A 54,044-nucleotide genomic window follows, 5' to 3' on the forward strand; every position below is an offset into this window, starting at 1 on the left:
CCAGGTCTTGCAGGCCCTTGTCGTGGGGGTCGCGGCCGGCCTCGGCACGCATGATCGCGACGCACATCTCAGCGAACAGGTCCCAGTCGGGGTAGAAGTCGCGGGCGGTGGGATCGAGGAACTGGAACCGGGCGAGGTTCGGTGTGCGGCCGCCGTCACCGATGACCGGTAAGTAGAAGGCACGGCCGAGCGCGTTGGTCGCCAGTAGGTCCTGCCGCTGGTCGCGCACGAACGCGACCCCGTCGGTGATCGCCGACAGTGCCCATTGCAGGCTCGGTCGGGGTGCGGCCGACCGTGTCCCGCGGCGGCGAGCTCGTCCCGACGACGGGATGCCATCCGCGGCGCGGGCGAGGTCGAACAGGTGCGCGCGCTCGGTGTCGTCGAGCTGCAGGGCGCGCGCGACGGCGTCCAGGACGGAGGCCGACGCCCCGCCGATCGCGCCGCGCTCCAGCTTGGCGTAGTACTCCACACTCACACCCGCCAAGGCTGCGACCTCAGTGCGGCGCAGGCCCGGCACCCGCCGGTTGGTCCCGCCGATGACACCGGCGTCCTCGGGAGTGACCTTCGCGCGCCGCGACATGAGGAACTCGCGCACGTCTGCTCGGTTGTCCATGCTCTCGACGGTAGGCCCGGTGAGGTCCGTGAGGGAGTCCACGGTGAGAGGTGCACTGGCAGTACACCTCTCGTCAGGGACTCCCCGGCGCCGCAGGTACGCGGTTGCCTGGCGGGCACACCGATAGAGAGGCACCACCACCATGCGCGCAGTCGTCATGTACGCCCCGGGCGACGTCCGGGTCGATCAGACCGAGCGGCCGACGATCGTCGAGCCCACCGACGCGATCATCAAGCTCACCGCGACCTGCATCTGCGGGTCCGACCTGTGGCCCTACCGCGGCGCGGACGACGTCGACCACCAGCCGATGGGTCATGAGTACGTCGGCATCGTGGACGAGATCGGCTCGCAGGTCACGACGGTCAACGTCGGCGACTTCGTTGTCGGCTCGTTCTTCTCCTCGGACAACACGTGCGAGATCTGCCGGGCCGGCTACCAGACCCACTGCGTGCACCGCGGACCCGGGGCGGTCCCCGGCGCGCAGGCCGAGTACGCGCGGATCCCCCAGGCAGACGGCACCCTCGTCGCGACGCCCGCCATGCCGGACGACGACCTGGTCCCGTCGCTGCTGGCTGCCTCGGACGTGCTCGGCACCGGCTGGTTCGCCGCCGTCGCGGCCGAGGTCGGCCCGGGCAAGACCGTCGCCGTCGTCGGGGACGGTGCGGTCGGTCTGCTCGGCGTGCTCGCAGCCAAGCAGCTGGGCGCCGAACGGATCATTGCGATGTCGCGTCACGGGGACCGGCAGGCGCTCGCTCGCGAGTTCGGTGCCACCGACATCGTCGAGGAGCGCGGCGACGCCGGCGTCGAGCGGATCAAGGAGCTCACCGGTGGACTCGGGGCGCACAGCACGATCGAGGCCGTCGGCACCCAGGAGTCGATGATGCAGGCCATTCGCGCCACCCGGGCCGGCGGGCACGTCGGGTATGTCGGCGTCGCCCACGACGTGTCACTGCCCGGTGAGGACCTGTTCTTCTCCGGGGTCCACCTGCACGGCGGGCCCGCGCCCGTGCGCCGTTTCCTGCCGGAGCTCATCCGGCTCATCTGGGACCGCGAGATCGAGCCCGGCAAGGTCTTCGACCTCGCGCTGCCGATCGAGGAGGCTGCCGAGGGCTACAAGGCCATGGACGAGCGGCGCGCCACCAAGGTGCTGCTCACGTTCTGACGAACTTGATCGAGTACGCACGCGCGTTCGCGCCGTGCGGGCTACTCCTTCGACGCGCGAGAGGCACAGAGTGCGAGCAGCATCGACCAGAGCCACCCTCATCGTCGTCGCCGCGTTGATCGGGCTGAGCCTCGCAGCCTGCACAGACGCCCCCACTCGTGAGCCGGACCCGACTACCGAAAGAACATCGACCGTGGCACCCTCCCCGAGCACCACGCCGGACTCGACCGCAACCACGCCGGGAACGGCCGTCATCGTCACGATCGGCAGCACCACGCTGCGGGGGCAGCTGTGGGACAACGTTGCCGCACGCGATCTAGCCACACGCCTGCCGCTGACAGCCACCTTCCGCGACTACAACGCCATCGAGAAGACAACCCACCTCGAACTGGCCCTCACCATGGAGGGCATGCCTGTCGGCGACGACCCGAGCCCTGGCGAGATCGGCTGGTACGCGCCCACCTCGGACCTGGTCCTGTACTACGGCGACGTCGGCTATTGGAACGGGATCGCACGCCTGGGCTCCTTCGACAGTGCCGGAATCGAACTTCTCGCGGCGGGCTTGCGCGACGTCAGTGTCACCATCGCGCCCGCCGACGGCTGACCGCCGTCGAATCGGCGCCGGATCGAATGCACATCACGGAATGGAAGGAAGAGAGCCCATGATCTTCACGCAGAGCGGCGGGCAGACCGGCGCCGGACCCGCCTACTGGTTCACCGGCACCGTGTACATCGACACCATCCGCACTCCCGACGCGCAGACCGCGATCGGGTGTGCCCACGTGCGGTTCGCACCCGGTGCGCGCACCGCCTGGCACACCCATCCCAGAGGACAGACGCTCTACGTGACCGACGGCATCGGCTACGTCGCCCGGCGGGGCGGCGAGATCCTCGAGATCCGTCCCGGCGACGTCGTCTACATCGAGCCCGGCGAGGAGCACTGGCACGGTGCCACCACGGACCGGTTCATGGCGCACGTCGCGATGCAGGAGGCGAACCAGCAAGGCCAGGTCGTCACCTGGCTCGAGCACGTGTCCGACAGCGACTACAGCCGCGGCTCGTCGGGACGGGCGTAGTCGGTCGCGTCGTCGACCTCGGGCGCGGTCGTCGGCCGGGGGAAGGTCACGCGGTGGGAATCCAGACACGCAGCCGAAACACACGAAATAGCGCAGAACGCGGGAGCCTGACCCGCTGCGCGGGATGGCAGGCTCGTCGGCGGGTTGTTGTTGTCACCAGCGTCGGACGGTAGCCCGCGGCATGAGCGGTGAGGTGCTGCAAACCGAGGCGACAGACGTCGAACGCCTCGACAACCTCGATGATCGGTTCGTGCGCATCTCGGACGCCCACGATCACCTGCTGTCGGAGCCTGACCCGCTTCCCCTGACACCTGCCGTGAGGTGGCGACGTCATCTCCGAGAGGAGTCCCGGATGCCTGCAGCCAAGCCCCCGGACACCAGTACAAACGGCTCCGTCCGGGACACTGCGCGTGGCCGACGGGCAGATCGTCGAGTACTGGCACAACGGTGACACCTCGACGCAAGAAGCTGTCGTGCATATCGACGCGAGGCCGATCAGCCGGCCAATCGCACTTGGCCCAGCTCCTGGGTGCATCGGGTCAAGGCGACGTACAGGCCGTTCCACCCGCGCGGTTCTGCGGCGATGCCGTCGGGGTCGACGACCAGGACCGCGTCCCACTCCAGTCCCTTGGCCTCGGTGGCGGCGAGCACCACGGCAGTCGGCATGCGCTCCTGCAGTTCTGCAACACGCGCGACGGGTGCGACAACCCCGACGGTGCCGCCGTGCCAACGAGCTTCCATGGCATCCACGTGGCGTGCGACGGTGCCCGCAAGGTCGTGCTCGGCGGTCGTGGTCTCCCAGGGGTCCACTCCTGATTCGCGGACCGCGCGAGGCGGCTCGTTTCGGCTTCCGGCCCGGACCAGGACGGCAGCGGTGAGAGCCATGACCTCGCGCGGGGTCCGATAGCAGATCGTCAGGTCCCTGCGGCGCCAACGATCGCTGAACACTGGCGTGATCGCTTCGTCCCACGTCGTGTGTCGATGCGGTGCCTCGGCCTGGTCGATGTCACCCACCGCGGTGATGGACCGGGATGGGACGCGGCGGGCCACCATCTGCCACTGCATCGCCGAGAGCTCCTGCGCCTCGTCGACGATGACGTGCCCGTATGCCCAGTCTCGTTGCGAGGAGGCGCGGTCCGCGACGAACTCGCCCTGGTCGGGAGCCGTCCCGGTCGGTCCCAGCAGCTCCGCGACGGAATCGAGCAGCGCGATGTCGCTGGGTGCGAGGCGGGCCGCAGCATGGGTGATCAGGTCCCGCTCCTGCTCGTCGAGCCAGGGGACGAACTCGCGCAGCAGCGCGTCGTCCCGGAGGAACGAGTCGAGGACCTGTCGGGGATCGCGCAGCGGCCAGAACCCGTCGAGCACGCCGGCGACGTCCGGATCGCCCACGATCCTGACACGGAGCTGCTCGATGTCGGCGTCGGTGAGGGTGCCGTCGACGTGGCCGCCCGTGGCACCCGTTCGGAGACCCCGACTGTCCGACCTCGCCAGACCGGCGTCCACGCGGGTGAGGATGTCCTCGAAGCCCTTCTCCACGTCGGCGAGCAGCTCCTGCTGGCGTTCGACGACAGCATCGGCGAGCAGATCGTGCACGTTCTCGTCGAACCAGCGCCGCGCCGCGTGCAGACCGCGTCCGGACGCTGCGCCTTCCACGGCGCGGCGGATCCGCTGCGCCGACAGGGTGTAGCGCTCACCGTCCAGCAAGAAGTCCAGAGCGGTCGGGGCTGGGAGGAGTGAGTGGACGTATCCCGTCAGCGCCGACTGCCACATCGGGCGTCCCTTCACCTCCGCCAGCTCGCGGGACTCCTCGCCCTCGACCGCGATGCCGGGCACGAGCGTCTCGCAGGTCGCGGCCACGACCGCTGCCTCGCCCAGTGCCGGCAGTACCTGGGCGATGTAGTCGAGAAAGCGGCTCGACGGACCGAGGACCAGTACGCCCTGCCTGGCCAGCTCCGGATGCGTGAACAGAAGGTATGCGGTGCGGTGCAGCGCGACAACCGTCTTGCCTGTCCCCGGGCCGCCCTGCACGACCAGCACACCGTCGGCCGGCGCGCGCACGATGTCGTCCTGCTCGCGCTGCAGCGTGGCGACTGCTGTGCCCATCCGACCGGTCCTGCGCGCAGACAGCGCCGACAGCAGCGCGCCTTCACCGACAAGATCACTGGACTCGCTCCCGTCGTCGAGCGGCTCGTCGTCGACCCGGACCACCCTGCGACCCTCGGTGCGGATGTGACGCCGGCGCCGCTGGCCCTGCGGGTCCAGCGGCGTCGCGGTGTAGAACGCCCGTGCCGCGGCAGCTCGCCAGTCCAGCACCAGCGGTTCGGACTCATCGCTCGAACGCGGAACTCCTACTCGTCCGAGATGGTGGGTCGATCCGTCGACCGCATCGAGGCGGCCGAAGACCAGACCGTTCTCGGCATGCCGCAGATCTGCGTGCCGGCGCCGAAGCATCGTTGCGCGGGCGGCCTCCACGGCGTCGCGCGGAGCTGCCTCGAGCTCGTGTGCGACCTCACGCAGCAGCTCGTCTCTGCGCACGTACGCCAGGTCGACGAACTCCTGCTCGACAGCCATTGCTTCGGCCTGTCGGGTGGCTACCTCAGCCATGGGACTCCTCGAGACATGTGATCGGACGATGAGACGTGCACTTCGGTAGAGCGCCAGGTGGATGTGCCGAGGATGCGGTTCACCGGCCGCCTTCGGGCTGCGGCACGGCATGTTCGGCGGCACGGCTGACCTGCTCCCATGCGGCCCAGGTCTCGATGCGCTGACGCGAGACATCATGCGCGAGGTCGTAGGCCATGCTTCCGAGAGCAAGCCGCAAGGGCGGTGCATCGGTGTCGACGAGGGTGAGCATCGCCTCGGCGGCGAGCCGGGGGTCGCTGTCCACCGACCCGTCGGCCCACTGCCGCTCGAGCTGGGCTCGCAGTGGTGCATACGGTTCGGCCGGGCTCGTCGAGACCATGGCCGTGTAGAGGTCGGTCCAGTAGCCGCCGGGCTGCACGATGGTGACCTTCACGCCGAAGGGTGCGGCCTCCATCGCGAGCGCCTCGCTCATGCCTTCCAGCGCGAACTTGCTCGCGCTGTACATGCCGGTGCTGGGGAACCCGCCGAGGGCGGCGACGCTCGAGATCTGCAGGATGTGGCCCGATCCCTGGCGACGTAGGTGCGGCATCGCGGCCTGGCTGACCCACAACGCACCGAAGAGATTGACCTCGAACTGGGCTCTCGCCTGCTCCTCGGTGAACTCCTCGACCATGCCCATGGACAAGTTGCCAGCGTTGTTCACCACGACGTCGAGTCGGCCGAAACGGTCGACGGCCGTGGCGACGGCGGTATCGACCGCGCTCTTGTCGGTGACGTCCACGCTCAGCGCGAGAACTCGGTCGCGGTGCTCAGCGTCGAAGGTGTCGGCACTCGCCGTCCGTGCCGCGACGACCACGCGATCGCCGTGCTCGAGGGCGACGACGGCGAGCGCGCGGCCCAGACCACGGCTGGCACCGGTGATGAACCACGTACGAGAAGGGGAAGGCTGGTGCAAGTGACGGCTCCTCAGATAAGACGAGACGGTCCGTCTCGTTTGGCTCCTCAAGATAGCGCAGTACGGCGCGTGTAGCAATACGGAACGTCTCGTCTTGTTGGAGTACCGTTGCCGGATGTCGAAACCGGATCCCGCCCGGCGCAACGAGAGCTCGCGTCGCGCCGTCCTCACCGCAACGCTCGACCTCCTTCAGGAGGTGCCCTACGCGCAGCTGAGCATCGAGGGCATCGCCACGCGGGCCGGTGTGGGCAAGCAGACCATCTACCGGTGGTGGCCCTCCAAGGCGGCGGTCCTCTTCGACGCGTTCCTCCTCCTCAGCGAGGCGGATGGGGGGGAGCCTCCCGAGCTTCCCGACACCGGTGACCTCCGGGCCGACCTGATCCTGGTGCTGCGGGCGACGGCGACCGAGCTGGACAGTCCCCAGCTCGCAGAGCCGATGCGCGCGCTGGCCACCGAGGTCGCGCACGACGCAGGGCTGGCCGCGTCGTACCACGAACGTCTCGACGCCCCGCTCAGAGAGGCCAAGCGCCAGCGCTTGCGCAGCGCGCAGGCGGCCGGCGAGCTGGCGGACGACCTCGATCTCGACGTGGCCGTCGACATCATCTGGGGACCCGTCCTCAATCGTTGGCTCCAGCACGGCGGTCCACTCAGCGACGTCTACCTCGACGCACTCGTGGACACCGCCCTCAGCGGTATGCGCCCCCGACGGGCGCAGTGACCCACCAACGTCGCGACCCGGGCGGTGAAATTGACCGCGGGTCGTGCGCATTCGGGTCTGGTCAACCTACGACGCCCGGCCCTGGCCACGCTGTCGTGCATATCGACGGATGTAGCCAGGTGCCAGCTGAACTCGTGCGCCCGGTGTTCAGGGCTGGAGGCGCGTGACTGTCCACCCCGTGCTGGACGCGGCGTAGCTCAGCCGACGGTGCATGCGATCCGCACGCCCGTGCCAGAACTCGAGGAGCTCGGGCGCCAGCGAGAAGCCGGCCCAGCCAGGCGGGCGTGCGATCTCCTCGCGTGTCGCGAGCAGGTCCGTGACGCCGCGCCTCAGCTCCAGCTCGTCGGCGAGAGGCTGACTCTGCCTGGACACGACTGCCGCTGCTCGGGCCTCACGCGTTCGGCCGGCGAACAGGATGTCGGACTCGTCATCGGTGAGCTGGGACACCGGTCCGCTGACGTTCATCTGCTGCAGAGTCTCCCGCCAGTAGAAGGTCAGGCTGGCGTGCGGGACGCCGTTCAGGTCCCGGCCCTTACGGCTGCGCACGTGGGTGCCGAACAGGATCCGCCCCTCGGAGATCTCCTTCACGAGGATCGTCCGACTGGAGACGGTAGCCCCGTCGGTCGTGGCGAGGGTGGCAGCCCGCGGTTCGCGCACACCCCGGTTCTCGGCAGACGCGATCCACTGGCCGAGGACCTCCAGCGGGTCAGCCGGGGGCTGGTCGAACTCTGGCAGGACGAGGCTCTCATCGCCGGACAGGGTCTGAGCGTTCTGCAGCGGCATACTCACGATCTGCGCCTCCTTGGGCGTGGGGCTCGATCAACCGCGCCGTTGCGCCGATCACCTGCTCCAAGGACGGTACGCGACGGGACGGTCCGAAGGTGCATCCCGTGGCGTCGCCTCAGGCCGCCAGCGTCCTGGGGGCGTGACGAAGAGTCGTCCTCGGCTGGTACCGAGCCCGCACACCGCGCGACCATCGCTGAGCCTGGCGCCCACTGATCAGACTGCACACTGTGACTGGGGACCGGGCTTGACCTTCGATTCGAGTCGAAGGTTTACGGTCGCGGCATGAGCTACCGCATCGCTGAAGTCGCAGAGCTCGTCGGGGTGCCTGCCACCACGCTGCGCTACTACGAGGACATCGGCCTGATCGACCAGCCGGCCCGAGGCGGCAACGGGTACCGGTCCTACGATGACGCCGACCTCGCCCGGCTGCGGTTCATCACCGCGACCAAGAACCTCGGCATCCCGCTGGCCGACGTCGCCGAGCTCGTGAAGGCCTACGACGTCGAATGGTCGCCGTGCGTCTGGCCGAGACCCAGACCCGCATCGGGGAGCTGGTCGCGTTGGCCGCCCAGCTGCAGACCGTCTCCGCCCGACTCGCGAACGCACCGACCTCGGGTCCCTGCGGGGACGGGTGCCCGTGCGCGACCGCGGCGCCCGAGCCACTGGCCGACCGACGCACGTTCGTCCCGCTGACCCGCGCACCGGTCGTCGCTGCACCCGACGTACCGGTGATCGCGTGCTCTCTGGACGCCAGATCTGTGCCGGACCGCATCGACGACTGGCAGGCGCTGGTCGCCCGCGCGGTGAGTCGTGCGCCGATCGACGGCGGCGTGGCTCTGCAGTTCGTGGCCTCGCCGGAGCTGGTCGCGGAGGTCGCCCGGCTCGCCGCTGCCGAGCAGGACTGCTGCACCTTCTTCACCTTCACCCTGACGATGACCACCGGTCAGGTCCGCCTCGAGGTCCAGGCACCGCAGGACGCCGCCGACGTCGTCGCGGCCATGTTCGGCACCGCTGCCTGACTCTTGCCTGCTCGACCGGCGCCCGAACGGGTTCCGGCCGCGATCACCCTTGCCCGCACCCACCCAGGAGACAGTATGAGCACCCCGACCACGCACGACCACACAACGACCACCCCCACGAGCGGCGCCAAGAAGAAGGGCCTCCTGGCCGGGATCGGGATCGCGGTGGCCTGCGCCGTCGCGTGCTCGCTGCCGCTGATCGCCGCCGGCGGACTGGCCGCAGGAGTCGGGGCCTTCCTTGCCGGCGGCGAGGCGGTGGCCCTCGGCGTGGTCCTCGTCGTCGGGGCGCTGGTCGGCGCCGCGCTGTGGGTGCGCCGGCGCCGCGCCGCAGCGGCGTCCAACACGTGCGCCACCGGCTGCGGGTGCGGCGGCGGCTGCTGACCACGACCACCACCTCAGGAGCCCAGCATGCCCACCGTCATCTCCCGCGAGGACCTGCTGCGTGCGATGAGCGCGGACACCATCACCCTCCTGGAGGCCTTGCCCGCAGCGCACTACGCCGCCGAACACCTACCCGGGGCGCTCAACGTCCCCGGCGACCTGACCGTCGAGGACGCAGCACGCATCGCACCCAATCCGCACCACACGGTCGTCGTCTACTGCTCAGGGCCCAGCTGCCGCCGCTCCACAGTCACCGCCGCGGCGTTGACCCGCTTCGGGTACACCGACGTGCGCATCTACGTCGGTGGCAAGGCCGACTGGTTCGCCGCCGGTCTACCGATGGAGCGCGCCGCGGCCGCGAGCTGACCTGCGCGAGACTGCTCCCATGACCGTGCTGCGCTCCCTGCTCCTGTTCGCCGTCGCGGCCGTCGCCGAGATCGGCGGTGCCTGGCTGATCTGGCAGGGCGTGCGCGAGCACCGCGGCGTTCTCTGGATCGGCGCCGGCGTGGTCGCGCTCGGCGCCTACGGGTTCATCGCCACCCTGCAGCCCGACGCGAACTTCGGCCGCATCCTGGCCGCGTACGGCGGGATCTTCGTGGCCGGCTCCCTGGCCTGGGGCATGGCCGTCGACAAGTTCCAGCCCGACCGCTGGGACATCATCGGTGCCGCCATCTGCCTGCTCGGCGTCGCCGTCATCATGTACGCACCCCGCACCTGACAACGCTCCGGCGCCGCACACCCGGTGGGAACCCGCAGAGGCGTTCCCTACTGTGACCGGAACACCGTCACGGTCGCGGGTCGGTCAAAGTACGACGCTCACCATCGGGCAATGTCCCGTGCATCTCGACAGTACGTAGCACCACCCACCTTCGCGCTGCCGACTGAACACCGGCGAGACAGTCGGGGCCCACCAGGGACCAACCGAGGTGACAACGAGGACACGACTAGGGCGTGTCTCCCAGGAAGTCCGTGTCGATCTCCGCTCGGCCAGCTGGGCCTCGAGAAACTCGCGCTCGAGGGTCCGCGAGGCGCGCTCGCCGAACTCGATGCCCCCGCCGGCCGGCCGGTGGAACGTCCGTCCCGTTCTGGGTTCGACGACCTCATCGACGAAGAGCTGCCCGGTTTCGGGGCGACGGATCACTGCGAGGGCGACAGCTCGGACGCTTGGCACGTACGGAAAGTAGCGTGCAGCAGCGTGCCATCGTGGTCAGCCGGTAGATCCGTTCTCGCCGGGGCCCGATGGTCGTTCGGCGTGGGATGTCAGCCCGTGATCGGGTGGCTGTTCTGGAACGCCAGTCGCTGGTCTGCGCCGGCAGCCAGGTGTCCGAGATGGTCGTCCAGGTCGAGGAAGACCTGCCAGGGCTCGTGTCCGGATTCTTGGACCAAGCGGTCTATCAGCAGCTGCTCCAGCTCGGGGACGCGCTTGGCCTTCCATGTCTTGTCCGCGACGCTGACGAGGAGGTCCTCGACCTGGATCCCAGGCCCGGCCCAGTCGCCGTGGGTCGCGGCGAAGCGGGCCAGCGACGGGTCGATTCCCGCATCGAGCAGCAACTGCTGCCCGGCTCGCTCGTGCAGGCAGCCGGGCCCGGACAACTCCTCGATATGGCGGACCTTGCCGATGTCGTGAGTGGCGGCGCCGAAGTGCACGGCATTCCGGTCGAAGGTAACGGCGGGGTGCTGCCGGGCCAGCCACGCGCTGAGCTGAGCAGCAACGTCGTGGACCAGGCGCAGGTGCGCCGCCAGACGTGGTGGCGCCGCAACCTCAACGAGCAGGTCGGCACACGCCGGAGGCAGAAGTGCCACGGGCGGGTCGCCGGGATCCTCAAGAGCCCACTGCAGCCTCGTGCCCACGGGACGCTCCTTCCATGGTGGCTCTCGGCCCGGGACCTCGACCCGCAGCGCAGCGTCGCGACGAGTCCTCGCCGTACCTCCCCGCGTCGGGCAGAGGATGCACAGGACGCGGAAACGGTAGGTCGGACTGTAGCGACCTGCCGCGTCAGTCCGGCGTGACTCGGTAGGACAGCGTCATCTGCCCGTCGGCCGACCCGGGCACGACATAGACGGACCACCCCGGCACGATCACCGTGGCGCCGAGCGGATCAAGGGCCTCCTCCTCCGCGCCGTCGACGTCGGTCAGCAGCGCTGCCGCCGCGTTCAACCGGTCGAGCCCTTCGACGCTGATCTGGACCTCCCACCCAGTCGCCGCGTCACCGGATACCGACAGGAGCCGACCCGGCGGCATGGGAATTACTTCGGTGGGAAAGTCGCCGGGCAGGCCGGACACGGCGACCTGCGGCGGGACGACGATCGTCCAGGGGCCGGTCAGGCCGGTGAGCGGTTCGCCGTCGCGCACGACGAGAGCGCCGTACGTGCCGGTCGGCAGCAACTCACCGCCGACCCCGTCGACCGTGCAGGTGACCAGGTCCAGAATGACCGTCTCGCGCAGCAGCCCGCTCGGTGTCCGGTCCCACGCGGCGTCTGCGTCCGACTGACCCTCTCGCGGCAGGGTCGCCGTGGCGACCACCCGGTCGTCGTGGGTGACAAGCACGCGCACCCGTGCCAGGGCTGTCGGTGGGGCAGTCTCCTCGTCTGACGCGAGCGCATGCTCGACCGACGTCCGGAGGCTTTCTACCGCCCCGGCGAGGTCGTCGAGCACGCTCTGCTTGACCGCCTCACCGGCGTCGCGCTCTGCGAGCCGGTCGGCGTACGACTGCTCGACCATCGCGAGTGTGTCCTGCGTGGACGAGAGCTCGGTCGACGGCGGACCTGCACCGTCCTCCGGCAGGGAGCTCACGACGTCCAGGTACACCGTGCTCGACGCGAACGCGCCGAGCGGACGCGGCTGCGGCACCGTCTTTCCCCCCGACTGCGCTGACGGGTCGGACCATGCTGACGCGCGCATGCCGAGCGTCGGGTCAGGGGTGCCCAGGAGCGATGAGATGTCCGATCCGCACTCACCGGGCGCCGCCGAGGGATCGGAGGGCAGGATGACCGGAGAGTCAGGGGTGGCGGCGTCACCTGGTGACGTCGAGGGGTCGGCGGGCAGGACGATGCGGGCGTCCCGGGTGCCGGTGACGTACATCGCGCCGAAGGCGACGGCACCCGCGGTGCCCACCCCCACGGCTCCCACGGCACCGACGTGCACCGCACGACGCCGACGGGCGCGCGACCGCACCCGCGGGACGTCGACCGGCGGCGGACCGTCGGGACGGTGACCGTCCACCAGGTCGTGCAGGGCGGCGCTCAGGTCGATGGTCATCGTGCCTCCTTGATGTCGACCGTGTCGGGACGCTCCGAGCTGGACACCACCGGACCCAGGACGTCCTCGAGCCGCCCGACGGCGTCGGACAGGTAGCGCTTGACGGTGCCCTCGGCGAGGCCGAGCCGCTGCGCGATCTCGGGGACGGTGAGGTCGTCGTAGAAGCGCAGGACGACGCACGCACGCAGCCGGGGCCGCAACGAGGCGAGCGCCGACTCGACGCTGACCCGGTCGGCAGCAGCCGCCTCGGGCGACTCAACGTGCTCGGGCCGTGCGATCAGGTGCCGCACGCCGGTCCAGCGCTCACGGCGCCGGTGCCCGTCGAGGAAGACGTTCAGCATCGCGCGCCGCACGTACGTCTCGGCGGCGACGAGGTTCCGCAGCGGTCGGACCTGGCCGAAGCAGCGCACCAGCGCCTCCTGCAGCAGGTCCTCCGCCTCCGCACGGCTGCCCGTCAGGAGCGCCGCGTACCGGGCGAGCGCGTGCCCGCGCACCTGCACCAGGTCGTCGAGCACCTGTTCCCACGCCGCCATCGGCCCTCCACTCCTGAGTGTCATGGTCCAGGACGACGAGGTACGGCGAATCGTTGGTCACCCGTTCGGACGGCTCGGCAGGCCCGCCCCCACGTCTTGACCGGAGATGTGCGGTCGAACTTGGACGGATCTCGTACACGAGCGGCCCACCGCGTTGTGCCGGCGTGACGGCGAGACCGGACCTGGCTGTGCGGCCCCAGCGGGCAAAGTACGACGCTCGCTCGACTTCGAGCTCACCGACGACCTGATGGACCGCATCGCCACCCTGGAGACCGGGAAGAGCGGGGCCTTCGACCACCGCGAACCCGAGATGGTCAGCTGGCTCAACAGCCGCCGCGACCGCTGAATCCCTGACCTACGCCGAGCGCCGCCGTACTCGCTGACCCGTCCGTTCGTACTTTGACCGCAGGCCCGGTTGGCCCGGCGTCTGGACAAAGTGCTGCGCGTGAGGTCGTTCAATCTTTGTCGTGCATCTCGACACGTGTCGACGTGCAGCGCAGTTGTGTCGACGCCCGTTGTCGAGATGCAAGAGAGTTTGAGAATCAGGCCCTTTACGTACGAGCCGGGCTACGGATGACTGGCACTCGGCGCGGTCGCGTTGGTTGCAGCCCAGCTGGCCAGCATGCGGAGGGCGTCCTCGTCGGGTGAGCCGGCGGGGCTGGTGAAGGTGATGAGGGTCAGGCCGGGATCGGCCGGAAGGTCGAGGACCTCGAAGTCGAGGTGGAGCTCGCCGACGACGGGGTGGCGGAAATGTTTGCGCCCGGTGCGGTGCAGGCGGACGTCGTGGGCCGCCCAGCGGGTGCGGAACGGTGGGCTCTGTGTGCTGAGCTCACCGACGAGGTCGGTCAGGGCGCGGTCGTAGGGGTCGCGGCCGGCTTCGGTGCGCAGCTGGGCTACGGAGTCGTCGGCGGCGCGGTCCCAGTCGATCCAGAAGTCGCGGGCGCGGTCGTCCAGGAACGTGAACCGGGCGTGGTTGGTGGGGCTGCCCGCCGGGTGGGGCGTGGCGTACACCGGTGAGAACAGAGCGCGCCCGAGAGTGTTCGATCCGACCAGGTCGAGGCGGCCGTTGTTCACGATGACCGGCACGGTGTCGCCAATGAGGTCGAGCAGGCGCTGCACACCAGGGCGGATCTGACCGGGCGCCGGCTTGCGGCGTGACCGGGTCGCCGGACCGGCGGCGCGGGCAAGGTCGGCCAGGTGGGTGCGTTCGGCCTCGTCGAGCTGCAGGGCGCGGGCAAGAGATTCCAGGACGCTGTCGGAGACGCCGGCCAGGTTGCCGCGCTCGAGCTGGGCGTAGTACTCGACGCTGACCCCGGCCAGGTCGGCGACCTCGCCGCGCTTGAGGCCGGGCACCCGCCGGTTGCTGGCGAACGCCGTCAGCCCGGCGTCCTCCGGGGTGAGCCGGGCTCGGCGGGTGCGCAGGAAGTCCTTGACCTCGTCTCGGTTGTCCACCTCGCCACCGTAGATCGCGTCTGCCGGCCCTGGGGTGGGCTGTTGGTACACCTTCCAGCGGCAACTTCTTCCCCTCTCTCATCGCGGGTTGCATGGCTCGTGCCGCTGCAGGCGGCGCACCCGAGACGAGAGCGAGAGGCACGAGCATGAGCGAGCAGAACACCACCCAGCAGGTCTGGCTGGTCACCGGAGCCGGCCGCGGGATGGGCGTGCACCTCGCCCAGGCAGCCCTGGCCGCAGGGCACGCGGTGGTGGCGACCGGACGGGACCCGCAGCGCGTCCAGGACGCGATCGGCGCCCACGAGAACCTGCTGCCCGTCGCGCTGGACGTTACCGACCCGGCCGCAGCCGAGACCGCGGTCGCCGCGGCGGTCGAGCGGTTCGGTCGCATCGACGTGCTGGTCAACAACGCCGGGAACTTCTACGCCGGCTTCTTCGAGGAGATCAGTCCGCAGCAGTTCCGGGCACAGATGGAGACCAACTTCTTCGGCCCGCTGAACGTGACCCGGGCTGTCCTGCCGGTCATGCGCCGCCAGCGCAGCGGCCACGTCATCACCATCACCTCGGCCGCCGGGATCATCGGCCAGGAGTTCTGCTCCGCCTACGCGGCCTCGAAGTTCGCGCTCGAGGGCTGGATGGAGTCCCTGCAGTTCGACGTCGCCCCGTACGGGGTCGACACGACCATCGTCGAGCCCGGGTTCTTCCGCACCGAGCTGCTGGTCGAGGGTGCCTCCTCGATCTGGCCCGAGCTGTCCATCGAGGACTACGCCGAGCGCACCACCTCGACCATCGCGGCATGGAAGGCCATGAACGGCCAGCAGGGCGGCGACCCCGCCAAGCTCGGCGCCGCCCTGGTGACCATCGCCGCCATGGACACCCCGCCGCTGCGGTTCGTCGCCGGCGCCGACGTCGTGACCGGCGTCGAGCAGAAGGCGAACCTGCTCCTGGAGCAGGTCGATGCCCACCGCGAGCTGTCCTCAGCCATGGCCATCGACGAGAACTGAGCCACCCCATGCGCAAGTTTCGACAGCGCTCGCCACCCTCGAACGATGGCGGTCTCAACCGGTCGACGCACCGCCTTTCGACTGGCACGGTAGGACACCGTGACCTCGCCCGGGGTCAGGCTCCGGCCCACCTAGGTTGTTGCCCATGCGCTTTGAGGTCGACGCGATCCTGTTCGACATCGATGGGACGTTGGTGGACTCGACCGGGGCGGTCGTGCGGAGCTGGGAGGCGTGGTCGGCGGCGCGGGGGATCGACCCTGCGGAGGTTCTCCGGGTCTGTCACGGGCGCCGTTCGGAGGACACGGTCGCGGAGTTTCTTCCGAGCGACCAACGCGCCGCGGCGGTTGCCGAGCTTGAGCGCTTGGAGCTGGCCGACCTCGGTGATGTGACGGCACTCCCTGCAACGCGCGACCTGTTGTCGGCCCTGCCAGACGGCCGGTGGGCCGCGGTGACTTCCGGGTCACGGGCGCTCATGCGTGCGCGACTGGCGGCTGCGGGGCTTCCGGTGCCCGACGTGTTGGTAGCCGCCGAAGATGTGCGGCTCGGCAAGCCCGACCCGCAGGGGTACCTGCAGGCGGCCCGGGCGCTCGGCTTCGACATTCGCCGGTGCCTCGTCGTCGAAGATGCGCCAGCCGGCCTGGAGGCCGGTCGCGCCGCCGGGGCCCATGTGCTCGCGGTGGCGACATCCCATTCGGCTCAGGACCTCGGCGCTGCAGACGCGGTCATACCTGACCTTGGGGCGTGCAGCGTGGAGGCTACCGCCAGTGGCCTCATGATCAGCACGGCAGTCGGGCCTCGCGCGGACCCCTGACTTTGACCGCCGGTCGGACAACCAAGAGGCCACGAACGCGCGGAGCGCGTCGTGACCTCTTGGTGCATTCCGGCGTGATGACGGGAGCGGATGGTACGAGCCCCTACCGCCGGCGGGAACTCCCCCCACGTCCCCGCCAGCCGCCGTTCACCGGCGACGAGCCGCCGACTCCTCCGAGGTGCAGCGCGAGGAAGAAGAGACCGGCAAACATCAGCGTCTGCGGGGTGAAAGCGTCCCCGAGGTTCGCCTCGACGAGGTCGAGGAGCAGGGCGAGGGCGAAAATTGCGGCAGAGACGAGCGCAAGCATGGGCACTCCAAGGGAGGGGGTCCGGAGGGTCTGATGCTTCCGGTGAATCGAAAGCACCCGGATCATGGCCCACGGCCACGACGCTCGCCAGTTGGAGAAGGGCTCTACTGAGCAGACTGCACACATTGACCGGTAGCCGGTCTGAGCTCAGCCCCGGTCACTCTGTCCAGCTCGACAGCAAGGTCCAGTCGCCTGCCTCGTACACTCGCCACGGTGAGCACCCCCCACCTGGTCGTCCATGAACGCCAAGGTCACGGGCCGGCGGTACTGGCGCTCCACGGCATGGCCAGTACTGCGGACGACTGGGCAGATCTGGAGTCCCAGGTGGTCGGGCGCCGGTTCGTGGCGCCCAACCTGCCCGGTCGAGGACCGTCGCGCGACGTGGTCGCCCCGCCGGGTCTGCTCGGGCTTGCCGGGGCCGTGGTCGACGCGATGGCAGAGCGCGACCTCGGCGAGACGGTGGTCGTCGGTCACTCCATGGGCGCCTACCTCGCCCCCCTGGTGGCGCGTTCCCTGGCCGACCGGGGGATCCCGGTGAGGTCCGTGCTGCTGCTCGACGGCGGACCGGCTCCCGCGCGCTCCATCATGACCAGGCCGGCGGTGGTCGCGGCCCTGTTCGGGCTTGCGGCCCTGAGCCATCGGGCGACTCTGTCCATGCGTGCGACGCGTGACGCGGTGGACTGCCTGTCTCGGCCAGCCCATCTGGGGCTCCTCGCGGACCTGGACGTACCCGTGCACCTGATCGTCGCAACGCACGGCGCGAACCGCGACAAGCCGCCATTGCTCAGCGACGAGGCGATCGAGGCAGGGCAGTCCCTGCTGCCCCGACTGACGTGGAAGCGCCTCGAGGGGACTCATGACAGCCTCCTCACCGATCCACTCGTCGCCGAGACGGTCCGCCGGCTCAGCTGACCGCCACTCAGTCGAGGCCGAGCAGTCCGAACAGCCCCCGCAGGTCGGTGACGGAGGTCTGGGGCCTCATCTCACCGGCCTTGCTCGCTGCCGACCGGTGGTGCGGCGCGGGCTCGTGCCCCTGCGCCGCACCACCGCTCAGTGGTCAGCCGACCGTGTGGTCCGCCTCGTCGGTGACGTCGAGTCCCTCGGCGAACCGTGCGGCGACATCGCCCGTCCAGTGGAGCTCGGGCGGGAGCTGGACCGAGAGGTAGTCCCCGTCGCCCTCGGGGACGAACACCCCGAGGGTCCCGCCGGGCTCGCCGTCCGCCCCGAGCAGCTCGTACACGAGCACCTCCTGACCGCCGACCGCGAAGGTCTGCGCCTCGAGGTCGTCGCCCGGCAGTGACCCCGAGCTGACGAGGCTTGCGACGATCCGACCCTCGAAGCTGTTCGGGTCCGAGCCGTCGTCGTCGACGTCCCCGAGCATCATGTTGCTCCGGTCGGAGGACAGCACGTGCCAGCCCTCGGGGACTTCGGCGATCGTGAATCCCGCGGGCTGCTCGGCCCTGTAGGTCACGAGCTCGGCCGCGGCGGCCGACGGGATGGTCGAGGTCAGCGGCGCACCGACCGCGACCGCGGCCGCGAGGACGGCCGCCACGCCGGTGCCGACCAGGCGCGTACGGCGACGGCGGGCGCGCTGCCCGCGGCTCACGTCGTCGTCGAGCACCGCGGCGGGCGTCGCGTCGACGGTGGCGGTCGCGCGGGACATCAGGGTGGTCAGGTCGGTCATGACAATCTCCCAGCGGTGAGGGTGGCGTGGGTCGGGGGGATCAGCGCGGTGTCGCGCTGCGGGTGGCCGGGGTGGTCCGGGCGTAGACCCCGGTCGTCGCGCAGGGCCGGTCCGAGCCGGTGCTTGAGCTTCTCGAGCGCTCGCGCCGTCTGGCTCTTGACCGTCCCCTGGGTGCACCGCAGCGCCTGCGCGGTGTCGGCGACGCTCAGGTCGTGGAAATATCGCAGCACCACCGTCGCCCGCATCCGGTCCGGCAGCTCGCCGAGCGCCGCGAACAGCAGCCGGGAGTCGTCGTCGACGGCCCCGGTGCCGACGGCCCGGTCGGGCAGCTGTGACCGGAGGTCCTCGCGTTTGCGCCGACTCGTGCGCATCTCGTCGGTGAACGCGTTGACCAGAACGCGGCGGGCGTATGCGTCGCGGTCCCGCACGTCGCGCAGGCGCGGCCACGCGAGGTACAGCTTGGTCATCGCGGTCTGGACCACGTCCTCCGCCGTGTGCGGGTCGCCGGCCGTCAGCAGCGTTGCGGTGCGGACCAGCGCCTGGCGTCGCTGCGCGGCCCACGCCCGGAAGTCCTCGTCAGATCTCATGGGGTGCTTTCCGATCTCTCATACCCCTCAGACGCGTCCGGCACGGTGAACGGTTGCACGCCCACCGCACGGGTGGCCGTGGAGACGCGGGCCGCGAGACGACCGCGCGTCCGACGCGCTGGGCGGACTGGGCGGACTGAGTGGAGATCGGTCGAGAGCGGCTCCGGTCAAGCCCCGACGCTCGGCCGCAGTCAATCTGTTGTGCATCTCGACGACCTGCGGCCCAGTCTTCGCAAGAGTTGTCGAGATTGCCGAGATGCTGCCTACGTCGAAGATCCGTGCACGAGCATGAGATACGACGTCCGAACAAGCAGCGGTCGCGCGGAGTACCCGGCAGCCTTCTCAGCGCGACGGCCCCGCAGTAGGGTCCGTGTGTTGGAGCAGCACGGATCACCCGTTGCTCCGCTGTTCGACGGGGCCCGCAATCCGGGTTGGAGCATCATTGCGAGGACGCCATGTCCGAACTTCTCCGCAAGTCCACTCCGACGCACGTCCTGCGCGCGATCCGGGAGGCGGATGACGCGGTCGAGGCGTCGCCCGGATCGTCAGGTCCCGGCCTGGCAATGGCGGGATTGGCACTCGGCTCCCCGCGCCTGCCTGTGGTCCCGAGGCGGTCGGCGGGTCAAACGCTGTCCGCGCTTCGCAGGCGGGCAGCGGAATCGTCATGGACGATTCGCCGGACCATCGACGATGCCGATTATCCGGCCGGAATTGACGTCATGACTGCCGCGAGGAAGTTGCGGGTTCAGTTCCCCCGGCACGCTGCCGCGCTGACGCTCAAGGTGGTGAGCGAATATCTGACGTCGCCGCAGAAGATGAGTCTGGCCGACATCGAGGCCGACCTCGAGAAGCGCGCATCCAGTCCGGTGACCCCCACAGCGTCGAAGTCTCGAACCATGCCCAAGCCCGTCGAGCAGATCATCTCGAGTGCGCCGTCGGCGGCGTCGGGGTCCTCTGCGGCATCCTCCGAGCCGGCCCTGGCGACCAAGCCGATCGTTCGGGTGGCCAACGGCTTGTATTCCGAGGTCGCAGTGTGGGTCGATGCGCTCTACCAGGCGCACTCCCCGAGTCAGGAGGATTTTGTCGAGGCGCTCACGTCGCAGCAGTACGACGAGCGCGATCTCAATGACCCGGTGTTCGTCTACGCCCTGCAGCAGGCTGTGCGCGAGCACGCCGTCGGTGCGATGTTCCTGAAGAAGACCGAGATCAAGGACGTCCCTGCACAGGACGATCGCATGAAGGAATTTCCGGCCTACAAGGCCAAGTGGACGCTGCGGCACTACACCCCGAGCGGTAAGGCGAAGTTGCATGGCGACGAGAGCGATACTGAGCCGGGATTCGCATCAGTCCGCTCCACCGTCTCCCTGGCCGTCGATCCGCCGGACAAGCTTGCGAAGAAGAAGAGCGGCCACACCGGCGACAAGGACTGGAACAAGTACGGCAATGTCGGCAATACCTTCTTCGTTCTGTGCATCGACGGAGTGCTCGCCTCGGATCAGCAGTACCTGAAGAACTGCAAGTGGTTCGCGGAGTTCGATTTCGCGTCGATCCCGAACCTTTGGCTGTCCAGCGACTGGCTGGATGAGGACGCGATCAAGGGCGACGCGTTGCGCGGGAGCGGCGAGCAGGTCAAACGCCGACTGGTCGCGAGCCTCGCGAAGAAGAACATGCACGTCAGCATGTTCATCAGGGAGCTGGGTACTGCGTACAGCAACCTCGAGGTCAAGGTGCCGGGAGGGCGTCCAGTCGGGGCATGGCAAGGGCCGGTGAAGTACCCCTTCTGAACGGCGCCTCAGAGAGTGATCACGACGGTGGAGATGCTCCGGGCCGGCACGGACACCTTCACCTGGCTCCCGGTGACGCTCGTCGTCTGGCCGGCGCGGCTGGAGTACCGCGACGTCATGGTCTGCAACGCGGACGTGACGTCCTCGGGCGCCTGGATGACGGCGCCGTTCACGGCGTTGGTCGTGCGGTTGAGGATGACGAGCGTGATCGTGCCGTCCCCCTGGTAGGCCGTGACGTCCAGGGGCGACGCCTTCGAGCTCTCCGTCACGCCGATGCGCTGGTAGCCCGGACGGACGTACTTGGCGTACTGCGAGAACGCCCAACCGCGCTTGAGGACGGCGCCGCCCGTCGTCCCGAACGCCGACTCCCCATCGCCGATGAAGGAGTAGTAGCGCCGTCCGTACCACCAGATGTAGGCGCTCCAGTTGGACTCCATCGTCCGGTTCACCGAGGGCATGATCGTGTCGAGGGTCTCGTTCCACGCGGCGAGGTTGGACGGGTCGCCCCAGATGTTCGACCCGTTGCCGTCGGCCTCGTGGAAGTTCCACTCGGTCATCCACTGGTTCTTGCCGTACTGCGCGGCGAGCGGGTACGCCGAGAGGTTCGGCCCGTTCTCCTGGCCGTAGATGTGGCCGCCGACGTACCCGATGTTGTTGCGGGCGGTCGCGTCGTAGAGCGTGGGGTCGGAGTAGTACCGGTTCGTCCCGAGCGACTCGGCGACGAGGAGCTTCGTGTTCGTGATGGTCGCGCCGTGGTCGCGCACGAAGTTGCGCATCGTGTCGCCCGTCCACGCCATCGAGTCGTAGGCCGGGTGCCAGTCGGGCTCGTTCTGGACCGACGTGACGTCGATCGTGACGCCCTGGTTCCTCATGTACTGGACGTAGCTGTTCAGGTGGTTCGCGTAGTCCCCGTAGCGGGAGGTCAGCAGCGTGCCACCGTTGATCCGGCTGTTGTTCGACTTCCAGGCCGCCGGCGCCGTCCACGGTGAGGCGAGGATCTTCACCTCGGAGCCGTAGGACTTCGCCGTCTTCAGCGCACTGACCTGTGCGTTCCACTCGCTCGACACCGGTGATATCCCGGTGCGCACGATCGAGAGGCCGAGCTGGTGGTCGCCCATGCCGACCAGGGTCTGGGTGTCGGTCGTCGACCAGGCGCCGCCCCAGATGGAGACCGCGGCACCGAAGCCATCGATCGTCTGGTACTTGCGGCCGGTGTTCACGGTGATGTCCGCGGCCGCGGCCGTGGCGGTGGGTGTCGGACTCGGCGTCGAGGTCGCGGTCGGCGTCGGGGTCGGCGTGCTGACCGGGCCGTTGCAGATGGTCCCGTTGAGGGCGAAGGACGTCGGCGCGGGGTTGGCGCCGGCCAGGCTGCCGTTGAAGCCGAACTGCGACGACGCCCCGGTGCCGAGCGAGCCGTTGTACGACGCGTTGCTCGCGGACACCGTCGACCCGCTCTGGGTGAGGTTCGTGTTCCAGGCCTGGGTCACGGTCTGGCCAGCGGAGAAGCTCCACGTGAGCCGCCAGCTGCTGACGGCGTCACCCAGGTTGGTGATCGTGACGTTGGCACCGAAACCGTTGGACCACTGCGATGAGATGACGTAGTCCACGCGGCACGCGGTCGCGGCGGACGCTACGGGTGCGTCGGCGACTGTTCCCGCGGTGATCAGCGTGGCCGCGGCCAGCACCGCCGGCCAGATCCGGCGCCATCGTTGAGGTCTCTGCATGACTTGTCCGATCGTCGTTGTCGGTCGATGTGCGCCTTGAGTCCCCGCTGGCTGCCGGCGGACAGGGACCCGGGCACCGGGTACGGATGGGTCGGTGATGTCCCTGGGTGATGAGGTCACACCAATGTGAGCGCTAACACGGCGGGATCTGCCCAGTCTGGCACGGAGCTTTCGGGACGTGCGGCCAGCACAAACGATTAGGTGCGAAGTGCGGACAGCCGGGCTGCCGCCATCGAGAACGACGAACGCCGCGGAGCGAGAACGGGACATCTCGGCCCGTGGTTCTGTGCACGGCTCGGCCTGCCGGGTGCGAGGGTGTGCGGGTGATCGATGGACCCGCCCGAGACCTCGACGAGGGCTCGTCTCCCGTGTCGTGGCCGGCCCGGGCGGCGTCGGGTCCCTCGGACCACCACCTTCCCGATGTCACCGCGGATGCGGAGACCGGGCCCTCCACCCGCCGGCGCGCCGCGGCCCGGGGCCCGAGAGGCGCCGGCTCCCTGCTGCGCGAGACCGCGATCATCCTGGTCAGCGCCGTCGTGCTCTCACTGCTGGTGAAGACGTTCCTGGTGCAGGCGTTCTTCATCCCCAGCCAGTCGATGCACGACACGCTCGTCGAGGACGATCGGATCCTGGTCAGCAAGCTCACCCCCGGCCCGTTCGACCTGCGTCGCGGTGACATCGTGGTGTTCAGGGACCCCGGTGGCTGGCTGCTGTCCGGGGCGGCCCCCGAGCTGAGCCCCGTCCGCGAGGCGATCAACTCGGCCCTGACGTTCATCGGGCTCTACCCGGCCGACGCGAACGAGCACCTGGTCAAACGCCTCATCGGTCTTCCCGGGGACCGGGTCGCCTGCGCCGGAGCCGGGGAGCCGATCACGATCAACGACGAGCCCATCGACGAGCCCTACCTGGCGGCCGGGGTGCAGCCCAGCGAGATCGCCTTCGACATCACCGTGCCGCCTGACAGCCTGTGGGTGATGGGCGACAACCGCCCCCAGTCGTCAGACTCGAGGCGCAACCAAGGCAATCCAGGTGGCGGTTCCGTGCCGATCGCCAACGTGGTCGGCATGGCGTTCGTGACCGTGTGGCCGATCCAGCGGGCCGGTCTGCTGCACAACCCGACCGGCACGTTCTCGGACGTGCCAGACCAGCCGTGACCGCGCTGGCGGCGAGCCCGCCCGCCCTTCCCCACCCTCGCACCTGAGGCACGACCGACTGCTACTGCGCGACGGCGCGCGGCTGCTTGCAGGGCGCTGCCGTGCAGCTCGACGCGAGATGCACGGGACTTCGACTCGTCGGGACGTCTCGGTCAGGCGTAGGAGGATGCGTTTCATGAGCGAAGGGTTCTACTCGGACGCAAGGTTGTACGACCGGTTGTTCCCGGCCCGCGAGGCGGCGGTCGACTTCTACAGGGCCGAGGCCGACCGGCAAGGCGGGTCAGTCTTGGAGCTCGGGTGTGGCACCGGCAACAAGCTGATCCCGATCGCGTCCGACGGGCATCCGTGCGTGGGCCTGGAGCTCTCGCCGGCCATGCTTGCCGAGGCTCGGCGCAAGGCGGGCGAGCGTGGCGTGGAGCTGGACTGGGTGCTGGGCGACATGCGCGAGTTCGACCTGGGCCGGACGTTCGACCTCGTGATCATCGCCGCCAACTCGTTGCTCCATCTGCATGAGGCGCCGGATCTGGTCGACTGCTTCCGGTCGGTGCGAAGGCACCTGGCGCCGGGTGGGCGGCTCGTCTTCGACGTGTTCAACCCGAGCGTGCAGATGCTCGCCCAGGCCGACGGCGTCCGACGGAGGCGCGACGCGCTGTCGTTCGTGGACCCCGATCGGGGCGTCGTGCACGTCGACGTCGCCGAAACCTACGACGCGGCTGCGCAGGTCACGCGCGGGAGGTGGTACTTCTCGACCGAGTCCGAGGCCGACGTCGTCGTCGCGCCGCTGGAGATCAGGAGCATCTTCCCGCAGGAGCTGCCGCTCCTGCTCTCACTGGGTGGGCTGCGGCTCGTCGAGCGCTTCGGCGACTGGTCCGGTCGACCGTTCACCGGGGATGCCGCGGTCCAGCTCTGCGTCTGCGAGTCGGACTGAAGGAACTCGGTCCTTGCGGATCAGCGCCCCGCTGAAGCAGGCGGCCGGCAGGGATCGGCGCCGGCTCGATGCTTGCGCCCGGGGCGTGGTGCCCGATGGGCCGGCGGCGATGATGTCGGCATGGAGTACGTGTCGAGGGTGCCCGGTCCGCCGCTCGACGGGCTGATCGACGATCTCTACTACCTGGACGGTGCGCCGCCGTACTCCCGACTGATGCTGCCGGCCGCGCCGGCGCCGTTGCTCATCGTCAACCTCGGGGCGCCGTTTCTCATCCGGGCAGGCACGGACCTCGAAGCCGTGGAACACGTCGACGGCTGCGTCGTCACCACTCCCACGCGCGCGTGGGAGTTCAGCTACCCGACTCCGACCCGGTCCGTCGGCGTCCACTTCAAGCCGTGGGGGCCAGCCCCGTTCCTGCCGATGCCCGCGGCCGAGTTGTGCGACCGGCCGGCGACGGTCGCGCAGATGTGGGGCCAGGTGGCGACTGCTGAGCTGCGAGAGCGGCTGATCACGGCGGACGCACCGCACGAGATGCTGACGTTGCTCGAGGACGAGCTGACGAGGCGGCTGCGCGCGATCGACGGCCTGGACCTCGTGCGCGACATGTGCAGCGTCATCGCGGCGACCGGCGGAGCGGTGCCGATCAGCGACCTCGGGATCGCGAGCGGCGCCAGCAGCACCTATGTGGCGAGGCGGTTCAAGGCGATTGTCGGTGTCACGCCGAAGCGGCTGGCTCGCAGCTACCGCTTCACCTTCACCGTGTTGGCGATCGACGTCGCTGCACCGATCGACTGGGCCGACGTTGCCGCCCGCGCGGGTTACTTCGACCAGGCGCACTTCGTCCACGAGTTCCGGGAGTTCACCGGGCTCACACCGACCCGGTACGTCGAGGTCCGGCGGAGATTCCTGCGCGATCATCCGGGCCACGCGCTGGAGGGCTGGCCACTGCCGGCCGAGTGAATTCTTACAAGAGCGACCACTCACGACACGCAAGACTTGGGACTCCACCAGAGGAGGAACCCATGGGGAAAGTGGTCATGAACGCGTCGGTCTCAGTGGATGGCTTCATCGCGGCTGAGAACGACGATCCCGGTCCGCTGTTCGAGTGGCTGGTCAGCGGTGACGTGCCGTTGGACGACGGCGGAGTCCTGAAGGTGTCGCAGGCGTCCTACGACCACATCCGGCCCTACTGGGACCAGGTCGGCGTGACGGTCGCCGGTCGCCACGTCTTCGACATCACGGACGGCTGGGACGGGACGCCTCCGGGCGGGGTCGACCACGTCGTCATCGTGACGCACCGGCCGGCGCCCGAGGGCTGGGACCCTGAGGCGCCGTTCCACTTCGTCGACAGCATCGAAGCGGCTGTGACCAAGGCGCAGGAGCTCGCGGGCGACCGCATCGTCGAGTTCGCGGCCGGCGACGTCGGCGGCCAGGCGCTTGCCGCGGGCCTGGTCGACGAGGTGCGTACGGACGTCGCGCCCGTCGTGCTCGGGTCGGGCAAGCGCTACTTCGGGTCGGTCGACGCGCAGCACCTGCTGGAGGACCCCGACGTGGTTGTCCAGGGGAGCCGGGTGCTCCACCTGTGCTATCGGGTGCGCCGTTGACCGGAGGTCCGACGACACGCGATGGTCCGGCGGGGTCGACTCCCTCAGTTCTTGGCGACGGCTCGTACGCTGCGCGGCGTGATGACCTATCTCGGCGGGGACCGGCGCGACGGCAGGGTGGCCGTGACACCGTCGCTGAGCACGTCCAAGGTCTGTAGTCCGCGCACGCCCCCGGGTGCACGTACTCCCTGACACGGGTCGCGCAGCGCGACCCGCGCGGGCGTCGTGTCGCTGATCCAACGCGCCGCTGCGGACTGCTGCCCCGGTTGCGTGACCGATGCGGCCACGGTTGTCTCGACGCATGGCCCGACTCCTGCTCGACGACGGCACGCCGGCCGCCGCGCACCTGTCTGAGCGGCTCACGACGGCGCCAGTGATCTGGCTGGCGACCGTCGACGGCCACGGTCGACCGCACGCGGTCCCCGTCTGGTTCGTCTGGGCCGACCCCCGCATCGCCATGTTCACGCCCGCAGGCACCGCCAAGGTGCGCCACGTCCGAGCCAACCCGGCAGTCGCTCTGCACCTTGACACCCAGGACGACGGGGGGCGCGTGATCACCCTGTCAGGGGCGGCGACGCTCGACGTCCCGGACGAGGTCGACCAGGCCCGCTCCGCCTTCGCCGCGAAGTACGAGCCGGCACTTGGCGGAGCACCGATCAGCGGGTGGTTCGCGACGTTCGACCAGCCGGTCACCGTCGAGGTCGAGCGGATCGTCTCCTGGACGTCGACGCCGACCGGCCCCGACGTCTACGTGGTTCCGACCCCTGCGAGCGGGACGGCCCGATAGCCGTCGAGCTGTGGCCTACCGACCTGTGACACGGTGCCGGCCGCGTCAGCTCTCGTCGGGGAACTTCCCCCGGACGGTTCCGTCCATCGCGTCCGCGAGGGCATAGATCACGGGCCAGGCACCCTCGGAGCTGTTGCCGAGCACGGTCACCGTGGTGCGGGTCTCCGGGATGTGCGTGGACCGGAACGACGCGCCGGCGTCGTAGCCCTCCAGGATGAGCGACGAGTTGCGTCGGCCGAGCCAGAAGCCCATCCCGTACCGCTTGTGCTCCGACGGCACGTCGAAACGCGGCCGGATCATCTCGGCGAGCGTGCCGGGCGACACGATCCGGTCGTCCAGCAACGCGTTCCAGAACCGGTGCAGGTCGTCGGCGGTAAAGTACATCCCGCCGTCACCGTTCCCGCGGACCGGGAGGTGCAGCAGGTTGGTGCGGTTGCCGTCCTCGTCCAGGTACCCGAGCGCGACGTCCCCGGGGAGGTCGTCGGTGCGGAGGAAGGCCGACCCGACGAGCCCTGCCCGGTCGCAGACCTCGGTCTGGACCAGCTCGTGGTACCCGCGGCCGCTGACGCGCTCCGCGACGAGCGCGAGCACCATGTACCCGCCGTTGCAGTACGAGAAGCGCTCGCCGGGCGGGAACTTCTGCGGGAAGCCGTCGAGGGCGGGCAGGAACGCCTCGGTCTCGGCAAGCAGGTGCAGCGGCACGGAGAAGACGTGTTCGTCGATCTCCCCGTCGCCCTCCTCGTCGATGTAGTCGCCGATGCCGGAGGTGTGGGTGAGCAGGTGCTCGATCGTCACCGCGTCGTCGATGAGCGGAAGGTCGTCGCCGAGGATCGGACGCACCAGGTCACCGAGTCCGAGCGTCCCGGCCTCGACGAGCCGCAGGATCACGAGCGCGGTGAAGCTCTTGTTGCCGCTGGCGCACGAGATGCGGGTGCTCGGGGTGTGGGGGACGCCGAGGGCGCGGTTCGCGAACCCCTCGCAGCGCTCGAGCGTGCGCGTGTCCCCGACGTCGATGGTGATCACGCCGGTGAACGAGTCCGCTGCGACGGCGGCATCGAGCGCCTCGGGGGTGATGGGAACGGTCATGGTGAGACTCCGTCGGGGGTGAGGCCGGGCACGGTGCCCATCCTTCCAGCGGCGCCGCTCCGCACGACAGGGCAATAGGTGGGGACGATCCTGATGCGCCTCCCTTGACCTTGACACCGTGTCAGGGTTTTCGATGAGGTCAGGAGGTGGTCCCGGTGACCCACGCACGGACGAGCTCGCGACTGCGGAGCGCCCTGTCGGCGCAGGCGCCGTCGACCCGGCTGCAGGCAGCGCTCGCCGCGGGGAGTGCCCCGGCGGTCGAGGACGTCGAGGTGCTGGTCGAGCGGTGCGCGATCGAGCCGGACTTCTACGTGCGCGACATGCTGACGTGGGCACTGGTCCGGAACGACACCGCGACCGTGGTCGAGCGGCTCCTGCCCGAGCTCGGTTCCGACGTCGCGCAGGCGCGGGCACAGGCGCTGCACACCCTGTCCAAGATCGGGGACCCGGACACCTGGCCCGCGATCACCCCGGCGCTCCTGCTCGACGACGACGACGAGGTCGCCCGCACGGCGTGGCGGACCGCCGCGGGCCTGGTCCCGGTCGGTGCGGAGGCCGCACTGGCGGAGACGTTGTCGACGCAGCTCGACCGTGGCGGGCGCGAGGTGCAGCTGAGCCTCAGTCGCGCGCTCGTCGCGCTCGGTGAGGGGGCGGCGGCCGTCGTCGAGCGGGCCACGTCCGACCCCGACCCCGGCGTGAGCGCGCACGCGGTCGCGACCGTGCGGCTGATGGAGGACCCCGACGAGGGATTCGACGCGGCGATCTTCGAGGCACGCCGGGTCGTCGCGCTGCGCGCCGCACCTGACGTGACGGGCTGAGCGATGCTGATCGGCGAGGTCTCCGAGCAGTCCGGGATCAGCGCCCGGATGCTGCGCCACTACGACAAGATCGGCCTCGTCTCGCCCACGGGCCGCACGCACGGCGGGTACCGGCAGTACTCGGCGGACGACGTCCGGCGGCTCTTCCACGTGGAGGGGCTCCGCTCGCTGGGCCTCAGCCTGCAGGAGATCGCCACGGTGCTCGGAGACCTCGCGTTCGACCCGGCGCCGATGGTGGAGGAGATCATCGACCGCACGCGCCAGCGGCTCGCCCAAGAGGAGGAGCTGCTGCGCAGGCTGACCCAGGTCCACACCAGCAACCCCGCCGCGTGGTCCGACGTGCTGCACACCATCGGGCTGCTGCGCGGCCTCGAAGCCGGCGACCCGTCGTCGCGGCAGCGCCTCGTCCTGACGCTCACCGGCCGGGGCGGCGACGCCGTCCCCCTCACCGAGGCGGCGCTGAGCGAGTCCGAGCCCAACGTCTCGGGCGCGCTCTACTGGGCGCTCGCGCGCACCGGCGACGCCGCCGTCCCGGACCTCGCGGAGGCACTCGGCTCGTCGGACGCCGAGCGACGACGGCGGGCCGTGATGGCGCTCGAGAAGGTCGGCACCCCGGACGCCCTCAGGGTCCTTGCCGACGCGTTCCAGCATCCCGACCCGTTCGTCGCTGGACGTGGCGCGCTCGCGCGCGGCGCTCGCGGTGACGCGGACGCCGTCCCCGCTCTGGTCGCCCTCGTGGTCGCCGGACGGGACGACATCCACGCAGCCGACACGCTCGGCGTGCTGGCGGAACGGCACGGCTGCGCGAGCGAGATCGTGCGCGTCCTCTCCGGGGAGCTGGCCGGCGCGTCCGCCGCCTCCCGCCGGCGACTGACCGCAGCACTCGCCGAGATCCCCGGGCCCGCGGCCGAGGCGACGCTCACCGCACTCGTCGACGACCCCGACCGCGGCGTCGCCCTCACCGCGACGTCCGTCCTGCGCGCCCGCTCCACCGACGGTCGACGACGCGTGCCGTGACTCGTCGACATCCCGTCGGGGCCCTGGTCGTCACCGACGTGGGACCTGCTCCGCCAACGAGGCACGCATCAGGATCCCGACCCCGCCGGAGAACTCGATGCCGGTCAGGCGCGACGAGCGCATGACCTCCTCGAAGTACCACCGTCGGTGCAGCTCGATCGAGGCCAGGTTCCGTGGGTTCACGACGTAGAAGACCTCGTCTGCGCGGTCCGCGACCCACTGCACGCGCGCCGCGGTCAGAGCGAGCGCGACGCCCTGTCGCCGCCACGAGGGATCGACCGTGACCCCGCCGAGATAGTGACCCGTCGGGGCTGCGTCGACGACCGCCGTGTGGTGGTAGGTCTGGGCCCAGCCGACGATGATCGGGTCACCTGCCTGCGACGGGCACTGCGCGACGAGGACGCAGCGGTCCGGGTTCTCCACTGCGCGGCGGTACGCATCCGGATGAGCCGGCCTGCCTGCCCGTCGCTGGATCTCCTGCACGGCCTCGACATCCCCCGGTGCTGCCGGCCGCAGGGACACCTGCGCTGGTCCGTGCCCCGCGCCGGGCTGGAAAGGGGCGAAGCCAGGCATGTGCACGACGTTATCGGGGTCGATCGGGGCCGCCGAAGGGCTCGGCAGGATGGGCGAGGTCGTAGGTCCGGGCGATCTTCTGCGGGACGACCATGCGCCAGGCGTCGATGACGAGCTCGCGTGCCTCGGCCGGGTCGAGCGCCGCGAGCTCGGCTTCCACCCAGTTGAACCGCAGGTCGGACTCCCGCGGCAGGTGGAACGTGCGTGGGTCGCTCGCCACGAGCGCTGCCCGCTCCTCCCTGGGGAAGGCGAAGCCCATGACCCGCTCGTCGAGGGAGAACGCGACGTAGACGATCTGCTTGACGCGGAACTTCAGCCGGCCGCGCACGTAGACCGGGGTGGACCGCTCCAGCTCGGTGCCCAGCGATCGGACATCCTCGAGGACGGCCATGCCTCATGGTCACACGAGGCCTCGGGAGCCGTGGCGAGAACCGGATCGGGCGTGACACTCCCAGGCGTGCCGCGCTCAGGACCGGCCCACGCGGAAGGCGGCCAGGATGACGTGCTCGAGCTCGGGATCGTCCGGCTCCGGAGCGCCCCACCGTGCGAGCTCCTCAGCCTCTCCGGCGGGCGACGAGCTGCCAGATCCTGGCTGTCCGGACGTAGGGCTCGCGGTCGCAGAGGGCGAGCTCGAGTGTCTCCAGCTGAGCGTAGAAGTCCGGCTCGTGCTTGCGGCCGTCGTCGGTGACGTAGTCGGTGACGCACCGGATGCCGTAGCGCGTGACCGTGGAGAAGCCGACGTCCGCCAGGGCGTCGATGGCCTCGTCGGCACCGACCCGGCGCACCTCCTGGCCGAACGTCTGCGTCCGGATGGTCGGCGCGTCGAGGAGGTCGGTGGCTTCGCCCAGGTCCGCGCGACGGATCGCCGCCGTCAGGAGCTCTGCCGGCGGGTTGGGAGCCATGAGCGAGATCGCGCCTCCGTCGGCGACCACGCCGGCGAGGACACGCACGACCGAGGTCGTGTCGGGCCGGTACTGGATCACGTTGTGGCACAGCACGAGGTCGAACGACCCGAGCCCCAGGGTGGGGATGTCCTCCAGGCCCGAGCGGATCGTGCTCAGGTCGGCACGTGAACGTGCCTGTGCGAGCAGGGCCTCGGACTGGTCGAGGACGGTGACGTCGTGGCCCGCGTCAGCCAGCGGTGCCGCATCGCTGCCGTCGCCGCCCCCGACGTCGAGCACCCGCAGGGGTCCCCCGCCGATCGTCGTGCACGTGCGGGTCAGCGTCTCCGCCGCGACGCGGTAGCGGAGGCGTCCCCACGGGGCTTCCTGCCAGGCCCGCCAGTCATCGAGGTGGTTGTCGACGTCGGTCACACCGCGACCCTACGGCCGCGGCCGGCGGGTCATTTTCGCTTCGGCTCCGCGCCACCCCGCCCTACGCTGCGAGGGCGCGCCCGGGCTGGGCGTGCCCCGCGAGCCGGAGGCGACGGTGCTGATCCGACCCGAACGCCCCGACGACGTCGACGCGATCGATCGGCTGACCGTCGCCGCCTTCGAGCCGCAGTGGTTCAGCGACGGTTCCGAGGCGCCGATCATCCGGGCGCTGCGGGCGTCGGGCGACCTGACGCTCTCGCTCGTGGCGGAGGACGACGGCGACGTCATCGGGCACGTCGCGTTCTCGCCCGTGACGATCGACGGGTCGCACGACGGCTGGTTCGGGCTCGGGCCGATCTCCGTCCGGCTCGACCGGCAGCGGCGGGGTGTCGGTCGGGCACTCGTGGCTGAGGGTCTGCGCCGGTTGCGGGAGAGCGAGGCGCGCGGCTGCGCGCTCATCGGTGATCCGACCATCTACCACCGACTGGGCTTCCGGGGCGACGGCACGCTGTCGCACCTCGGACTGGACCGGGCCTCCGTCCAGCACATCACCTTCTCGGGCCCGTCGCCGCGTGGCGAGCTGCGGTTCGCGCCTGCGTTCGACGCCGCGGGTCACTGAGCGCACCCTCTCCACCGGTCAGCGGAGCAGCTGCCGGATCTCCCGGGTGTCCCCGTCGACGGTCACGGTCGCCAGCGCGCCGTTGACCAGCGGAAGGTGTGGCGGGACGTGCCCGATCTCCACGTCGAAGACGATCGGGAGGTGAAGTCGCCCGAGAGCGTCGAGGACGGCTTCCCGCTGCGTGAGCCTGGGGTGGTCGGGTGCGTTCGTCCGGCCGACGAGCACCGCGCGGGCGTGGTCGAACCACCCCGCGAGGCGCAGGCCGTGGAGGTTGCGACAGATCGTGGCGGCGTCGTCCCCGGCTGCCTCGACGTAGATGACGAGCCCGTCCTGGGCGTGCTCGCGACCGAACGCAGCGACATCGCCGTAGGGCGTCCCGGCGAGGTTGCACAGGGTCTCGACGCACCCGCCGACGAGTCGTCCGGTCACGTGGAGGGACTCGGCGCCGTGCAGGGTCCAGCGCCCCTCACCGACCGACTTCCAGGTCGTGGCGCGTGCGTCGTCCTCGAACCGCCACCAGTCGGCGATCAGACCCGAGTCTCGCTGCACGTGCGGGCCGGTCCCGGCGACGACCTCGAGCCAGCTCACCAGCCCCGGCGGCACCTCGTAGGGGGTGTCGGCGAGGTTGTCCCCGTGCACGGTGGCCCAGCCCAACCGGGTCGTGATCGGGACCAGGACGGTGGACAGGTCGGAGAAGCCCACGAGCCACGTCGGCTCCGCGGCGGCGAGAGCGTCCCAGTCCAGGAGGTCCACCAGGTCGATCGCGGTCTCGCCGCCCCATGGTGGGACGACGCACCGGATCGTGGGGTCGCACAGCATCGCGGTGAGCTCGGCCGCACGGTCGGCTGCCGGCCCGGCGGTCATGCCCGTGCCGTCCATCAGGTCGCCGACGACGACGTCGAACCCGGCGTCGCGCAGCCAGTCGACGCAGAAGGCGATCCGGGCGGCCGCCTGCCCGCCGACCCCGGACGACGGAGACGTGACACCGATCCGGTCGCCGTGCGTGAGCGGTTGCGGGAACCTGAGCATGCGCGCCATCGTGCCAGTCGGTCATGCAGTTGGTTCCGGATCCCAGCGATCACCAGCGCGACGCAGGTCCGCGACACACCGCCTGCAGGGAAACTGCAGACGCACGCGACCTCGGAGGCACCGTGAAGCTCTTGCTGACGTCAGGAGGCGTCACGAACGCCAGCATCCACGCGGCGCTCGTGCAGCTCCTCGGGAAGCCGATCGCCGAGTGCGACGCGCTCGTCGTGCCGACCGCGCAGTGGGGCCATCCCCTGTGCGGACCGACGTCGGTGCGCGGCCTCGTCGCCGCGGAGCCGCGCTTCCGGCACTTCTCCGGCCTGGGCTGGGGGTCGCTCGGTGTCCTGGAGCTCACCGCCCTGCCCACCATCGGCGCGGAGCGGTGGGTGCCCTGGGTGCGGGACGCCGACGTGCTCCTGGTCGACGGTGGCGACGCGACGTACCTGTGTCACTGGATGCGGGAGTCCGGTCTGGCCGACCTGCTGCCGTCACTGCCGGACACGGTCTGGGTCGGGGTGAGCGCCGGGAGCATGGTGATGACGCCGCGGATCGGTGCGTCCTTCGTCGAGTGGCCGTCCGCGCCGGACGACCGCGCCCTGGGCGTCGTCGACTTCTCGATCTTCCCGCACCTGGACGCCTTCCCGTCCAACACCCTGGCGCACGCGCGGCGGTGGGCCGCCGACATCGGCGGGCCGGCGTACGCCATCGACGAGCAGACGGCCGTCATGGTCGTCGACGGCACCGTCGAGGTGGTCTCCGAAGGGCAGTGGGCACGGTTCGAGGGGTAGAGGCCCGGTCGCCGGTCGCGCCCCGGGGTCAGGAGACCGGGGTGCCGCTCGGGCCGATCGGGAGCGGCAGGCCGTCGCGGATCATCTGGCCGGCGGTGGCCTTGGCCTCGACGACGTCCACAGCCCAGAGCGCCGCGAGCGCGGTGCTGTCGTCCTTCGTGTAGCCCGCGTCCCAGAACGCCGCCAGCTGCAGCCTCGCGACGGTGTCGGGATCCGTCAGGTCGAGCGACGAGCCCGGCGCGATCGGCAGCTGCTGCCCGTCGAGCAGCAGCTGTCCCGCCCGCCCCTTCGCCTCGAGGAGCTCGACGTGCCACAGCTCGGAGAGCGCGTCCGCGTCCTCCATGGAGTAGCCCGCACCCCAGAACGCGTCGGACCTCTCCCGCGTGTACTCGTCCGCTCCGGTGAGGGCGTCCGCCGCCGTCGGTTCGTCCGACGCCGGGGTCGCGTCGACCGCGGGCGCCTGGGGTGCGGCGTCACCTGCGGTGACCTCGGTGGCCGGTCGGTCGACGGTCGCGAGCGCGTAGGCGGTCCCGACCGCACCGACGGTCAGGGCCACCGCGACGACGCCGACGGCAGCCGTGCGGCGGGGGGAGCCGGTGGTGCTCGTGTGCGGGTTCATCGGTCCTCCGGGGTGTCGAAGCGTCCCGCGCGTGTCCCGGAACCGGATGTGGAGGACCGCGTGACGGTCCGCCGACGTCAGGTACGGCCGCCGAGCGCTCGCCACCCTAGACCGCGGAGGACCTCGACACGCGGGAAAGCGATCGGCGCGATCGGTGGGCTCCCGTGATCGGCATCACTTTGAACACGTTCAAAAAAAGGGCTAGCGTGACTGGTGTTGAACACGTTCAACTGGCCGACGACCAGTCGGCTGACGTCCCCGCGCAGGAGCGATCCGATGAACCCCACCGTCATCACCTACCTCGTCTACATCGCGGTCAGCGTCGCGCTGACGATCTGGGTCGCGAGGACCCTGGCGCGGAACGGGGAGGTCTTCCTGATCGACGTCTTCCACGGCGAGCAGAAGGTCGCCGCGGCGACCAACCGGCTCCTGGTCGTCGGGTTCTACCTCGTGAACCTCGGGTTCGTGTCGCTCATGCTCCGGGTGAGCCAGCCGGTCACCTCGGCCCAGCAAGCCATCGAGGCCCTCGCCTCCAAGCTCGGGGCCGTGGCGCTCCTGCTCGGCGTGTTCCACCTCGGCAACGTCCTCGTCCTGAGCCGGGTCCGCCGACACCGCCACGTGCCCGCCGACCCGCAGACCGCCGGGCACGGCGACCGGCCGTCGGCGACCCCCGCCTACGGGAACCCGTTCGTGCCGCGCGCCTGAGGTCGTGCACGTGGGCGGGCCTCACGTCGAGCCGAGGACGATCCCCTTCAGCTCCGCGAGCGACCGGATCCGGTGGGTCGCCTGCGAGAAGTCCTGGGACCTCGTGAACTCGTTCTCGACGACGGCGCAGTCGATGCCGGCCGCGACCGCGGAGCGCAGCCCTCTCGACGAGTCCTCGACGACCAGCGCCTCGTCCTGGTCGGCCCCGAACCTCCGCAGGGCGGTGAGGTACGGGTCGGGGTCCGGCTTCGCCCGGGTGTAGTTGCCGCGGACGAGGACGAAGTCCATGTGCTGCACGATGCGCCTGCCTCGATGGATCAGGTCGAAGTCCGCACGCTTGGACGTGGTCACGATCGCCATGCGCACGTACGGGGACAGGTCCGCGAGGGCCGCGACCACGCCGTCGATCTCGATCGGCCCGGTGCGCAGGTGCTCCTGGTAGTAGGCGTTCCGGATGACGCGCAGCCGGTCGATGGTGTCGTCGTCGATCCCCGCGGCTCTCGCCTGGGCCCACGCCCCGACGCCGTGAGCCATGTCCAGCAGGTACTGCTCCTTGTCCAGCGTCACGCCGACCTCGGCCAGCGCCCGTTCGCCGGCCGCGTAGTAGAGGGGCTCGGTGTCGACGAGGACGCCGTCGTTGTCGAACAGGATGAACTTCTTCACGTCGGCGATCATCGCAAAGGTCGATCCCGACGCCACCGACTGTTGTCGCGCTCGGGTGGCGCGGACCGCCTAGCCTGCGGGGGACGGTCGCCCGACGGAGGGAGCTTGCAGGTGTCGGACAGCACGCTCCAGGCCCTGGGCGGTGGCGCCACGCCGCCCGCGCAGTTCGGCCACGACGCCCTCGTCGCCTGCGACAACCTGGTCCGCATCTTCCAGTCCGGCACCGTCGAGGTGCAGGCGCTCCAAGGTCTGGACCTGCTGGTCGACCAGGGCGAGATGGTCGCGGTCGTCGGAGCCAGCGGCTCGGGCAAGTCGACGCTCCTCGCGGTGCTCTCCGGGATGGACGCCCCGACGGCCGGCCGGGTACGGGTCGGTCGCTGGGACCTCATGGCGATGCACGCGAAGGAGCGGGTCGCGTACCGCCGCCAGATGGTCGGGTTCGTGTGGCAGCAGACCTCACGCAACCTGCTGCCGTACCTGACGTCCCGGCAGAACGTCGCGCTGCCCATGACCGGGCCACGCCGGCTCCGGGCGGCGCGCGCGGGCGAGCTGCTGGACCTCGTGGGCGTCGGGCACGTCGCCGACCGGCAGCCGCAGGAGATGTCGGGCGGTGAGCAGCAGCGCGTCGCGATCGCCACCGCCCTGGCCAACGAGCCGCAGCTGCTGCTGGCTGACGAGCCGACGGGCGAGCTCGACACCGCCACGGCTCAGGAGGTGTTCGACGCGCTGCGCAGGGCGAACCGGGAGTCCGGCACCACCGTCGTCGTGGTCACGCACGACCCGGCTGTCAGCGGGCTGGTGGAGCGGACGGTCGCGATCCGGGACGGGCGCACCAGCAGCGAGGTGCTGCGTCGGGACACCGGCGGTGACGTCACCCACGAGGAGTACGCGGTGATGGACCGGGCGGGGCGGCTGCAGGTGCCGCGGGAGTACCGCGAGGCGCTCGCGATGACCCGGCGCGTGCGCCTCGCGCTCGAGGCCGACCACCTGGGCGTCTGGCCCGACGGCAGCCCGCGGTGAGCGCCGGCCCCGGCGCTGCGGTGCACGTCCGGGACGTGCACCGCACCTTCGGCAGCGGTCCGTCCGCGGTGCACGCCCTGCGCGGTGTCGACCTCGACGTGGCACCGGGCGAGCTCGTGGCGCTCGTCGGGCGTTCCGGGTCGGGCAAGACGACGCTGCTCAACGTCGTCGGCGGGCTCGACCGGCCGGACGAGGGCAGCGTGCTGGTCGACGGCGTCGACGTGGCCGCGCTCAGCGACGACGAGCAGGCCCTCCTGCGCCGCGACAAGGTCGCGTTCGTGTTCCAGACGTTCGGTCTGATGCCCGTGCTGACGGCGGCGGAGAACATCGGTGTCCCGATGCGGCTGCGCGAGGCACCCGTGGCCGAGCGCGAGCACCGCGTCGAGATGCTCCTCGAGCTCGTCGGGCTGACCCCGCACGCGCTGCAACGGCCCGACGAGCTGTCCGGTGGCCAGCAGCAGCGGGTCGCGATCGCGCGGGCACTGGCCGGGTCCCCCCGGCTGCTGGTCGCCGACGAGCCCACCGGGCAGCTCGACAGCGAGACCGGGCTGGCCGTGATGGCGCTGATCCGTGGGGTCGTCGAGGCCGAGGGGATGACGGCGCTGGTCGCGACGCACGACCCGGTGATGATCGCGCTCGCGGACCGCGCGGTGCGTGTGGTGGACGGTCGGCTGGTCGGGGCTGCCGAGCGTGGCTGAGCTCGTGTGGCGACGGGCCCGCGCCCAGGTCGCCGTGCTGGTGGCGGTGCTGACGGTCATGGTCGCGGGCGCGTCGCTGGTCGGGACGTGCGTGCTGCTCCTGACGGCCTCCCCGCAGCGGGCGCTGCAGCTCGCGATGGTCCGCGCCCCGGTCGCCGACGTCGAGGTCGGTGTCGCCCTCGGCTTCCCGGAGGAACCTGACGACCCGGACGTGAGCGAGCGCGTCGCGACGACCGCGCGGGACGCGTCCGGAGCGGCCGCCGAGGCGGTGGCGATGCTCACCGACCCCTTCGGGGACCTCCCGACGACCACGACCGCGTGGAGCTCGACCGTCATGCGGTACCTGCCGGCCGACGGACGCCCGCTGCGCCTGGCGTACCTCGCCGAGCCGGACGACCGGGACGCCCGCGGGACCCTCGTCGGGGGACGCTGGCCCGACGCGGCGGGCGAGGCCGCGCTGCCCACGTCGGCGGCGCGGGCGCTCGGTCTCGACGTCGGGAGCACGACCACCCTCGCCGACGGCCCGGGCGACGGCGGGACCGCCCTGACGGTCGTCGGGACGTTCGTGCCGCGACCCGGGGCGCCGTGGGACGAGGACCCGCTGCAGGGGACCGGTGTGAGCCCGAACTACCGCGGGTACATCACCGCCTACGGGCCGTTCGTCGTCGCACCCGGCGAGGTCGCCGCCAGCGGCGTCCCGTTGCGCCGGGTCGCCCTGCGGGTGCAGCCCGACCTGACGCGTGCGACCGCCGCCGACCTGACCCGAGCCGGGGCGGGGGTCGACGCCCTGGGCACGGAGCTGGCCAGCGCACTCGGTGACCGGACCCAGAACCTCGTGGTGGACCTGCCGTACGCGCGCACGGTGCACGCCGCACAGGACCAGCGCGGGGTCACCGGCTCGGGTGTGCTCGCCGTGGCGCTGCTGGGCGGCGCGCTCGCGGCGACCACCGTGGTGCTGGCGGCCCGGCTCGTCGCCGGCCGACGAGCGGCCGAGGCGGCGCTGCTCAGCGCCCGCGGGACGAGCCGGGGACGTCTGGTCGGCCAGGCCGCCGTCGAGGCGGGCGCCCTCGCGGTCGTGGCGATCATCCCGGCGACGGCGCTGGCCCTCGCGCTGTACCGGGTGCTGGCGGGTGCCGTCGGTCTCGCTCCCGAGGGCGTCCCCGAGGGTGGGCTGCTCCCGCTCGTCGCGAGCGTCGCCGTCGTCACGGTCACGCTCGGCGGCCTTCTCGTGCTGCCGTGGCTGCGCACCGGGACGACTCGGGGCACCCGCGAGGACCGGGTCGGCGTGGTGGCCCGCTCCGGGGCGGACCTGCTGCTCGTCGCGCTGGCGGGGCTCGCCTACCTGCAGCTGCGCGCGCACCGCGTGGCGGGTGGCGCCACGGTGGACCCGGTGCTCGTCGTCGCCCCGGTCCTCTGCCTGGTGGCGGGCGCGGCGCTCGTCCTGCGCCCGCTCCCGCTGCTCGCCCGGGGCGCCGAGGCGCGCGCCGCGTCGGCCCGCTCGCTGACCCTGCCGCTCGCGGCCTGGGGGGTGGCGCGTCGACCGCACGGTGCCGCGGCGGCGTTCCTGGTGGTGCTGGCGACGGCGTGCGCGACGTTCGGCATCGGCTTCGCCGCGACCTGGGCGCAGTCCCAGCACGACCAGGCGGCCGCCGCGGTCGGCACCGACCTGTCGGCACCCGCGCAGCTCGACGCGCTCGGCGCGGGTGCCACGCTGCGGGCGGCCACGAACGGTCGGGTCAGCCCGGTCACGAGCCGGCCCGTCACGCTCGGCTCGCGAGCCCAGGGCGGCGACCAGGCCGTGCAGCTCGTCGCGGTCGACACGCGGGACGCCGACGGGCTGCTGCGCGGCCGGCTGCCGTCCGGTGGCTGGGCGGACGCCACGTCGGGCCTCGCACCGACGGGCTCCATCGGAGGAGTCGAGCTGTCCGGCACGAGCGCCGCCGTGGTGGTGACAGGGCGGGTCGCGGACGACGTCCCGATGACCGCCACGCTCACCCTCGTCGTCCAGGACGGCGACGGTGCCCGCGCCGCGCTGCCCGCGGGAGCCGTACAGCTGGACGGCGTCCCGCACGACCTCACCGTGGCCGTGCCGCCCGACGTCCGGGTGGTGGCTGTGGACACCCGGCTCGCGGCGGCGGGGGACGCCGACGACCCCGACCAGCAGGTCGAGGCCGCGTTCGACCTCGACCTGACGTTCCGGGGCGCGACCCTGTCGCCGGGTGGGGCGTGGTCACCGGCGCAGCCGCCGAGGAACGACTACGCCGTGGCCACGCTCGACCGCATCACGGCCGTGGACGCACCCGAGGGCGTGCGGCTGACGATCGACGGCACCGCGTCCCTGCCGGGACTGTTCTGGTCCGAGGGCACCCTCACGGCGCTCGCGTTCGACCCCGTCGACGACGTGCCCGTGGTGGTCTCGGCGCGCCTGGCGGACGAGCTCGGGCTCGCGGTCGGCGACGGCGTGGACCTCGCCCTCGGACCGACCCCGGTGAGCGCGACGGTCGACGGCATCGTCGCCTACGTCCCCTCGCAGCCTCGGGCAGCGGCGCTGCTGGCCGACGTGGACACGCTGTCCCGTGCGGCGCTCAGCCGGGGGAACGTCGACACCCTGACGGACGCGTGGTGGGTCGGCGGCACGGTGCCCGCCGGTGCGGCCGCGACGCTCGACGCCGAGGGGGTCGGTCCGGTGACCGACCGGACGGCCGTGGCGCACGAGAGCGCGAACGGTCCCCTGCGTGCGGCGCAGCGGGCCGCGGCAGCCCTGCTGGTCGTCGCCGCCGTCGTGCTCACGCTGGTCGGGACCGCGCTGCACACCACGACCGCACTCGAGGCGCGCGAGGTCGACGTGGCCCGCCTGCGCGGCCTGGGTGCGTTGCGGCGCTCGGTGCTCAGGTCCGTGCTCGCCGAGCAGGCCGTGCTCATCGGGGTGCCGGTGCTCGCGGGTGGCCTGCTGGGCGCCCTCGCGTGCTGGACCGTCGCCCCTCTCCTGACGGTCTCCACCGAGGGCCTGCGGCCCGTGCCGACCACGGTGGTGAGCTGGCCGTGGCAGGCACAGGTCGCGACGGTCCTCCTGCTGCTGCTCGGGTGCGCCGCGGTGGTCGTCCCCCTCGCCGCCCGCGCGGTGCGCCGCTCGACGATCGCCCGGCTGCGGATGGAGCCGGGCGCATGAGAGCCGCGTGGCGACGGACGCGCGCCGACCTGTGGCCCCTCGCCGTCACCGTGCTCGTCGTGGCGCTGACGGTCGGTGTCACCGACGCGGTGCCGCGGCTGCTGAGCGACGGTGCCGACGCCGCCGTCCGGGCCGCGGTCGGGGACGCCGACCCGGCCGTCGACGTCGTCGTCAGCAGCAGGTACGGACCCGGCGCGTCGGACCCGACGGTCGGTCCCGCGGACACCCGGATCGGCGTCGACGATGCGGCGCGCGGGATCGAGGACGCCCTGCCGGCCTCGCTGCAGCCCGTTCTCGGACCGCCCGTCGCCGACGCCACCAGCACCGACCTGACGTTCAGCACGCCCGGCCTGCCGACCGGGGGTGTCCTGTGGATGAGCTACCTGTGGGCGGGGCAGGAGCCGGCCGTCCGTTGGCTCGCCGGGAGCGCACCCGGCCGGCCCGGACCGGACGGCGCCGTGCAGCTCGCCCTGTCCGACGAGGTCGCTCGTGTCCTCGACATGGGTCCCGGTGACACCGTCGAGGCGCTGACGGCCGACCGCACGATCGTCCCCGTGCTCGTCACCGGTGTGTTCGACGCGACGGACCCGGACGACCCCGTGTGGTCGGCGCGGCCGGAGATCCTGCGGCCACGGGTGGTGGGGCCGCGCAACGCGCCGACGACCGTCGTGGGTGGGCTGCTGTCCGCGGCGTCGCTCCCCGCGGCCCGCGCCGCGCTCGAGCCCGACGGGGTGACCCGCACGTTCCGCTTCCCGGTGGCACCGGAGGCGGTGGACTACACCGGATCCGGCGCCCTGGCCACGCAGGTCGCCGCGCTGGAGGCGTCACCGGAGCTGACGACGGTCCCCGGTCCCGGGGCGAGCGTCACGTCCCGGCTCGACCTCGTGCTCACGCAGGCGCGCGCCCGTGTCGCGGCGACGTGGTCGCAGGCCACGGTGGTGCTCGCCGGGCTGGCGTGGGGCACCGGCCTGGTGCTCCTGGTCGGGGCCGACCTCCTCGCGCGCCGCCGGTCCGCGGCACTGCGCACGGTGCGCGCCCGCGGGGCGTCCCTGCCCGGCATCGCCGCGGGAGCCGCCGCCGAGGCCGCGGTGGTCGTCGGCGTGGGGGCCGCTGTCGGTCTGGCGTTCGGTCAGGTCGTGGCGCCGGGCGCGGTGTCGTGGCCCTGGCTCGCCGTCGCGGTGGTGGGCGTCGTCGCGCCACCCGCGTTCGCCACGGTGACGGCCGCACGCACGGACGCCCGCCGGGTCCCGACCGACCGGCACCACCGGCGCCTCGCGCAGCGCGTGCGCTCGGTGCGGCGGGTCTCGATCGAGGCCGCGCTGCTCGTGCTCGCGGCCGCTGCCCTGGTCGCGCTGCGTCGCCGCGGCGCCGTGTCGATCACCGGTCCCGCCGACCTGGCCCTCGCGGCCGCGCCCGTGCTCGTCGCGGCGGCGGGCGCGCTGCTGCTGTGGCGCGCGGTCCCCGTGCTGCTGGGCGGTGCGCTGCGGGTCGCCCGCAGGTCGCGCAAGGCGGGTCCGCTCCTCGCCGTCGCACGGGCCGGTGCCACGGGAGCCGTGCTGCCGTTCGTCGCTCTCGTCGTGGTCACGACGCTCGTCGCGCTCTGCGGAGCCCTCGCCGGCACCGCACGCGCCGGGCAGGCGGAGGGCGCGTGGGACACGGTGGGGGCCGACGTCGTGGTGCGCACGACGGTGCCGGACGCGGCGCTGCAGGACGTCGCGGACGAGCTGGCCTCAGCCGACGGCGTCGACGCCGTCGCCGTCGGGCGGGTGCAAGACCGCAGCGAGCTCTTCGACGTGCGGGGCGTCGATGCCGTGCGGGTGCTCGCGGTCGACCCGACGTCGTACGGGGAGCTGCTCGCCCGGACCCCGTTCGGGACCTCGCCCGCGTTCGCGGTGCTGAGCGCCGCCTCCGACACCGCGACCGGCCCCCTGCCCGCCCTGGTCCCCGAGCCTCTGCTCGGCACCCGACCGTCGCTGCGCTGGGGGAGCGTGACGATCGAGCTCGAGCCCGTCGGCCAGGTCCCCGCGCTCCCGGCACAGCAGCCCGCCGGTCCCACCGTGGTCGTGGACCGCGCGGCCCTGGCCGCCGCCGTCCAGGCCCTCGTCGCGGCGCGAGCCGAGCGGACGAGCTCCCAGCTGGTGGGCGCGGAGCAACCGGAGGTGGATCCGAACACGGTGTGGGCGGTCGGCCCGGAGGCTCCCGCGCGGGCTGCCGCGGCTGCAGGGGAGGTCCGGGGGCACGTGCTGGCCCGCGCCCAGTGGCTGACGGACCACCGGTCCGACCCGCTGGCCGGCGGGCTGCTGGCCCTTCTCGCCCTGGTCGCAGCGCTGTGCGCCGGCTACGCGACGATCATCGTGGTCCTGGCCGCCGCGGCCTCCGCCCCGGGGCGCGCCACGTCGCTCGCCACGGCGCGGGTGCTCGGGCTGCGCCACCGGGACACGACGCGAGTCGCGGCCGGTGAGCTGCTGCCGTCGATCCTGGTCGCCGCGGTGGGCGGCGTCCTGCTCGGCATGGTCCTGGTCGGCGCGCTCGTGGCGCCGCTCGCGCTGCGGCTCGTGACCGGGCAGTCGGCCGATCCCGGGGTGGTGCTGCCGTGGTGGGTGGTGCTGCCGGTCGGGCTCGTCGGCGCGGCCGTGCTGGTCGTCGTCACCGTCGAGTCCTCCGCCCGCCGACGCGAGCGGCTGGGCCAGGTGCTGCGGGTGCGGTAGCCCGCTAGCGCGTGAGGTCCTGGGCGAGCATCACGAGGATGCCGCTGGGGCCGCGGAGGTAGGTCAGCCGGTAGATGTCCTCGTACGTCGCGACGCCGCGGAGCGGGTGGTACCCGTGCCGCGCTGCGATCGCCAGGGACTCGTCGAGGTCGTCGACCGAGAAGGCGACGCGGTGCATGCCGATGTCGTTCGGACGGGTGGGCTCCGTCTCGATGGCGTCGGGGTGGAGGTACTCGAAGAGCTCGAGCCGACCGTGACCGTCGGGAGTCTGGAGCATCGCGATCTTGGCGTGGTTGCCGTCGAGGCCGACGGCGGTGTCGGCCCACTCGCCGCTCACCGTGTCACGGCCGAGGACCGTGAGGCCGAGGTCGGTGAAGAACGCGATCGTCGCCTCGAGGTCGCGGACGGCGATACCGACGTTCTCGAGCGTGATGGGCATGCGGCTCAGGCTACCCACGCGACGCTAGGGGACGTCGACCGGCGCCTCACCCGGCACCCCGTCGCGCCGACGTCGTCGCCGGAAGCGGAGCCACACGACCACGAGCCCGACCAGCGCGACCAGGACGAGCAACGGCGCCAGGATCGCCGCGAACGACAGCCCGACGCTCGTCGCGTCCTCGACCGTGCTTGCCACAGGTGCCCCGGCGCCGAGGGTCGCGACGTTGACGACGGGCCGCGCGGTGGCCTTCGCCCCGTGCACGACGAGGGCCAGGACGATCCCGACGACCACCGGGACCCACTGCCCGGACTGGACGAACGCCTCGGGGTCCGTGACGACGGCGGTCTGGGAGCTCGAGCCCGCACCGAACGCGATGCCACCCGCGACGGGACGCACGACCGTCTGCACGATGTCGTTGACGCTGTCGACGCCGGGGATCTTGTCGGCCACGACCTCGAGCGCGAGGAGCACGGCCAGCACGGCGAGGACCCACCCGTTCTCGAGGAAGTCCCAGCCGGCGGGCAGGGTCAGCAGGTCCGTCCACCGCGCGAGCACGCCCATGACGAGCAGCGGGATGTACGCGTTGAGACCGGCCGCGGTGGCCAGTCCGGTGCCGGTGAGCGCCTCGAGCATGCGGTCAGCATCCCACTGCAGGCCGCCCGCGACGGGCTACGCGGCCCGCAGCAGCCACCGGGCGAGCGCGTCGGAGATCGGCAGCCCCGCAGCGGTCTCGTACCAGGAGTAGCCCGGGGACGGGTTGACCTCGAAGCACACGATGCGCCCGTCGTCCGCGAGCAGCAGGTCGACGCCGGCGAACGGCAGGTCGAGGTCGCGGGCGAGCCGGACGCACCGCTCGGCGACGTCGTCGGGCAGCGCGTACGGCGCGAGCGTGGCGTCCTCGCCCACCTGGGCGCGGGCGTACCGGTAGTCGGTCGCGGACGAGTCGACGATCGCCGCGTACACCTCGTCGCCGACCACGTGGACGCGCACGTCCCTCCCGCGGACGTGCTCCTGGAACTGCACCGGGCACCAGCGGATCAGCTCGAGCCGCTCGGCATCCCGGTCCAGGTCCACGACGCTGACGATCGAGCGGACCCCGCTCACCGACTTGTAGATCGCTCCGCGGTGCGCGCGGACGAACGCCCGCGCCTCGTCCGGGTCGTCGGTGACGACCGTCTCGGGGGTGTCGAACCCGCCCTGCTGCACGAGCTGCGCCTGGTAGGGCTTGGACATGTTGGAGGCCATGGCGGACAGCCGGCTCGCGACCCTGCAGCCCAGCGCGTCGGGAGCGGCCTCGGTGAAGGCCATCAGGGCGTCGAACCCTGCGCGGGCGCGTCGCATCGCGGGATCGTCGGCGGCCGCACCCCGGAGCTCGGGCACGAGCTCCGGCTCGATCGGCCGCACGTAGACGCCGGCGACGTCGCGCACGTCGGTCGTCCGGTCCCCGACCCGGATCGACCCACGCAGCTCGCCGCCCGAGACGCCGATGTCGACGTGCTGCTGCAGGAACTGACGGGGATGGACCACCACCGGGTCGGCGCCGCACCGCGCCAGGGCCCCCAGGAGCAGCTCGACCGGGCTCTCCGTCGGCACCCCCCACACCAGGACGCTCACCGGGCCACCACCCTCGCGTCGAGACCGATCAGGTCCTGGACCAGGGCGTCGCCCGCGAGCATCAGGTCGGGCAGCGGCGTCATCCCCGCGAACCACCACCGGCCCTGGGCAACCACGACGTCGATGCCGATCAGTGCCTCGGCTGCACCCACGGCGGCTGCGAACCGTGCGACCGCCGACGGGAAGCCCTCCGGCAGCCGTGCGCCGACCCGACGCTCGACACCCTCGGCGTCCACGATCCGCCCGTCGAGGACGACGAGGTGCGCGACACCCGCGGCCGGCGCGGCGCGTCGCACCGCTGCCTCGAGGAGCCAGAGCGTGGGCGAGCCCGCCCCGACGTCGGCGTCCGGCACGTCCAGCCCGGCCCGGTGGGCGACGACCGCGGCGCGCAGCGGGTGCGGCGACGGGCCGGCGAGGCAGGTGGGCGAGGGACGGTTGCGCACCACGCCCGGCACGGCTGCCAGCCAGCTCAGCGTGAACGCCGTCAGCTCCGCCCCGGCGTAGTCGCGCTCGCCCGGCTCCGCCCACTGCCAGGCGGCCGTGGGTGGCGACAGGAGCCTGTTGACGACGAGGTCGGGCTGGTCGATCACTCCGCCCTCGCCGAGGTCGACGACGGCACGCGTGCCGTCGCGGCCGATCCACTGCGATCGTCGCCGAGCGAACGACAGCAGCCCGGAGGTGACGAGCACGGACTTCTGACCGAGCTCGCGGAACCGCGAGTCCAGCCACAGAGCCGCACTGTCGTCGAGGTCGCACAGGACGACGAACATGGGATTCCCCTCGGTGGGGACCCGGCCGGTGACGTCGCCACCGGCCGGGTCGCCGTCTGCTCAGCCCAGAAGGTTGTCGAGGTCGGACTTCGCGGCCGCGGCGTCGGTGACCTGACGCTCGGCCTCGGCCCGCAGCGCCGCGATCTCGTCGGTCGAGAGCTCCTCCTCGGCGCTGAACGCGCTGGAGGTCAGGTCCGGGCGCAGCTCGGGCGAGATGAAGCTCTCGAGCGAGCCGAGCCTGCCCTCGAGCTCGGCCAGGCGGTCGGAGAACCCACCGCCGCCGAAGCCCGGACCGCCGCCGGGGTCGCGGGGGTCGAACGGGATGTCGGGACCCTTGAACACGTCCCTGATGTCCTTGAGCCGCTTCCCATCGATGATGAGCTCCTTCTTGAGCTCCTTGTCCTTGATGATCTCCTTCTTGAGCTCCTTGTCCTTGATGATGTCCTTGCGGAGCTCCTTGTCCTTGTCCTTGATGAAGTCCTTCCGACCGTCCTTGATGTCCTTGATGATCGACTTCCCCAGGGGGATGGCGATGTCCAGCTCGGTCAGGACGCTCGCGATCGGGTTGCCGACGGTGCTCGTGCCGGCTCCCGCGAACAGCAGGGCGACGACGGCACCGGTGGAGTCGACGATGACCGAACCGGAGTCGCCGCTCGCGGAGAACAGCGGGTTCTGCGCGGTGTCGGTGGCGATGCTCACCTGGTCGGTGAGGGTGTGGACGCCCAGGCCGTCGCCGTAGTCGACGTTCACGGTGAGGGACAGCCCGTCGACGGAACCGTGCGTCAGACCGGTCGTGCGGCCACGCTTGCGGACCGTCATCCCGAGGGTCGCCGGCTTCGTGCCGTTGACCGTCCCGATGTCGACGACCGTTCCTGCCGTCGTCCGGCCGGCGTCGATCGAGAGGACCGCGCCGTCGATGTGCGACGACAGGACGGCGCGCAGGATCGCCCCGAACTCGTCGCCGGGCACCGTGCCCGTGTCGCCACGGCTGGGCTGCACCTGGCGGTCGCCCACGCTCCACCCGTCGTCCACGCACGCCACGTGGAAGTTGGTCAGGGCCGCCTTCTGCCCGCTGACGTTGTCCGTGACGATCGCGCCCAGCGTGCCGGAGTAGACGAAGCCGCCGATGGCCCTGCTCGGGCCGATGCTGATGCCGCCCTGGAGGGTGGCGTAGTGCGTCGTGTCCGCCTGAGCGCTGACGGTCAGCGGCGTGCGGACGACCTGCAGCTCGTAGGTGCGCTCCAGCACGTCCGTGGCGACGCCGTCGATCGACGCCGGAACCCTCTGCGCCTTCGGCACGGTGGCCTTCTTCTTCTCGACGTGGACGCGGATCGCGACCTCGTCCGTCTGGACACCCCCCACGACCTTGTACCCGACATCGATACCGGTCACCCCGGGTCGTGCGAGGTACTCGTCCTCGACGCGCTCCTTGATGGCGACCAGCTCCGCAATGGAAGACATGGACCGACCCCCTCGTGTGCACCATCGTCGGATGAGCGGACGCCCACCCACGAGACAGGAGCGCGGCCGCGACAGAGGTGATACCCGACGACGGGCGCCCCCCCGGCGGGGGTGGGACGATGGCGTGATGGCACTGACGTACGACGAGGCGGTCGCCGTCCAGCGCGCGCACGAGCCGCGGCTCATCGAGCTCGACGGCGTCAACGCGGTCGGCGTGAAGCAGACCGACTCCGGCCTGGTGCTCGAGGTCACCGTCTCCCCGGACGCCGACCTTCCCGCCGAGCTGGACGCCGCCGAGCTGGACGGTCTGCCGCTCAAGGTCGTCCGCGGCGGGTACACGCTCCAGTGACGCCGGGCCGGCTGGGAGCAACCGGACGGGCAGCTACAGCCGGGTGATGGTCAGGACGTCGGCGACCAGGCGGGCCTCGCGGGAGTCCGGTGCGTCCCTCTGGAGCACGACCCACCAGGAGGCCAGAGCCGATTCGACCGGGTCGCCGCTCGCTGGGTCTGGGCGCCGCTGGTGGGTGTTCACGAACGCGACGTAGTCCTGGGCGTTCCGGGAGCGTTCCCGGGCGCGGGCGCGGTGGTCCCGGTATCGGACGGCCAGGTGCCCCGAGGCGGCTCGCTGGGTGGCGAAGAACGTCCAGGCGCCCACCAGCACGGCGGTGAGCAGCAGGATCATCGCGACCGGCAGGTAGGCGAGCCTGGTCCAGCCCTCCAGCCGGTCCGTGGCCATCGCCCGCTCCGGCTGGGACTCGTCGTACGTCACCGCGACGCGGTCGCCGACGGCACTGCACCGGCATCGCGAGGTGTCGGTCGTCGTGAGCCCGTCCAGGTAGGTGACCTCTCGGTGGTAGCGCACCCCGAACCTGCGATAGTGCCTCTCGGTGACGCCGGTGACGACGCCGGTGGTGCTGGCGGTCTCGTGCGCTCGCAGGTGCTGCACGAGCAGGTCGTCGTGGACGACGTCAGCTGTGACGACGACGAACAGTCCGACCAGGGATGCGGCGACGAGCAGCCTGAACGGGATCCTGAGGGCGTCCTTGACGGTCGCCCACCTCGACGACGGCAGGAACGTCACGACGTCCTCTGCGCGAGGCGCGTTCCAGGGCGTGCGGCCCGTCATGAGGGAGGGCCTCCTGGTCGACATGGGTCAGCTCGGCGGGCGCCTGCAGCGCAGGTCCGTCAGGGGTATCGGCGGAACCGAGCCTGGAGATGACCCACGCGGATGCGTCCGTCGCCCCGGTAGGGTGACCGGCACCGCACAGCGCCGACGAGGGAGACAGCCATGACACCCCTGGCGCACGGGGAGAGTGCGGCGTCGCTCCGTCGGCGGGCGTCGGCGCTGCGGGACGCGGCGGCCCGGGGTCAGCGCATCGCCGGCTCGCTGGGGACCTGCCTGGACGGGGACGTCGAGACCGCCCGGTCGGCCGGGCTCTGGTACGGGACCTACGCCCGGGACACCACAGCCGCTCTCGCGGAGCAGCGCGACACCGTGCGCGAGATGGCCGAGGACCTGCTCGCCGACGCCGGCTCCTGGCTCGGTGAGGCGCAGCGCCTGGAGGACCTCGCCGACGAGGTCCAGCGCGCGGCAACCGTGCCGGCGGGGGCGGGATGAGCTACACGGGCTTCGACGTCGAGCGGCTGCGCGGGTTCGCCGCGGACCTGCGCCGCACCGGGGCGAGCGCCGGCGACCTGCGCCGCGACGTCGCGGCGGTGCTGGACGAGGCGGAGGAGGCGCTGCGCGGTCGGCCCGCCACGACCAGCCCGGCGCTGCGTCGGACCCAGGGCTTCCTCCCGCTGGGGCTGCCGTCGTCGCTGGCCTGGTCGCTGCCGGACGTCGCCGGGAGCATCGAGCGCCGGTCCGACCACCTCGAGGCCTGCCGGGTCCTGTTCGAGGACGGCCACGTGGTGAGCCCCCAGCTCGTGTTCGAGGACGCCGAGCCACCCGACGCGTCGAAGGTGCAGGACGCGGTCGACGCGCTCGCGGCGTTCCCCGACCTGGACACCGGCATCAACGGCAACCGGGACGACCTCAGGCGCATCGCCGACCTGCTGACCGACCTCACCGCGGCGGAGCTCGACCTCCTCCTGGACGAGGCGTCCGAGACCGACCTGCACGCGTTCGGCGAGGCCGTCGCGGACACCTCCGACTCCGGCTGGTCGCCGTTCGACAGCAACGGCCTGCCGGTGGGAGAACGCGTCGCGCTGGCCGGCGACCTGCTCGCCCTCGCGGGATCGACCCACCTGGACGACCTGGCCGACGCCTTCCCGTGGATGACGCCCGGCTTCGACACCACCGACGTGTTCCTCGACGGCGCCAACCCGCAGACCGGTGAGGACGCGAGCGGCATCACCTACGGCATCCCCGAGGGTCCGCTGTTCGCCGACGGGGTCTCCAGCACCGACGTGTACCAAGGGCGCCTGGGCGACTGCTGGTTCATCGCCTCCCTGGCGGCGACGACCCAGATGGACCCGGACTTCGTCACCCGCAACATCCGCGAGAACGCCAACGGCACGATCTCGGTGCGGCTCTGGGACCACGACGGCACCGCACGGTGGGTGACGATGACGCGCGACCTCCCGCTGGCCGACGACGGCTCACCGCTCGGGGCGCACGGCGACGGCGAGCTGTGGCCCGCCTACTACGAGAAGGCGTTCGCGCTGCTCTACGAGGAGGACAAGGGAGGGGCCCCCGACGGGAAGGACGGCGACCCGCTGTACGACAGGTCCGAGCAGGGCACGTACGGCGCGCTCGAGTGGGACTGGACCGAGCAGGCGCCCCCGTACGTCTCCGGGAACGAGTCCCGCGGCCTCGACGTGGACTTCGAGGACGTGAAGGACGCGTTCGACTCCGGCTCCCCTGTCATCGTGGCGTCGTCGGACGACAAGGACGACGTGCCGGAGCACCTGCAGCCCGGCTACTTCGGGCGGCACGTCTACTACGTCACCGAGATCACCGACGACCACGTGCTGCTCGCCAACCCCTGGGGTGCCGACTACGAACCGCTGCGGCTCACGCCTGCGGAGTTCGAGGCGCACTTCGACTCACCCCAGGCCATCGACCTGGGAGACACCCCATGACGCGCCTGACCGTCCGCCCCGGCATCCCGTACCGCCTCGGTGAGGGCGACCAGAAGGTGTCGCTCGCGCTGAAGGAGGTCCACGACGACCCTCCGTCCGCCACCCTCGGCGTCGTGCGGGACCGCCGTACGGTCGAGCGCGAGCTCCACGTCGGCGACGAGGTCGAGCTGGCCGGGTCCGCCTGGACGGTGGTGCGCATCGAGGCGACACCCCGCCCGCGCGTGGACCTCGAGGCGGCGTCGTGAGCGCGCGCCGGACGGTGCCGGTCCTGGCCGTCGCCGTGCTCGTCCTGGCGGGGTGCACCCAGCCCGCCGACCCCCCGGAGTGCGTGGGCGACGTCGTCGAGGGCGCCGAGCGTGTCGCGGTGATGGTCCCGACGCCGCTGTCGGGTGGCGGGCGGGCCGTCGTGGCGGAGGTCGACATGGCAGCCTCCCCGCCGACGGCCGACCTGAGCGTGACGGCGCCGTCGCGCGACGGGTTGCTGCGGGTGGACGCGTCGGTCGGGAGCGTGTTCGACGCCGAGGGTGTCGAGTACGAGGTGGTGCGGGTGTGCGAGAGCGGGCTCGACGTGGTGCCGCAGAGCTGAGGACCGGCGGGCCCTACGCCCCTGCCCGGGTGACGATGGCCTGCACCTCGCCGACCCGCACCGGTGCCGAGCGCGTGAACTCCAGCGGGATGTCGCCGGACTGTCCGCCGCCGGTCCAGTGCACGACCCACCGCGACGTCGCCGTCACGGTGTAGGCCAGGTCGGGCTCTCTCGCCGAGGACCGACCGTACGTGTACCCGCACGTCGGCGACTCGTCCCCGAGCGTGGCGTCGTACGGGGTGCCCGGTCCGTCGCACACCACCGGGCTGCCGCCGTCGCCCATGTCCCACACGACGGACTCCAGGGTGGCCGTGGCCGTGACGGTCACCGCGCCGGCCGACGCGCTCCGCGTCATCGGCCCGACCGTGTGCTCGTCGGGGTCCGCGATCCACAACCAGGTCTGCAGACCCACGACCGACAGCGCATCCTGGGCGGGGCTCATGCCGAGCTGGCCGGCCCGGAACTCCATCTGCGCGATCGCCATCTGCGCCAGCTCCCGCGGCGCAGGGCCGGGCTGTGCGGTGGCGAACCAGACGTACGTCGTCCACATCGCGCTGGAGTACGGCTGCGGGATCATGCACCGGTAGATCACCCCGTCGGTGCGCCCTTCCCACGCGGGGTCGTCGGCCGGAGGCTGCGGCTCCGCCAGCTGCAGGTAGCACGAGCGGGAGTCCGACCAGGTGCCCAACGAGCTGACGCAGTCGATCACGTCGTCGGACAGGTCCCTGCACACCCGGGGAGCAGTCGAGCCGCTGCCGCCGCCGGGCGGGGGCGGGGGCAGCTCGCTCGGGGGTGCACCGGGCGCCTCGGCCGAGACGTCGCACCGCCCGTTCAGGTCGGTCACCTCGCACTCGGGGTCAGCCGCGGCCGGGAGCGCACCGAGGAGCAGGACGACGGCCGTCAGCAGGGCGGCCGCGACCCGCGTCAGCACGTCCGCGCAGGGTCGGACGCGACGTCGTCGACCGTCCAGAGCCCGTCGGTGTTCTGGACGGTGTACCGGACGACGAGACGCGTCGGCTCGTCGGGGTCGAGGCGCGACGACCCGTCCGCGAGGAGGATGTCCACGTCGGTCGTGTCGACGCACGCGTCCAGGACGACGCGCTCACGTCCGCCGCCGTCCGGACCGGCGTCGTACTCGGCCACGGTGACGTCGTCGATCGTCGTGGAACCGGTCTGGCGGCTCCCGCTCGCAGCCCGCTGCTCGTGCAGGTCCTGCGCGCGGACGCGCAGCTCACCGCCCACGAGGCCCGCCATCGGTGCCCAGTCCGCGTAACCCGCCTGACCGACCGCGTCGGAGGTGGCGATCAACGCGGTGAGTGCGGCGGTGGCCGCGTCGACGGCGGCCTGCTCCTGGGCGGCAGCCGGGTCCGTCGTCGGGGTGCCGGTCGGGGTGGCCGAGGTCGTCGTGGTGCTCGTGCTCGTCTCGCCCGGCGAGCCAGGGCTGCACCCCACCGCCACACCGGCCACGGCGATCACGACGACGGCGATCCATGCTCGGCGTGCCACCCGCGATCCCCCGTCGTCGATGTCCGTCCCGGCGCCGGTGCGCCGCGAGGAACTTACCGCACCCCCTCAGTAGGAGAGGTGGAGGGTGGTGGTGGTCCCGTCCGTGAAGATCGCCTCGACATCGACGCCGTCGATGTGCGCCTCGCCGAGCTCGTCGCCGGGGAACCAGAGCGCGAAGTGCCCCTTGTTCACGGTGGCGACGACGTCCCCGTGCGACCGGCTGCGGTAGACGACGCCCACGACGTCGGTACCAGAGGTGCCGTCGATCATGGAGATGTCCCCGGCGCCCGTCGTGCCCGTGCTGAGGGTGAAGGCGTACAGCTCACGGGGTCCGGGTGCGACGTAGCCGGACGGCGTCCCCCAGGAACCGATCATCCCTGTGCCGGTGTCGTCGGTGATGCACACCGCCGAGAACCCACCGGCGCCGGCGAGCACGACCGTCGTCCAGGCGCCACGGCGTTCCGCGATGACCGGCTCGGTCCCGGAGAGGTCGGGCTTGACCTGGCTCGGCCCCTCCTCGTACTGCTTGCGGCAGCGCTCGGCCGCCTCGGGCGTCTGCTCGGGGGACACGTCCGTCGGCGCTGCCGTCCAGGTCGCGATGGCCTGGTCGTCGCCGGAGAGAGACGGCAGGACGACCAGGGCGACGGTCGCCGCGACCGCGACGCCGGCGACCAGGACGACCTGACGGGCGGTCCGTCGGGGCCGGGGCGCCGGTGCGGCCGGCGGCACCGGGTCGGTGGTCAGGATGGTGCGCAGGTCGGCGCGGGCACGAGCGGAGCCGGGATCGACGTGACGCTCGGCGGGGTCCAGCATGCGCAGGGTGGCGGCGATGTCGTCGTGGCGGTTCATGG

General features: G+C 71.5%; 60 protein-coding genes and 1 pseudogene (2 of these 61 only partly in view). 32 read left to right on the plus strand and 29 right to left on the minus strand.

Annotated elements, in window-relative coordinates:
* Positions 1-613, minus strand: partial view of a helix-turn-helix transcriptional regulator gene (locus ASF78_RS08225; protein ID WP_056588365.1) — the 5' portion only. Its footprint begins 263 nt before the window's first position; only the first 613 of its 876 coding nucleotides appear in the window; it begins with the start codon at positions 611-613; its stop codon lies beyond the left edge, outside the window.
* 142 nt (positions 614-755) lie between these two features.
* On the opposite strand from ASF78_RS08225, the gene ASF78_RS08230 reads away from it, so the two are divergent.
* The 3 genes from ASF78_RS08230 (at position 756) to ASF78_RS08240 (ending at position 2,851) form a co-directional block, all read left to right on the plus strand.
* Positions 756-1,775 carry a zinc-dependent alcohol dehydrogenase family protein gene (locus ASF78_RS08230; protein ID WP_056586646.1) on the plus strand — a complete coding sequence of 340 codons (1,020 nt, stop codon included), beginning with the start codon at positions 756-758 and terminating at the stop codon, positions 1,773-1,775.
* A 193-nt stretch (positions 1,776-1,968) separates the two neighbouring features.
* Positions 1,969-2,379: a cyclophilin-like fold protein gene (locus ASF78_RS08235; RefSeq protein ID WP_056586650.1), complete on the plus strand. Its 411-nt coding sequence runs from the start codon at positions 1,969-1,971 to the stop codon at positions 2,377-2,379.
* Positions 2,380-2,437: 58 nt separating this feature from the next.
* The gene (locus ASF78_RS08240; RefSeq protein WP_056586655.1) at positions 2,438-2,851 is read left to right on the plus strand and encodes a cupin domain-containing protein; all 414 of its coding nucleotides are present in this window, start codon (positions 2,438-2,440) and stop codon (positions 2,849-2,851) included.
* Between the two features lie 495 nt (positions 2,852-3,346).
* On the opposite strand, the gene ASF78_RS08245 is transcribed toward ASF78_RS08240, so the two are convergent.
* Both ASF78_RS08245 and ASF78_RS08250 read right to left on the minus strand, forming a co-directional pair.
* A complete protein-coding gene (locus ASF78_RS08245) occupies positions 3,347-5,455 on the minus strand; it encodes an AAA family ATPase (protein WP_056586658.1) in 2,109 nt (702 codons plus the stop codon).
* A 79-nt stretch (positions 5,456-5,534) separates the two neighbouring features.
* Positions 5,535-6,389 carry an SDR family oxidoreductase gene (locus tag ASF78_RS08250; protein ID WP_082494864.1) on the minus strand — a complete coding sequence of 285 codons (855 nt, stop codon included), beginning with the start codon at positions 6,387-6,389 and terminating at the stop codon, positions 5,535-5,537.
* Positions 6,390-6,504: 115 nt separating this feature from the next.
* Here ASF78_RS08250 and ASF78_RS08255 point away from each other — a divergent pair, with 115 nt between their 5' ends.
* Positions 6,505-7,107: a TetR/AcrR family transcriptional regulator gene (locus ASF78_RS08255; RefSeq protein ID WP_056586662.1), complete on the plus strand. Its 603-nt coding sequence runs from the start codon at positions 6,505-6,507 to the stop codon at positions 7,105-7,107.
* Positions 7,108-7,254: 147 nt separating this feature from the next.
* Here the strand turns inward: ASF78_RS08255 and ASF78_RS08260 are convergent, their stop codons facing one another.
* The gene (locus tag ASF78_RS08260; protein ID WP_056586666.1) at positions 7,255-7,890 is read right to left on the minus strand and encodes a pyridoxal 5'-phosphate synthase; all 636 of its coding nucleotides are present in this window, start codon (positions 7,888-7,890) and stop codon (positions 7,255-7,257) included.
* Between the two features lie 285 nt (positions 7,891-8,175).
* Here ASF78_RS08260 and ASF78_RS23395 point away from each other — a divergent pair.
* From ASF78_RS23395 to ASF78_RS08280, 5 genes and pseudogenes are all read left to right on the plus strand, one after another.
* Positions 8,176-8,373, plus strand: a pseudogene (locus ASF78_RS23395) (MerR family transcriptional regulator); the annotation flags it as partial.
* A gap of 35 nt (positions 8,374-8,408) precedes the next feature.
* Positions 8,409-8,912 (plus strand): hypothetical protein, encoded by a 504-nt coding sequence (locus tag ASF78_RS22985; protein ID WP_235518446.1) that lies wholly within the window; start codon positions 8,409-8,411, stop codon positions 8,910-8,912.
* A 75-nt stretch (positions 8,913-8,987) separates the two neighbouring features.
* A complete protein-coding gene (locus tag ASF78_RS08270) occupies positions 8,988-9,293 on the plus strand; it encodes a hypothetical protein (protein WP_056586675.1) in 306 nt (101 codons plus the stop codon).
* Between the two features lie 27 nt (positions 9,294-9,320).
* Entirely contained in the window at positions 9,321-9,659 is a 339-nt protein-coding gene (locus ASF78_RS08275; protein ID WP_056586679.1) for a rhodanese-like domain-containing protein, read from the plus strand.
* 19 nt (positions 9,660-9,678) lie between these two features.
* Positions 9,679-10,011, plus strand: a complete 333-nt coding sequence (locus tag ASF78_RS08280) for a YnfA family protein (protein WP_056586682.1) — start codon at positions 9,679-9,681, stop codon at positions 10,009-10,011.
* Positions 10,012-10,553: 542 nt separating this feature from the next.
* Here the strand turns inward: ASF78_RS08280 and ASF78_RS08285 are convergent.
* From ASF78_RS08285 to ASF78_RS08300, 4 genes are all read right to left on the minus strand, one after another.
* Positions 10,554-11,144 carry an HD domain-containing protein gene (locus ASF78_RS08285; protein WP_056586686.1) on the minus strand — a complete coding sequence of 197 codons (591 nt, stop codon included), beginning with the start codon at positions 11,142-11,144 and terminating at the stop codon, positions 10,554-10,556.
* Positions 11,145-11,289: 145 nt separating this feature from the next.
* Complete coding sequence (locus ASF78_RS08290; RefSeq protein WP_056586689.1) at positions 11,290-12,552, minus strand: hypothetical protein; 1,263 nt, start codon at positions 12,550-12,552, stop codon at positions 11,290-11,292.
* Positions 12,549-13,085: an RNA polymerase sigma factor gene (locus ASF78_RS08295; protein ID WP_056586692.1), complete on the minus strand. Its 537-nt coding sequence runs from the start codon at positions 13,083-13,085 to the stop codon at positions 12,549-12,551. Before ASF78_RS08295 ends, ASF78_RS08290 begins: the two co-directional genes overlap by 4 nt.
* Positions 13,086-13,652: 567 nt before the next feature.
* Positions 13,653-14,537, minus strand: coding sequence for a helix-turn-helix transcriptional regulator (locus ASF78_RS08300; RefSeq protein ID WP_056586695.1), 885 nt, complete (start codon positions 14,535-14,537; stop codon positions 13,653-13,655).
* 146 nt (positions 14,538-14,683) lie between these two features.
* Here ASF78_RS08300 and ASF78_RS08305 point away from each other — a divergent pair, with 146 nt between their 5' ends.
* Entirely contained in the window at positions 14,684-15,541 is an 858-nt protein-coding gene (locus ASF78_RS08305; RefSeq protein WP_056586697.1) for an SDR family oxidoreductase, read from the plus strand.
* 145 nt (positions 15,542-15,686) lie between these two features.
* On the plus strand, positions 15,687-16,352 hold the full coding sequence (locus tag ASF78_RS08310; RefSeq protein WP_056586701.1) for an HAD-IA family hydrolase: 666 nt from the start codon (positions 15,687-15,689) through the stop codon (positions 16,350-16,352).
* Positions 16,353-16,455: 103 nt separating this feature from the next.
* Here ASF78_RS08310 and ASF78_RS08315 read toward each other — a convergent pair whose 3' ends face one another.
* Complete coding sequence (locus ASF78_RS08315; protein WP_056588370.1) at positions 16,456-16,659, minus strand: hypothetical protein; 204 nt, start codon at positions 16,657-16,659, stop codon at positions 16,456-16,458.
* A gap of 213 nt (positions 16,660-16,872) precedes the next feature.
* Between ASF78_RS08315 and ASF78_RS08320 the strand changes: the two genes are divergently transcribed.
* A complete protein-coding gene (locus tag ASF78_RS08320) occupies positions 16,873-17,571 on the plus strand; it encodes an alpha/beta fold hydrolase (protein WP_156374077.1) in 699 nt (232 codons plus the stop codon).
* Between the two features lie 145 nt (positions 17,572-17,716).
* On the opposite strand, the gene ASF78_RS08325 is transcribed toward ASF78_RS08320, so the two are convergent.
* A complete protein-coding gene (locus tag ASF78_RS08325; RefSeq protein WP_056586706.1) occupies positions 17,717-18,343 on the minus strand; it encodes a hypothetical protein in 627 nt (208 codons plus the stop codon).
* Positions 18,340-18,930 (minus strand): SigE family RNA polymerase sigma factor, encoded by a 591-nt coding sequence (locus ASF78_RS08330; protein ID WP_082494868.1) that lies wholly within the window; start codon positions 18,928-18,930, stop codon positions 18,340-18,342. Before ASF78_RS08330 ends, ASF78_RS08325 begins: the two co-directional genes overlap by 4 nt.
* Before the next feature lie 455 nt (positions 18,931-19,385).
* Between ASF78_RS08330 and ASF78_RS08335 the strand changes: the two genes are divergently transcribed.
* Positions 19,386-20,714 carry a hypothetical protein gene (locus ASF78_RS08335; RefSeq protein ID WP_156374078.1) on the plus strand — a complete coding sequence of 443 codons (1,329 nt, stop codon included), beginning with the start codon at positions 19,386-19,388 and terminating at the stop codon, positions 20,712-20,714.
* Between the two features lie 8 nt (positions 20,715-20,722).
* Here the strand turns inward: ASF78_RS08335 and ASF78_RS08340 are convergent, their stop codons facing one another.
* Entirely contained in the window at positions 20,723-22,438 is a 1,716-nt protein-coding gene (locus ASF78_RS08340; protein WP_056586712.1) for a cellulose binding domain-containing protein, read from the minus strand.
* 323 nt (positions 22,439-22,761) lie between these two features.
* Between ASF78_RS08340 and lepB the strand changes: the two genes are divergently transcribed.
* The 5 genes from lepB to ASF78_RS08365 all read left to right on the plus strand — a co-directional run bounded on the left by lepB (position 22,762) and on the right by ASF78_RS08365 (position 26,911).
* Complete coding sequence (lepB, locus tag ASF78_RS08345) at positions 22,762-23,592, plus strand: signal peptidase I (RefSeq protein WP_235518447.1); 831 nt, start codon at positions 22,762-22,764, stop codon at positions 23,590-23,592.
* A 175-nt stretch (positions 23,593-23,767) separates the two neighbouring features.
* Positions 23,768-24,520 (plus strand): class I SAM-dependent methyltransferase, encoded by a 753-nt coding sequence (locus ASF78_RS08350; protein WP_056588375.1) that lies wholly within the window; start codon positions 23,768-23,770, stop codon positions 24,518-24,520.
* Between the two features lie 120 nt (positions 24,521-24,640).
* Positions 24,641-25,480: a helix-turn-helix domain-containing protein gene (locus ASF78_RS08355; protein WP_200940528.1), complete on the plus strand. Its 840-nt coding sequence runs from the start codon at positions 24,641-24,643 to the stop codon at positions 25,478-25,480.
* 62 nt (positions 25,481-25,542) lie between these two features.
* Entirely contained in the window at positions 25,543-26,124 is a 582-nt protein-coding gene (locus ASF78_RS08360) for a dihydrofolate reductase family protein (protein ID WP_056586716.1), read from the plus strand.
* A gap of 301 nt (positions 26,125-26,425) precedes the next feature.
* A complete protein-coding gene (locus tag ASF78_RS08365; RefSeq protein WP_056586719.1) occupies positions 26,426-26,911 on the plus strand; it encodes a pyridoxamine 5'-phosphate oxidase family protein in 486 nt (161 codons plus the stop codon).
* 45 nt (positions 26,912-26,956) lie between these two features.
* Here ASF78_RS08365 and ASF78_RS08370 read toward each other — a convergent pair whose 3' ends face one another.
* Positions 26,957-27,997, minus strand: a complete 1,041-nt coding sequence (locus ASF78_RS08370; protein WP_056586722.1) for a serine hydrolase — start codon at positions 27,995-27,997, stop codon at positions 26,957-26,959.
* A 155-nt stretch (positions 27,998-28,152) separates the two neighbouring features.
* Here ASF78_RS08370 and ASF78_RS08375 point away from each other — a divergent pair, with 155 nt between their 5' ends.
* Positions 28,153-28,815: a HEAT repeat domain-containing protein gene (locus ASF78_RS08375; protein WP_200940529.1), complete on the plus strand. Its 663-nt coding sequence runs from the start codon at positions 28,153-28,155 to the stop codon at positions 28,813-28,815.
* A gap of 3 nt (positions 28,816-28,818) precedes the next feature.
* On the plus strand, positions 28,819-29,832 hold the full coding sequence (locus ASF78_RS08380; protein ID WP_056586728.1) for a HEAT repeat domain-containing protein: 1,014 nt from the start codon (positions 28,819-28,821) through the stop codon (positions 29,830-29,832).
* Between the two features lie 30 nt (positions 29,833-29,862).
* On the opposite strand, the gene ASF78_RS08385 is transcribed toward ASF78_RS08380, so the two are convergent.
* The 3 genes from ASF78_RS08385 to ASF78_RS08395 all read right to left on the minus strand — a co-directional run bounded on the left by ASF78_RS08385 (position 29,863) and on the right by ASF78_RS08395 (position 31,718).
* Positions 29,863-30,405, minus strand: coding sequence for a GNAT family N-acetyltransferase (locus ASF78_RS08385; RefSeq protein ID WP_082494870.1), 543 nt, complete (start codon positions 30,403-30,405; stop codon positions 29,863-29,865).
* Positions 30,406-30,415: 10 nt separating this feature from the next.
* Complete coding sequence (locus ASF78_RS08390) at positions 30,416-30,796, minus strand: MmcQ/YjbR family DNA-binding protein (RefSeq protein ID WP_056586734.1); 381 nt, start codon at positions 30,794-30,796, stop codon at positions 30,416-30,418.
* A gap of 163 nt (positions 30,797-30,959) precedes the next feature.
* Positions 30,960-31,718: a methyltransferase domain-containing protein gene (locus ASF78_RS08395; RefSeq protein WP_056586737.1), complete on the minus strand. Its 759-nt coding sequence runs from the start codon at positions 31,716-31,718 to the stop codon at positions 30,960-30,962.
* A 115-nt stretch (positions 31,719-31,833) separates the two neighbouring features.
* On the opposite strand from ASF78_RS08395, the gene ASF78_RS08400 reads away from it, so the two are divergent.
* On the plus strand, positions 31,834-32,337 hold the full coding sequence (locus tag ASF78_RS08400) for a GNAT family N-acetyltransferase (RefSeq protein ID WP_056588380.1): 504 nt from the start codon (positions 31,834-31,836) through the stop codon (positions 32,335-32,337).
* A gap of 18 nt (positions 32,338-32,355) precedes the next feature.
* Here ASF78_RS08400 and ASF78_RS08405 read toward each other — a convergent pair whose 3' ends face one another.
* Positions 32,356-33,366, minus strand: coding sequence for a S66 peptidase family protein (locus ASF78_RS08405; RefSeq protein ID WP_056588382.1), 1,011 nt, complete (start codon positions 33,364-33,366; stop codon positions 32,356-32,358).
* A 122-nt stretch (positions 33,367-33,488) separates the two neighbouring features.
* Between ASF78_RS08405 and ASF78_RS08410 the strand changes: the two genes are divergently transcribed.
* The gene (locus tag ASF78_RS08410) at positions 33,489-34,151 is read left to right on the plus strand and encodes a Type 1 glutamine amidotransferase-like domain-containing protein (RefSeq protein WP_056586740.1); all 663 of its coding nucleotides are present in this window, start codon (positions 33,489-33,491) and stop codon (positions 34,149-34,151) included.
* Positions 34,152-34,179: 28 nt separating this feature from the next.
* Here ASF78_RS08410 and ASF78_RS08415 read toward each other — a convergent pair whose 3' ends face one another.
* Positions 34,180-34,770, minus strand: coding sequence for a hypothetical protein (locus ASF78_RS08415; RefSeq protein ID WP_156374079.1), 591 nt, complete (start codon positions 34,768-34,770; stop codon positions 34,180-34,182).
* 276 nt (positions 34,771-35,046) lie between these two features.
* Here ASF78_RS08415 and ASF78_RS08420 point away from each other — a divergent pair, with 276 nt between their 5' ends.
* Positions 35,047-35,475, plus strand: a complete 429-nt coding sequence (locus ASF78_RS08420; protein ID WP_056586747.1) for a hypothetical protein — start codon at positions 35,047-35,049, stop codon at positions 35,473-35,475.
* Between the two features lie 21 nt (positions 35,476-35,496).
* Here ASF78_RS08420 and ASF78_RS08425 read toward each other — a convergent pair whose 3' ends face one another.
* A complete protein-coding gene (locus ASF78_RS08425) occupies positions 35,497-36,138 on the minus strand; it encodes an HAD family phosphatase (protein WP_056588384.1) in 642 nt (213 codons plus the stop codon).
* Positions 36,139-36,249: 111 nt separating this feature from the next.
* On the opposite strand from ASF78_RS08425, the gene ASF78_RS08430 reads away from it, so the two are divergent.
* Genes ASF78_RS08430 through ASF78_RS22340 form a run of 4 tightly spaced genes read left to right on the plus strand, consistent with a single transcriptional unit; the run spans position 36,250 to position 43,733 of the window.
* A complete protein-coding gene (locus tag ASF78_RS08430; protein ID WP_056586750.1) occupies positions 36,250-37,158 on the plus strand; it encodes an ABC transporter ATP-binding protein in 909 nt (302 codons plus the stop codon).
* Entirely contained in the window at positions 37,155-37,856 is a 702-nt protein-coding gene (locus ASF78_RS08435) for an ABC transporter ATP-binding protein (RefSeq protein ID WP_056586754.1), read from the plus strand. Before ASF78_RS08430 ends, ASF78_RS08435 begins: the two co-directional genes overlap by 4 nt.
* Positions 37,849-41,025, plus strand: a complete 3,177-nt coding sequence (locus tag ASF78_RS08440; RefSeq protein ID WP_156374080.1) for a permease — start codon at positions 37,849-37,851, stop codon at positions 41,023-41,025. Before ASF78_RS08435 ends, ASF78_RS08440 begins: the two co-directional genes overlap by 8 nt.
* Positions 41,022-43,733 (plus strand): FtsX-like permease family protein, encoded by a 2,712-nt coding sequence (locus ASF78_RS22340; protein WP_056586760.1) that lies wholly within the window; start codon positions 41,022-41,024, stop codon positions 43,731-43,733. The genes ASF78_RS08440 and ASF78_RS22340 overlap by 4 nt, the downstream gene beginning before the upstream one ends.
* A 4-nt stretch (positions 43,734-43,737) precedes the next feature.
* Here ASF78_RS22340 and ASF78_RS08450 read toward each other — a convergent pair whose 3' ends face one another.
* Genes ASF78_RS08450 through ASF78_RS08470 form a run of 5 tightly spaced genes read right to left on the minus strand, consistent with a single transcriptional unit; the run spans position 43,738 to position 48,017 of the window.
* Positions 43,738-44,172, minus strand: coding sequence for a VOC family protein (locus ASF78_RS08450; protein ID WP_056586763.1), 435 nt, complete (start codon positions 44,170-44,172; stop codon positions 43,738-43,740).
* Positions 44,173-44,196: 24 nt separating this feature from the next.
* Complete coding sequence (locus ASF78_RS08455; protein WP_056586768.1) at positions 44,197-44,805, minus strand: DUF4126 domain-containing protein; 609 nt, start codon at positions 44,803-44,805, stop codon at positions 44,197-44,199.
* Positions 44,806-44,841: 36 nt separating this feature from the next.
* On the minus strand, positions 44,842-45,786 hold the full coding sequence (locus ASF78_RS08460) for a RimK family alpha-L-glutamate ligase (protein ID WP_056586771.1): 945 nt from the start codon (positions 45,784-45,786) through the stop codon (positions 44,842-44,844).
* The gene (locus ASF78_RS08465) at positions 45,783-46,556 is read right to left on the minus strand and encodes a hypothetical protein (protein ID WP_056586773.1); all 774 of its coding nucleotides are present in this window, start codon (positions 46,554-46,556) and stop codon (positions 45,783-45,785) included. The genes ASF78_RS08460 and ASF78_RS08465 overlap by 4 nt, the downstream gene beginning before the upstream one ends.
* Before the next feature lie 60 nt (positions 46,557-46,616).
* Entirely contained in the window at positions 46,617-48,017 is a 1,401-nt protein-coding gene (locus ASF78_RS08470) for a hypothetical protein (protein WP_056586776.1), read from the minus strand.
* A gap of 127 nt (positions 48,018-48,144) precedes the next feature.
* On the opposite strand from ASF78_RS08470, the gene ASF78_RS08475 reads away from it, so the two are divergent.
* Positions 48,145-48,366, plus strand: a complete 222-nt coding sequence (locus ASF78_RS08475; RefSeq protein WP_056586779.1) for a hypothetical protein — start codon at positions 48,145-48,147, stop codon at positions 48,364-48,366.
* Positions 48,367-48,399: 33 nt separating this feature from the next.
* Here ASF78_RS08475 and ASF78_RS08480 read toward each other — a convergent pair whose 3' ends face one another.
* Entirely contained in the window at positions 48,400-49,143 is a 744-nt protein-coding gene (locus tag ASF78_RS08480; RefSeq protein WP_056586783.1) for a DUF3592 domain-containing protein, read from the minus strand.
* Positions 49,144-49,305: 162 nt separating this feature from the next.
* On the opposite strand from ASF78_RS08480, the gene ASF78_RS08485 reads away from it, so the two are divergent.
* Genes ASF78_RS08485 through ASF78_RS08500 form a run of 4 tightly spaced genes read left to right on the plus strand, consistent with a single transcriptional unit; the run spans position 49,306 to position 51,687 of the window.
* Entirely contained in the window at positions 49,306-49,635 is a 330-nt protein-coding gene (locus ASF78_RS08485) for a hypothetical protein (protein ID WP_056586786.1), read from the plus strand.
* On the plus strand, positions 49,632-51,101 hold the full coding sequence (locus ASF78_RS08490) for a C2 family cysteine protease (protein ID WP_056586788.1): 1,470 nt from the start codon (positions 49,632-49,634) through the stop codon (positions 51,099-51,101). The genes ASF78_RS08485 and ASF78_RS08490 overlap by 4 nt, the downstream gene beginning before the upstream one ends.
* Positions 51,098-51,346 (plus strand): DUF6406 domain-containing protein, encoded by a 249-nt coding sequence (locus ASF78_RS08495; protein ID WP_056586790.1) that lies wholly within the window; start codon positions 51,098-51,100, stop codon positions 51,344-51,346. Before ASF78_RS08490 ends, ASF78_RS08495 begins: the two co-directional genes overlap by 4 nt.
* On the plus strand, positions 51,343-51,687 hold the full coding sequence (locus tag ASF78_RS08500; protein WP_056586792.1) for a hypothetical protein: 345 nt from the start codon (positions 51,343-51,345) through the stop codon (positions 51,685-51,687). Before ASF78_RS08495 ends, ASF78_RS08500 begins: the two co-directional genes overlap by 4 nt.
* A 13-nt stretch (positions 51,688-51,700) precedes the next feature.
* Here the strand turns inward: ASF78_RS08500 and ASF78_RS08505 are convergent, their stop codons facing one another.
* The 4 genes from ASF78_RS08505 to ASF78_RS08520 form a co-directional block, all read right to left on the minus strand.
* Positions 51,701-52,618: a hypothetical protein gene (locus tag ASF78_RS08505; RefSeq protein ID WP_056586795.1), complete on the minus strand. Its 918-nt coding sequence runs from the start codon at positions 52,616-52,618 to the stop codon at positions 51,701-51,703.
* Positions 52,612-53,193: a hypothetical protein gene (locus tag ASF78_RS08510; protein WP_056586798.1), complete on the minus strand. Its 582-nt coding sequence runs from the start codon at positions 53,191-53,193 to the stop codon at positions 52,612-52,614. The genes ASF78_RS08505 and ASF78_RS08510 overlap by 7 nt, the downstream gene beginning before the upstream one ends.
* Positions 53,194-53,259: 66 nt before the next feature.
* Positions 53,260-54,042, minus strand: coding sequence for a hypothetical protein (locus ASF78_RS08515; RefSeq protein ID WP_056586802.1), 783 nt, complete (start codon positions 54,040-54,042; stop codon positions 53,260-53,262).
* Positions 54,039-54,044 carry the 3' portion of an RNA polymerase sigma factor gene (locus ASF78_RS08520; protein ID WP_056586804.1) on the minus strand. Its footprint extends 564 nt past the window's final position, so 6 of the gene's 570 nt are visible here — the last part of the coding sequence; its start codon lies beyond the right edge, outside the window — the gene reads right to left on this strand; the stop codon is at positions 54,039-54,041. Before ASF78_RS08520 ends, ASF78_RS08515 begins: the two co-directional genes overlap by 4 nt.

This window comes from Cellulomonas sp. Leaf334 (genome assembly GCF_001424195.1).
GTDB lineage: Bacteria > Actinomycetota > Actinomycetes > Actinomycetales > Cellulomonadaceae > Cellulomonas.

Excerpts from the sequence above, each read along its gene's own strand:
- ASF78_RS08480 (WP_056586783.1), bottom strand. The coding sequence starts at position 49,143 with ATGACGGGCCGCACGCCCTGGAACGCGCCTCGCGCAGAGGACGTCGTG.
- ASF78_RS08335 (WP_156374078.1), top strand. The coding sequence starts at position 19,386 with ATGTCCGAACTTCTCCGCAAGTCCACTCCGACGCACGTCCTGCGCGCG.
- ASF78_RS08515 (WP_056586802.1), bottom strand. The coding sequence starts at position 54,042 with ATGAACCGCCACGACGACATCGCCGCCACCCTGCGCATGCTGGACCCC.
- ASF78_RS08290 (WP_056586689.1), bottom strand. The coding sequence starts at position 12,552 with ATGACCATCGACCTGAGCGCCGCCCTGCACGACCTGGTGGACGGTCAC.
- ASF78_RS08385 (WP_082494870.1), bottom strand. The coding sequence starts at position 30,405 with ATGCCTGGCTTCGCCCCTTTCCAGCCCGGCGCGGGGCACGGACCAGCG.
- ASF78_RS08230 (WP_056586646.1), top strand. The coding sequence starts at position 756 with ATGCGCGCAGTCGTCATGTACGCCCCGGGCGACGTCCGGGTCGATCAG.
- ASF78_RS08470 (WP_056586776.1), bottom strand. The coding sequence starts at position 48,017 with ATGTCTTCCATTGCGGAGCTGGTCGCCATCAAGGAGCGCGTCGAGGAC.
- ASF78_RS08295 (WP_056586692.1), bottom strand. The coding sequence starts at position 13,085 with ATGGCGGCGTGGGAACAGGTGCTCGACGACCTGGTGCAGGTGCGCGGG.
- ASF78_RS22340 (WP_056586760.1), top strand. The coding sequence starts at position 41,022 with ATGAGAGCCGCGTGGCGACGGACGCGCGCCGACCTGTGGCCCCTCGCC.
- ASF78_RS08355 (WP_200940528.1), top strand. The coding sequence starts at position 24,641 with ATGGAGTACGTGTCGAGGGTGCCCGGTCCGCCGCTCGACGGGCTGATC.
- ASF78_RS08450 (WP_056586763.1), bottom strand. The coding sequence starts at position 44,172 with ATGCCCATCACGCTCGAGAACGTCGGTATCGCCGTCCGCGACCTCGAG.
- ASF78_RS08260 (WP_056586666.1), bottom strand. The coding sequence starts at position 7,890 with ATGCCGCTGCAGAACGCTCAGACCCTGTCCGGCGATGAGAGCCTCGTC.
- ASF78_RS08420 (WP_056586747.1), top strand. The coding sequence starts at position 35,047 with ATGAACCCCACCGTCATCACCTACCTCGTCTACATCGCGGTCAGCGTC.
- ASF78_RS08490 (WP_056586788.1), top strand. The coding sequence starts at position 49,632 with ATGAGCTACACGGGCTTCGACGTCGAGCGGCTGCGCGGGTTCGCCGCG.
- ASF78_RS08465 (WP_056586773.1), bottom strand. The coding sequence starts at position 46,556 with ATGTTCGTCGTCCTGTGCGACCTCGACGACAGTGCGGCTCTGTGGCTG.
- ASF78_RS08495 (WP_056586790.1), top strand. The coding sequence starts at position 51,098 with ATGACGCGCCTGACCGTCCGCCCCGGCATCCCGTACCGCCTCGGTGAG.
- ASF78_RS08305 (WP_056586697.1), top strand. The coding sequence starts at position 14,684 with ATGAGCGAGCAGAACACCACCCAGCAGGTCTGGCTGGTCACCGGAGCC.
- ASF78_RS08325 (WP_056586706.1), bottom strand. The coding sequence starts at position 18,343 with ATGACCGACCTGACCACCCTGATGTCCCGCGCGACCGCCACCGTCGAC.
- ASF78_RS08390 (WP_056586734.1), bottom strand. The coding sequence starts at position 30,796 with ATGGCCGTCCTCGAGGATGTCCGATCGCTGGGCACCGAGCTGGAGCGG.
- ASF78_RS08415 (WP_156374079.1), bottom strand. The coding sequence starts at position 34,770 with ATGAACCCGCACACGAGCACCACCGGCTCCCCCCGCCGCACGGCTGCC.
- ASF78_RS08485 (WP_056586786.1), top strand. The coding sequence starts at position 49,306 with ATGACACCCCTGGCGCACGGGGAGAGTGCGGCGTCGCTCCGTCGGCGG.
- ASF78_RS08360 (WP_056586716.1), top strand. The coding sequence starts at position 25,543 with ATGGGGAAAGTGGTCATGAACGCGTCGGTCTCAGTGGATGGCTTCATC.
- ASF78_RS08330 (WP_082494868.1), bottom strand. The coding sequence starts at position 18,930 with ATGAGATCTGACGAGGACTTCCGGGCGTGGGCCGCGCAGCGACGCCAG.
- ASF78_RS08310 (WP_056586701.1), top strand. The coding sequence starts at position 15,687 with ATGCGCTTTGAGGTCGACGCGATCCTGTTCGACATCGATGGGACGTTG.
- ASF78_RS08255 (WP_056586662.1), top strand. The coding sequence starts at position 6,505 with ATGTCGAAACCGGATCCCGCCCGGCGCAACGAGAGCTCGCGTCGCGCC.
- ASF78_RS08350 (WP_056588375.1), top strand. The coding sequence starts at position 23,768 with ATGAGCGAAGGGTTCTACTCGGACGCAAGGTTGTACGACCGGTTGTTC.
- ASF78_RS08365 (WP_056586719.1), top strand. The coding sequence starts at position 26,426 with ATGGCCCGACTCCTGCTCGACGACGGCACGCCGGCCGCCGCGCACCTG.
- ASF78_RS08455 (WP_056586768.1), bottom strand. The coding sequence starts at position 44,805 with ATGCTCGAGGCGCTCACCGGCACCGGACTGGCCACCGCGGCCGGTCTC.
- ASF78_RS08275 (WP_056586679.1), top strand. The coding sequence starts at position 9,321 with ATGCCCACCGTCATCTCCCGCGAGGACCTGCTGCGTGCGATGAGCGCG.
- ASF78_RS08475 (WP_056586779.1), top strand. The coding sequence starts at position 48,145 with ATGGCACTGACGTACGACGAGGCGGTCGCCGTCCAGCGCGCGCACGAG.
- ASF78_RS08370 (WP_056586722.1), bottom strand. The coding sequence starts at position 27,997 with ATGACCGTTCCCATCACCCCCGAGGCGCTCGATGCCGCCGTCGCAGCG.
- ASF78_RS08240 (WP_056586655.1), top strand. The coding sequence starts at position 2,438 with ATGATCTTCACGCAGAGCGGCGGGCAGACCGGCGCCGGACCCGCCTAC.
- ASF78_RS08270 (WP_056586675.1), top strand. The coding sequence starts at position 8,988 with ATGAGCACCCCGACCACGCACGACCACACAACGACCACCCCCACGAGC.
- ASF78_RS08380 (WP_056586728.1), top strand. The coding sequence starts at position 28,819 with ATGCTGATCGGCGAGGTCTCCGAGCAGTCCGGGATCAGCGCCCGGATG.
- ASF78_RS08245 (WP_056586658.1), bottom strand. The coding sequence starts at position 5,455 with ATGGCTGAGGTAGCCACCCGACAGGCCGAAGCAATGGCTGTCGAGCAG.
- ASF78_RS08405 (WP_056588382.1), bottom strand. The coding sequence starts at position 33,366 with ATGCTCAGGTTCCCGCAACCGCTCACGCACGGCGACCGGATCGGTGTC.
- ASF78_RS08340 (WP_056586712.1), bottom strand. The coding sequence starts at position 22,438 with ATGCAGAGACCTCAACGATGGCGCCGGATCTGGCCGGCGGTGCTGGCC.
- ASF78_RS08280 (WP_056586682.1), top strand. The coding sequence starts at position 9,679 with ATGACCGTGCTGCGCTCCCTGCTCCTGTTCGCCGTCGCGGCCGTCGCC.
- ASF78_RS08315 (WP_056588370.1), bottom strand. The coding sequence starts at position 16,659 with ATGCTTGCGCTCGTCTCTGCCGCAATTTTCGCCCTCGCCCTGCTCCTC.